Below are 57,671 nucleotides of genomic sequence, written 5' to 3' on the forward strand. Positions count from 1 at the left end.
CACGTTCCCCTGCTGCTCGTTAAGGCCCTTAATCGCCCCGGCCACAATGCCGATGGACGCGAAGTTCGCGAAGGACACCAGGAAGACGGATAAAATGCCCAGCCCGCGCGGGGACATCTGATGGGCGATTTTTTGCAGCTCAATCATCGCCACAAATTCATTCGCCACCAGCTTGGTCGCCATAATACTGCCCGCGTTTAAGGCATCGCTCAGCGGAATACCCACCAGCCACGCCAGCGGATAAAATACATAGCCCAGGATCTGCTGGAAGCTCATGCCAAATACGCTGGAGAAGAGGGCGTTAACGGCGCTAATAAGCGCGATAAAGCCAATCAGCATCGCCAGAATAATCATCGCCACCTTAAAACCGGCCAGAATATACTCGCCGAGCATTTCGAAGAAGCTCTGGGATTCATGCAGTTTTTCCAGCCTGATATCCGGCTCCGCTTCCGGGCGCGCCGGGTTGATGACCGAGAGAATAATAAAGGTGCTGAACATGTTCAGAATCAGCGCCGCGACGACAAATTTGGCGTCGAGCATGGTCATATAGGCGCCGACAATCGACAGGGAGACCGTCGACATGGCCGTGGCCGCCATGGTGAAGAGACGACGAGAGGAGAGATCGCCCAGCACGCCTTTGTAGGCAATGAAGTTTTCCGACTGGCCGAGGATCAGCGAACTCACCGCGTTAAAGGATTCCAGCTTGCCCATGCCGTTCAGTTTTGACAGCAGCGTGCCGATGACCCGAATAAAAATCGGCAGGATCCGCCAATGCTGAAGAATACCAATCAGTGCGGAAATAAAAATAATCGGGCAAAGCACGCCGAGGAAAATGAACGCCAGCCCTTTTTCCCCCATTCCGCCAAAGACGAAATTCGTCCCTTCCGAGGCAAATTTCAGCAGTGACTCAAAGAAGCCGGAAACATATTTAATCAGGAATAACCCGCTTTCGGCGTGCAGGAAAAAGAACGCCAGCGCAATTTCAATAACAATCAGCTGTAAAACATAACGAATGCGAATTTTTCGGCGGTCGAAACTCACCAGCCAGGCGAGCGCAAGAATAATCACCAGCGCCAGCAGGAAATGGACGATTTTAAACATAATTAATTTTCACCAGGTGTTTGAGGCGGATATTTAGCCACAGGGCTGGTTAACCGTAAATGGGCATTTTTATTATAACTTATAAACTTAACGGTAACGTCGGCAACTATTAACAGGCTTTGCGTTTACAACTCGTCATCAAAACACCACACATTTCGCTTGTGTTTCTTTTCACCGTAATGATAATCACTATCACAAGAATTTACCTTTCTTTGCATCAGTTGACCGCGATAAACATTTAAGGTGTCGGCATGTTTGTTCCATTTCTCATTATGTTACGTGAAGGGCTCGAAGCTGCCCTCATCGTGAGCCTCATCGCCAGTTATCTGAAGCGTACCCAGCGCGGGCGCTGGATTGGCGTCATGTGGATCGGGGTATTCCTTGCCGCGGCACTCTGTCTGGGCCTCGGTATCCTTATCAACGAAACCACCGGGGAGTTCCCGCAGAAAGAGCAGGAGCTGTTTGAGGGTATCGTCGCCGTGATTGCGGTGGTGATCCTCACCTGGATGGTGTTCTGGATGCGTAAAGTCTCCCGCAACGTGAAGGTGCAGCTGGAGCAGGCGGTGGATAACGCGCTGCAAAAGGGCAATAACCACGGCTGGGCGCTCATTATGATGGTCTTTTTCGCCGTCGCGCGTGAAGGCCTGGAGTCTGTTTTCTTCCTGCTGGCGGCGTTTCAGCAGGATGTGGGTATCTGGCCGCCGCTGGGAGCCGTGCTGGGTCTCGCCACGGCCGTGGTGCTCGGTTTCCTGCTCTTCTGGGGCGGTATTCGCCTGAACCTGGGCGCCTTCTTCAAGTGGACCAGCCTGTTTATTCTGCTGGTGGCGGCAGGGCTGGCGGCAGGGGCGATACGCGCCTTCCACGAGGCGGGACTGTGGAACCACTTCCAGGACGTGGCGTTCGACCTCAGCAACGTGCTCTCCACCCATTCTCTGACCGGCACCCTGCTTGAAGGTATCTTCGGCTATCAGGAAACGCCGAGCGTCAGCGAAGTGGCGATGTACTTTATTTATCTGGTTCCGGCGCTGGTGCTGTTCGCTATGCCGCCACGTACCGGCTCGCAGGCGTCGCGCGTTACGCCATAATTTTTGTTTGAGTTACAACATACTTTTATAGGGAAGAGTCATGGCAATTCAGTTCCGTCGTAGTGCGTTATGCGCAGGCATTGCCGCGCTGTTCGCTTCCGCATTCTCCGCCTGGGGCGCGGATGTTCCTCAGGTCAAAGTGACCGTCAACGATAAGCAGTGTGAGCCGATGACCCTCACGGTGAACAGCGGCAAAACCCAGTTCATTATTCAGAACCACAGTCAGAAAGCGCTGGAATGGGAGATCCTGAAAGGCGTTCTGGTGGTGGAAGAGCGCGAAAACATCGCCCCTGGCTTCAGCCAGAAGATGACCGCCAACCTGCAGCCGGGCGAGTATGAGATGACCTGCGGCCTGCTGACCAACCCTAAAGGGAAGCTGATCGTCAAAGGTGAAGCAACGGCCGATGCGGCGAAAGGCGCTGCGGTGCTGAGCCTGGGTGACGCCATTACCGCGTATAAAGCCTATGTCACGAAAGAGACGGCGGACCTGGCGACGGCAACCAAAGCCTTTACCGATGCGGTGAAGGCCGGTGACATCGAAAAAGCGAAATCCCTCTATGCGCCAACCCGTCAGCACTACGAGCGCATCGAGCCGATTGCCGAGCTGTTCTCTGACCTTGATGGCAGCATTGATGCACGCGAAGACGATTTCGAGCAGAAGGCCGCCGATCCGAAATTCACCGGTTTCCACCGCCTGGAGAAAGCCCTGTTTGGCGACAACTCCACCAAAGGGATGGAGAAATACGCTGAGCAGCTGAACGGCGACGTGCTGGAGCTGCAAAAGCGCATCAGCGAGCTGGCCTTCCCGCCGTCAAAAGTGGTCGGCGGCGCGGCCGGTCTGATTGAAGAAGTGGCCGCCAGCAAAATCAGCGGTGAAGAGGACCGCTACAGCCATACCGATCTGTGGGACTTCCAGGCTAACGTCGACGGCGCGCAGAAAATTGTTAACCTGCTGCGTCCTCAGCTGCAGAAAGAGAACGGCGAGCTGCTGGCCAAGGTGGATGCCAACTTCAAAAAAGTCGACACCATTCTGGCGAAGTACCGTACCAAAGACGGGTTTGAGACCTACGACAAGCTGACCGATGCCGACCGCAACGCGCTGAAAGGCCCGATTACCGCCCTGGCGGAAGATCTCTCCCTGCTGCGTGGCGTACTGGGTCTGGACTAAGCACGATGAATAAGCATAGCGAGAACGATGTGGTTGAGCCTTCACGTCGTCGATTGTTAAAAGGGGTAGGGGCGCTGGGTGGCGCGCTTGCTCTGGCCGGTGGCTGTCCGGAAGCGCATGCGGCGAAACAGCAAAGCGCGCCCGGCACGCTGTCACCCAATGCCCGCATGGAGAAGCAGCCGTTTTATGGCGAACATCAGTCGGGCATCCTGACGCCGCAGCAGGCATCCATGATGCTGGTGGCCTTTGATTCGCTGGCCAGCGATAAAGCCGATCTGGAGCGCCTGTTCCGCCTGCTGACGACGCGCATCGCGTTTCTTACCGCCGGTGGACCGGCGCCCGATACGCTGAACCCGCGTCTGCCGCCAATGGACTCCGGCATTCTGGGGCCGTTTATCGCCCCGGATAACCTGACCATTACCGTTTCGCTCGGTGAGTCGCTTTTTGACGCGCGCTATGGGCTGGCAAAACAGAAGCCGAAAGCGCTGCAGAAAATGACGCGTTTCCCGAATGACTCCCTGGACGCGGCGCTCTGTCATGGCGACCTGCTCCTGCAGATTTGTGCCAATACCCAGGACACGGTGATCCACGCCCTGCGCGATATCATCAAGCACACGCCGGATCTGCTGAGCGTGCGCTGGAAGCGGGAAGGGTTTATCTCGGACCACGCCGCCCGCAGCAAAGGGAAAGAGACCCCTGTGAACCTGCTGGGCTTTAAGGACGGTACCGCCAACCCTGACAGCAGCGATGCTGCACTGATGAAAGAGGTGGTGTGGGTCACTGCCGATCGGGGTGAACCGGCATGGGCGGTAGGCGGAAGCTATCAGGCGGTGCGGATCATTCAGTTCCACGTGGAGTTCTGGGACCGCACGCCGCTCAAAGAGCAGCAGACCATCTTTGGTCGCGATAAGCAAAGCGGCGCGCCGCTCGGCATGAAGAACGAGCATGACGTGCCCGACTACGCCAGCGATCCCAATGGCGATACCATCGCGCTGGACAGCCACATCCGTCTGGCCAATCCGCGCACCAAAGAGACGCAGTCGAGCCTGATGATGCGTCGGGGCTACAGCTATTCGCTGGGCGTGACCAACGCCGGCCAGCTCGATATGGGGCTGCTGTTCGTCTGCTATCAGCACGATCTGGAAAAAGGCTTCCTGACCGTGCAGAAGCGGCTCAACGGCGAAGCGCTGGAAGAGTACATTAAGCCCATCGGCGGCGGCTATTTCTTTGCCCTGCCGGGCGTGCGCGATCGGAACGCGTATCTCGCTCAAGGTCTTATTGAAGCCTGATAATTGTCCCCGCAACAGTTCGCGGGGACATTATTTTTTCATATGACTATCCTCCTGTTATATTTCTGTAATATTTCTATATGAGACTGATTTCACCTGTAGGGACAGTCTTAAAGGTTGCAGTCAGGTAAAATAAATGTTGCATTTATGATAATTCCTGATGTACTTAAGATAAGACAGCGGTAGTTCCCGGCAGTGATGCTGAATCACTATGGAGATCGCGAATGGTTGCGTCCTGTACTGGACAAGGTAAAGATAACAACCGCAGCACCCGGCGCGGAGGCTCAGACTCCGGCAGCGATTTCCTCACCACTAAATTCTCCCCCCTCCCTCAAGAATCTCATTCGACCGACGTGCAGAACGGTGCGCGTAGCTGTTCCGTATCGTTATCCGATAAAGCAAGCAATGGCTTACAAGGAAGCCAACCCTCTGATGTTCGTGCGCATAATCGTGCCGAAGCTGGCGCGTGTGATGAATACCAACAACTCAAGGTGCTATCCATGGGAAGACAAAAAGCAGTGATCAAAGCTCGTCGTGAAGCAAAACGTGTGCTGAGACGGGATTCACGTAGCCATAAACAGCGTGAAGAAGAATCGGTCACCTCGCTTGTGCAGATGAGTGGCGTAGAAGCAATTGGCATGGCCCGAGACAGCCGTGATAATTCTCCAATTGTGGCGCGCAATGAGGCTCAGGCGCACTACCTGAATGCTATCGAGAGTAAACAGCTCATCTTTGCAACCGGTGAAGCCGGATGCGGGAAAACCTGGATCAGTGCAGCCAAAGCGGCGGAAGCGCTGATCCATAAGGACGTGGAAAGAATCATTGTTACCCGTCCGGTACTGCAGGCTGATGAAGATCTCGGCTTCTTGCCCGGTGATATTTCGGAGAAGTTTGCCCCCTACTTCAGGCCCGTCTATGACGTGCTGGTGAAGCGACTGGGTGCATCCTTTATGCAGTATTGCCTGCGACCAGAGATTGGCAAGGTGGAAATCGCGCCGTTCGCCTATATGCGCGGACGTACATTTGAAAATGCGGTCGTCATTCTTGACGAGGCTCAGAACGTGACCGCTGCGCAAATGAAGATGTTTTTAACGCGCCTCGGGGAGAACGTGACGGTTATCGTTAACGGCGATATTACCCAGTGTGACCTGCCATCCGGCGTGAAATCCGGGCTGAGCGACGCTATGTCACGTTTTGAGGAAGATGAGATGATTGGGGTGGTACGGTTCACCAAAGAGGACTGCGTACGCTCCGCGCTCTGCCAGCGCACGCTGCAAGCGTATTATTGAATTTGCTGTTGTGTTCAAGGCCCGGGAAACCGGGCTTTGTTTTTTGTGCAGGCTTAGAGTGCGCAGGGAGTTTCAAGGTTCGAATCCCCTGGTGGCGATCCAAAAGAAAAAAGCCCGTACTTTCGTACGAGCTCTCATCTTGAATATGGCGGTGAGGGGGGATTGACTCGCTTCGCTCGCCCTTCGGGCAGCCCGTTCGCTGCGCTCTCGGTCTGTCCAACTGGCTGCCGCCAGTTGTCGAACCCCGGTCGGGGATTCTCATCCCCCCTTTTCGGAGAATATAAAAGAAAAAAGCCCGTACTTTCGTACGAGCTCTCATCTTGAATATGGCGGTGAGGGGGGGATTCGAACCCCCGATACGTTGCCGTATACACACTTTCCAGGCGTGCTCCTTCAGCCACTCGGACACCTCACCATATTGTTTTGCTGCCTGACCGCTTGGGGGGCAACGGGGCGCTACTATAGGGAGTTGCGCTAAAACGGTCAAGCAGATTTTATGCATTCGCGCGCGTTCGGTTAAGCCTTAATCAGCTCATAATGTAAGTATCCCGCTTAATCGTGCCATTCATATTTAGAGATCATCCGGCGTAATCAATCTGCCAACGAAAGAGATCGCTATGCGTAAAGCCCGTTTTACGGAGCATCAGATCATCGCTGTGGTTAAGTCGGTTGAAGCCGGACGAACCGTTAAAGATGTCGGCCGGGAGGCCGGTATATCTGAAGCCATCTACTACAACTGGAAGTCCAGATACGCCGGCATGGAGGCTTCTGATATTAAAAAGATCAAGGATCTTGAGGACGAGAATCGGCGTCTCAAACAGATGTTTGCCGACCTGAGCCTTGAGAACCGGGCGCTGAAAGACGTTATCCAAAAAAGCTTTAAAACCAGCCTTTAAGCGCGAGCTGGTCACTCATCTGATAACGACATTTGGACCCTGTATCCGTCAGGCCTGCCGGAGTCTGAACCTGAGCAGAACGGTTTACCATTACCGTCACGGATACCACGCGTGACGAACCCGTTATTGTCACGTTGCAGGCAGTGGCCGGGCGATACCCACGATACGGTTCTCCTAAACTTTTTCGGGTTCTGAGGCGGCAGGTACACCCGTGGAATCACAAAAGGATCCACCGTATTTACTGTCTGCTAAAAGTCTTCATCATTATTATACGCTCCAGCTTTGTACGTTATTCTCCAATATGTAGCTGTTTTTAGAAAGTTGCTACAGTTTAGATATTGTATTTATCTATAAATATTCAAGCATTTGCAGGAAGCAATCGGCGTTGATGTAATCAAGAAGTTGCTGAGTGTGATGAATTTCTAATTTTCTCATAACGCTACGCTTATAAGCACTAAGTTTCTTTCTCTGTGCCTCAGTCCCTTTGGAAAAAAAATTCGGGGTGCGATTTATTTTCAATGTATTCAAGAAAATCTTCTCACCATGCGTAAAGAGATGTTTGCGTCTATTTTCAGATGAAATACAAATTCTTTTTCTTTCAGTAGATGCCCTCATAGGATTTAACCAATCCGAGAGTTTAACTTTGCCAGTTTGGACTATAAGCCAGCACTCCTCTTGAATGAAATATCTGATAACCTCAGCGGAAACAACATCAGAAACCACGAGAACAATGTCACCAGATTCAAAACCGCTATGAGTAGAAAGTTTAAACAAACTTTCGGCTGGGGACAGGTCGTTAAATAAAAAAACATAATCAATGCGGGTGACTGACAACTTGGCGTCAATACTGCAATTAATAGGCGCTTCTTTTTCAGATTCAGAAGAGAATAAATAGCGAACTGCGCTATAGAGATAATAATTGTCAGTGTAAGAAATAAATTTCATTTCTAAATGTAAACACTTTAAGATTAATCTGGGAGGTCCACATTGCAAGCATAGCAAATGGGATAAAAATCATTGAATTAGCTTTATTTATTAATTCGTTATCAATCTAAAATTCAAAAAAATAACATAACGTATACGCCATTGATTAATTGATTACATGGATTTTACTAAAAAAGTAATGGGAACGATACCGAAAAAAAATCACATTAGTAAAAATGTATGATTAACTATTAAAATGAAGGTGTTACTGCAAAGTGATATTCATCTGGATAAGGTTTTTTCATCACTATTTTTAACTAAGTTAGTATGTAATTCAAATAAATAATACTTAACCACATATCATTCACAATATGAATGAATTCGTATGCGCAAAGCTTTCAAATAAAGAAAAGGTGTTTTTGATAAAGGAGCTAATAGCTTTTTCCTGTAGACGGCTCTTGGGAAAAGTGAATAATAGTCACTCTCATTTTGCAACACTGATTTTGACGATAAGATGGCAAGCTTGAATCTTTCCGGCATCTGCGCAGGGTTTTATTCACACGCCTCTATAAGTTCCGCGCCTGATGAAACTTCAGAAAGTGTACGGCTGTAATGGACCTTTCCATTTCTACAGGTTCCGCAACAGTCCGATGGCCGTTCGTATCATCAATACAAGTATTCTCAAAACCAGATGAGCAATTCTTTAAACCGATATACTTCTGCCGTTAAGCTTTGTCGTGACGTAAGTATCTAGATAGCTGCACCGAAAACAGAACCCTTAGAGGGAATTCAGCCCGGATTGTGCGATCTGATCAATCGCCAAACATCACAAACCGCCAACCGAACTGAGCGATGCCGATCATAGCACCCATTCCCCGCACCGAAAGATGCATGATGCAGAAAGCTATTCCCAAAACACACGATAAAAAATACTCCCGCAGGCTCACCGCTTTGCTCATTTTACATCGCGGTGACCGTGTCAGTGATGTTGCCAGAACGCTCTGTTGTGCCCATCCATCCATTGGCCGCTGGATTAACTGGTTTACGCTTTCGGGTGTCAAAGGTCTCAAATCATTGGCTGCCGGGCGTTCCCGACGCTTGCCCTTTGAACATATCTGCACGTTATTACGTGAACTGATACAGCATTCTCACGATGGTTTTGGTTATCAGCGCTCGCGCTGGAGCACAGAACTACTGACAATAAAAATCAACGAGATCATCGGATGCTGTTAACATGCGCGAATGCATGTATAAAAGGCAGTCGTGGCATTTACTTTCTTCTGACGAAAACAAATAAGCCCCGTTTAAGTGAATAATAAGAAATGATGAAAACTGAAAATGTCGTCAATATTTCACATGCTCAGTCACGTCCTGCTTCTCATTTTCTGATAAAAGTACAAAATCAGACATTTCACGTGATTGGTGGTATTTTGTACAAAACCATCCCCTAAGCTAAATTGATCATTTGCTGCACACCCTTATCCCATAAGGCTTGAAGGGGTTATGCAAGAAAATTCTTATAAATCAGAAAGATGATCTGTGATTGATAAAAAATGAAAATGTAAAACATTGTTACATTTTTTCATTTCCGTTCAGGCAGGGAACGTTCCTACACTCCGGCTATTGGGTCTTATCCGAAATTTTTCATTTCAGACAAATACCCAAAAATACAGTGTCGGCATGCTGGTGGATGGAATGCGCCCGCTTTTAGTTCCGGGATTTTTATTTACGTCGGATGACGCAAACCGGAAAGTTGTTCTGGCTGGGTAATTTTTTCTTATTTATTTCTCACTGGCATTGACCGTTTCTATTACTCCATAGAACAGGGACAGCCATGTCTAACTCTTCCTTTCAGTCCGAAATCCCTAAAGCGCGTATTATTTAAAACTCGATTTGCATACGGGTGGCGCGAGCAAGAAAACCGAGCTTCCTCTGAAATTACTGGTGGCGGGCGACTTCAGTAATGGTCAGGAGTCTGCACCCTTGTCTGAGCGCAAAAAAGTCAATCTGAACAAAAATAACTTTGATTCAGTGCTTTCCGAATATTCCCCAAAAGTCAGTCTGACCGTTAAAAACACGCTCGCCGATGACGGCAGCGAAGACAACATCAGTTTGACATTCCAGAGCATGAAGGATTTCACCCCGGAGCAGGTTTCCCGGCAAATCCCTCAGCTGAAGGCGATGCTTTCCATGCGCAACCTGCTTCGCGATTTAAAAGCAAACCTGCTGGATAACCAGGCCTTCCGAAAGGAGCTGGAAAAAATTCTGCTCGATCCGGCGTTAAGTGCAGAACTCAGAGCCGAACTTTCAGCCCTGGCACCTAAACAGCCATAACGGTCACGATGATTTAACGGATTAAAAAGGAAGATGCTGATGTCTGTAAAAAATGAGAATGCGACTGTTGGCGAAAGCGTGGTGCTGGAACGTCCTGCTGCGGGCGGGGTTTATGCGTCCCTGTTTGAAAAAATCAACCTGAACCCGGTGTCTGAGCTGAGCGCGCTGGATATCTGGCAGGACGCGCAGGCGATGTCGGATGCGACGGCGGATGAACGTTTAACTGCCGGGATGCAGGTATTTCTGGAGTGCCTGACAAAGTCGGGCTCAAAGGTTGAAAAACTCGACAAAAACCTGATTGACCACCATATCGCAGAGCTGGACTACCAGATTAGCCGTCAGCTGGACGCGGTAATGCACAGCGAAGAATTCCAGGCGGTGGAGAGCCTGTGGCGCGGCGTGAAATCCCTGGTCGACAAAACCGATTTTCGCCAGAACGTGAAGGTTGAGCTGCTGGATATGTCCAAAGAAGACCTGCGTCAGGACTTCGAGGACTGTCCGGAAATCATTCAGAGCGGGCTGTATAAACATACATATATTGATGAGTATGACACACCGGGCGGCGAGCCGATCGCTGCGCTGATTTCCGCCTACGAATTCGATGCGTCTGCGCAGGATGTCGCGCTGCTGCGCAACATTTCAAAAGTGTCTGCCGCAGCGCATATGCCGTTTATCGGCTCTGCAGGTCCTAAATTTTTCCTCAAGGATTCGATGGAGGAAGTGGCGGCCATCAAGGACATTGGTAACTACTTCGACCGTGCGGAGTACATCAAGTGGAAATCCTTCCGAGAGACGGACGATGCCCGCTATATCGGCCTGGTGATGCCGCGCGTGCTGGGTCGCCTGCCGTATGGCCCGGACACCGTGCCGGTTCGTAGCTTCAACTACGTGGAAGAAGTGAAAGGCCCGGATCACGATAAATACCTGTGGACCAACGCCTCGTTTGCCTTTGCATCCAACATGGTTCGCAGCTTCATCAACAACGGCTGGTGTGTGCAAATCCGTGGCCCGCAGGCCGGTGGTGCCGTCCAGGATCTGCCAATCCATCTGTACGATCTGGGTACCGGCAATCAGGTGAAGATCCCGTCAGAAGTAATGATCCCTGAAACCCGTGAGTTTGAGTTTGCGAACCTGGGCTTTATCCCGCTAAGTTATTATAAAAACAGAGATTATTCCTGCTTCTTCAGCGCCAACTCGACCCAGAAGCCAGCGCTGTATGACACCGCAGATGCCACGGCCAACAGCCGTATCAATGCCCGTCTGCCGTACATTTTCCTGCTGTCGCGTATTGCCCACTATCTGAAGCTGATTCAGCGTGAAAACATCGGTACAACCAAAGACCGTCGTCTGCTGGAGCTTGAGCTCAATACCTGGGTCCGCAGTCTGGTTACCGAAATGACCGATCCGGGCGACGAGCTGCAGGCTTCCCACCCGCTGCGCGACGCGAAAGTGGTGGTGGAAGATATCGAGGATAACCCGGGCTTCTTCCGCGTGAAGCTGTACGCCGTGCCGCACTTCCAGGTGGAAGGGATGGACGTCAACCTGTCGCTGGTTTCCCAGATGCCTAAAGCAAAAGCATAAGGCAGGGCAGGGATGAAAATTTATCGTCCACTGTGGAATGAGGGGGCTTTACTGTCTCCTCAACAGTTCCAGCAGCAGGCTGAATGGGAGTCTTTTCGAAGTCGAGGTGCATCAGCGCTGGCATCCCCATTCCCCTGGGGTGTGGAAAAGGTTGAGTTTAATGACAGCCTTCTATCGTCCGGCCTGATCCAGATTACGCAGTTACGCCTCTGGCTGGAAGATGGAACACTTATTGATGCTCAAAGGAGCGATCTGCCTCCCGCGCCGCGTGAGTTAGATGCCAGCCAGCTGGCTGGCCGTGATGCGGTAACTGTCGTTATCGCACTGCCTCACATGCAGCCGGGTGTTGCCAACGTTGAACTGGAGGGCGTCAGTCCAGACCGGCCACTTCGCTATCGTGAGGAGTGGGTAACGTTGCAGGATGCTTTCGGATCTGAAGAAGAATCCATGGCCGTTGCCCGGTTTAATTTCACCATCCGGTTTGCCCATGAAAGTAATGACTCATGGAAAGTCTGCCCTGTCGCAAGACTGATCCGGGATGGGCAAAATGCGTGGCGACAGGATCCGTCTTTTATTCCTCCAGTGGCATCTTTTGGGGCAAGTCCGGTCCTTCGCGAACGTCTGGTGCTGCTCAATCGCCAGCTACGTTCCCGGCGCCAGCGTCTGATGACGATGCGTCGTGAAAGTAACGAAAGACTCGCTGATTTTGCCGTTGCCGATGTTTCCCTTTTCTGGTTGCTGAATGCGCTCAATTCCCACGCCAGGGTACTGACGGAATATGAACGTTTTCCTTCCCGTCCACCTGAACAGGTATGGGCTGAGCTCGCTCGTCTGGCAGGCAGCATGCTGACTTTTTCCCTGGACCATGATCTTGACGCCATACCGGGTTATGACCACGAGGAACCGGCCAATGCGTTTCCCCCGCTGTTTGACCTGATAACCGGTTTGCTGGAGGCAAGTCTGCCATCCCGGGTTATTGCTCTGGAAATGTCCCGACCAGATGGACAAACCTGGAAGGCCAATCTCCACGATATACGCCTGCGTGAAGAGGCTGACCTTTATCTCTCTGTGCGCTCGGATATTCCAGCCTGGCAGGTCGCCGAGAAATTCCCTGCACTCTGTCAGGCGGGTTCACCTGATGATGTCCGCGAGATCTATGGTGCGGCACTCAAGGGGATCCCTTTGATCCCAGTGAGCAGGGTCCCGGCTGCGTTGCCAGTACGCATGGAAAACCAGTACTTCGCACTTGATATGGAAAGCCCCGCTGCACATGAAATGCAGGAGCAGGGGGTGTGTATGTTCTATGTGCCTGAGTTACTTGGTGCCCTGGAACTTGAACTGTTTGCGGTATTGCGCTCATGAGACAGGATATCGATATCGACCAGCTGATGACGGAGACCTGGCTTACCGTCACCATGCTTAAGAAAGGCGCCGTCACGCTCAATGGCACTGCGCTTTACAACAAATGCGTTAAACAGGTTGAAAGTGTGCGGGAAGCGCTGGAGCGTGCCGGTTATGACGACGCCAGTGTGGAGCATATTTCCTACGCACAGTGTGCCCTGCTGGACGAAACGGTGATGAGCCGTAAGCCTGAAAAAAGCGAGGAAGGAGAAGAGCCGAAAGTTGATGAAGGCCAGATGGCCTGGCGTAAAGCGCCTCTTCAGGCCCGTTTTTTTGGCTCACTTCGGGCTGGTGAAGCGCTATGGGATCGGATTGCAGAGGTTCTGCGTCAGCCTTCACCAAACCCGGCCGTTTTAACCTGCTATCACCGGGTGATAGCGCTGGGCTTTCAGGGGTTATACAGCCTGAAAGCGGTCAGCCAGTCGCAGCGTGATGAAGTAATGAAAGCCCTTTCTGAACGGGTTTCTCCGCCTGATGCTGGCCTGTCTCTGGTTGTTCACCGAATGGGGAAACATCGCTGGAGTCTGATGCGCTCAGTCTGGTTCTGGATAGTGCTCGCCGTCATTCTTACCAGCGTTGTCTGGTGGGGTGGTCACCTCTGGCTCCAGTCTCTTTTGTCAGCACAAATAACGGAGCTGCATGGCTAATGCGTAGATCAGTCATCATTCCGGTAGTCCTGCACGCCCTGGTAGCCGTTGCCACGTTGCTGTGGTTGCTGTGGTATTTCATCCCGACAGGCAACGTTTTTAACGGTCTGACCACTCTGCTGATCCTCCTTCTGGCAGGCTGGTATGTTTTTAAAAACTGTCGGAGTGAAGAGCCCACTTCCGACGCGACCCTACCGGTTGCTGAACTGCCATCATTCGATACCCAAGGCCCCGTTGTACTGGTGTGTGGTGACATGCTGGAAGCGTTGTTTCAGGAAGGTCCTCTGCGTAAAACAGCCCAGGGATGGTGGCTGCGGGCCGGCGACGTCAGCCGGTTAACCGATGTTGTCCGCAGTATCCAGACGCAGTTCCCACGCCAGGTCGGTCAGCTTTCGGTGATGTACCGCTGCCTGCCAGATCGTCATCAGGATGAGGCGGTTCTGCGCTCCACACTGAAGACGCTCCGCCAGCAGAGTAAACAGATAAAATCCCTGACGGGTTTCACACTACCGGTTGTGGTGAGTGCCGAATTCTCCGGACCTGAGACGCCGTGGATAATCGTTCGGGGTGACAAGCCGATTGTCTGTCCGGTTAATGATTCGCCGCAGGCTTTCATTGACTGGCAGCAGGCGGATGACAATATCGTGGCGCTGCCAGCGATCGGTCAGGCATTTTCCTTTATCCGTCATACCCTGGCTGATGAGCTGGAGAAGCCTGACCGGTTAACACCGCCTGTGCGCCCATTTTCCGTCTCCATGCGCCTCGGCGTAGTCAATCCAGGCGTTCAGTCAGTCTGGTCATGCTGGCTCTACTCTCGCACCTGCTTGCAATTTCCCCGAAAGTCAGGGCAGACAGCCCCGGCAAGCTTGTTCCCGGATGCGGTTCTGCCTCTGCTGGCACCTTTTGCATCGCCTGTGCAGGGGGGCCACCGTACACGTCGCCTGATCCTGCTGATGTGGCTGTGTGCCCTTACCGCGTTGGGTATTTCTGCGCTTAACAATCGTTCACTGATCCGACAGGTAAGCACCGATTTACAGCGCTGGAATGCTATCCCGATGAACCATTACCGTCCTAAGGCGGAATCACTCGCCGTTCTGAAACGGGATGCACTCCTGCTTGAACGCTGGCAGCGTCAGGGAGAGCCTTTACGTTACAGCCTGGGCTATTACCCGGGGCAACGCCTGTGGCTGGCCTTGCAGCAGGCTATCGATACCTGGACACCACCACCAGCCCCTGAACCAAAACCGGTACCAAAAATTGTACGACTCGACAGCATGTCGCTGTTTGATTCCGGCAAATCGGCACTCAAAGATGGCTCTACCAAAATACTCGTCAACGCACTGGTGGGGATCAAAGCCAAACCAGGCTGGCTCATCGTGGTCAGCGGTCACACAGACAACACCGGCAGCGTTCAGCTCAACCAGACCCTGTCTTTAAAACGAGCGGAGGCCGTCCGTAACTGGATGCGCGATACCGGGGACGTGCCCGAAAGTTGCTTTGCCGTGCAGGGGTACGGTGACAGCCGACCAATTGCTTCAAACGACACGCCTGATGGCCGTGCGCATAACCGGCGTGTCGAGATCAGTCTGGTACCGCAGGCCGACGCCTGTCGTCTGCCAGGCGCAAAACACACGTCACAGGATGTACGTGACGTTTCAACTCAAGAAATGGAGAAGTAAACATGGCAATCCCAGTTTATCTGTGGCTGAAAGACGATGGCGGCGCTGACATCAAGGGTTCCGTAGATGTGAAAGATCGCGAAGGAAGCATCGAAGTTGTTGCTCAGGAACATAACCTGTATATCCCGACCGATAACAACACCGGCAAACTGACCGGAACCCGTATTCATACGCCGTTCCTGTTTACCAAAGAGATCGATTCTTCCAGCCCGTATTTGTACAAAGCGGTGACCACCGGTCAGACCCTGAAGTCTGCTGAGTTCAAGTGGTACAAAATCAACGACGCAGGCCAGGAAGTTGAGTACTTCAACACCAAACTGGAAAACGTGAAGCTGGTTAAAGTTGCGCCGAAAATGCACGACATCAAGGATCCTTCTTTCGAGAAGCATAACCATCTTGAGCAGATCGAGCTGCGCTACGAAAAAATCACCTGGACCTACAAAGACGGCAACATCATTCATTCCGATTCCTGGAACGAACGCACCACAGCATAAGACTCTGGCGGGCAGATCCCTTCTGTCCGCCTTTTCTTTTGCTCCGCACAGCGCCTGTCAGACGGACGCTTTGCAGAGCAGTTTCACAATTTATCGGCATGAACCTTATGGGCATCGGTTGACGGCCAGGGGCGGTAGCGTGCCTGAACAAGAGGGAACGACATGGAACATCATTCAGCAGTCCTGCTACGACGACTTAACCCTTATTGCGCCAAAGCCCTTGAAGGGGCGGCGTCTTTATGTCAGACCCGTGCACATGCAGAAATCACGCCTGAGCACTGGCTGTTAAAGTTGCTGGAGCAGGGTGAAGGTGACCTGACCGTTCTCGCCCGACGCTATGAATGGGATATGGATGCCATCTGGCAGTCGCTCTTAAGCTGGCTGGATGCACAGCCTCGTTCAGTTCGCACCCGACCAGAGCTTTCCGCATCCCTTCAGACTCTGCTGAAACAGGCCTGGCTTGCCGCCACGCTCGCGGGAAATGAGCAGATCCGCAGCATTCATTTGCTTACGGCCATGGTTGAAACGTCCGGGCTGACACGCTGCGATGGCCTCTGGCCTTTAATGACGCTGACCACCAGCCAGCTGGAAAGGTTACGTCCCTTGCTGGAAGCCCAGTCGGATGAGAGGCATGACGTTGCGCTTATTGAGCAGCCTGGCAATGTCAGCATTATTGGCCGGGCGGCACCGTTACAGCATGAAGTACAAAATCAGGCTGAAGGTGGAAGTGTACAGACTGCCGTTTCACAGGAAGAGTCCGTTCTCAATCGTTTTACAGTTGATGTGACCGCCCGTGCCCGGGAAGGAAAGATTGACCCGGTCTTTGGACGCGATAACGAAATCCGTCAGATGGTGGATATTCTCTCGAGACGCAGGAAGAACAACCCGATCCTCGTGGGTGAACCCGGCGTTGGCAAAACTGCCCTGGTTGAAGGCCTGGCGCTACGTATTGCTGAGGGCAATGTGCCCGAAAGTCTTAAGCCCGTCATCGTCAGGACACTGGATCTGGGGTTGCTTCAGGCGGGTGCCGGTGTAAAGGGTGAATTTGAACAGCGTCTGAAAAATATCATCGACGCCGTACAGCACTCCCCGGTGCCGGTGCTGCTGTTTATTGATGAGGCACACACCATTATCGGGGCGGGTAACCAGGCAGGCGGGGCAGATGCGGCTAACCTGCTGAAACCGGCGCTCGCGCGAGGCGAACTGCGTACCATAGCGGCCACCACCTGGAGTGAGTACAAGCAGTATTTCGAACGTGACGCTGCCCTGGAGCGCCGCTTCCAGATGGTCAAGGTTGATGAGCCCGATGATGAGACAGCCTGCCTGATGCTGCGTGGCCTTAAATCCCGCTATGCCGAACATCATGGCGTACACATTACCGGCGAGGCCGTGCGCGCAGCGGTGACGCTATCCCGCCGCTACCTGACAGGGCGCCAGCTGCCTGATAAAGCTGTGGATTTACTGGATACCGCAGCGGCCCGGGTACGGATGAGCCTGGACACGCTGCCAGAACAGCTTACCCGGTTGCTGGCTGAACTGACTGCGCTTGCCATGGAGCAGCAGGAGTTGCTGGAAGATATTTCTCTGGGTAACAGTGTTGATGCCACTCGTCTGCCGCAGATTGAACAACGGACCCAGGCGCTCAGCCAGCAAAAAATGGCCCTTCAGTCACAGTATGAGACCGAAAAGCAGCTCACCGACTCGCTGAAAGCCTGCCGGGAAGACATCAGCCGCCAGAAAGAGATCTCCGGCTTCCAGCAGGAGCTCTCCCAAATTCAGAATAACAGCCCATTACTGGGTCTGGATGTTGATGTCCGCACCGTTGCGACCGTTATCGCCGACTGGACAGGGGTTCCTCTCTCGTCGCTGATGAAGGATGAGCAGGCCGAATTACTGACGCTGGAAGAGCAGCTGGCAACCCGTGTAGTCGGCCAGAGTCCTGCCCTAAATGCCATTGCCCAGCGCCTGAGGGCGTCAAAAACCGGCCTGACGCCAGAGAACGGGCCGCAGGGGGTGTTTTTACTGGTGGGGCCAAGCGGGGTGGGCAAAACAGAAACCGCGCTCGCGCTTGCTGACGTTATGTATGGTGGTGAGAAATCGCTTATTACCATCAACCTGTCTGAATACCAGGAGCCGCATACGGTCTCTCAGTTGAAAGGCTCCCCTCCGGGCTATGTAGGATATGGTCAGGGCGGCATTCTCACCGAGGCAGTCCGCAAGCGGCCTTACAGCGTGGTGCTGCTCGATGAAGTGGAGAAGGCCCACCGGGATGTGATGAACCTGTTTTATCAGGTCTTTGACCGGGGCTTTATGCGGGACGGGGAAGGGCGTGAAATTGATTTTCGCAATACCGTGATCATGATGACGTCCAACCTGGGCAGTGACCCGCTGATGCAGTTGCTGGAAGAGCAACCAGAAGCTACTGAGGGCGATCTGCATGAGTTGTTACGCCCGATCCTGCGCGATCATTTCCAGCCAGCACTGCTGGCCCGCTTCCAGACGGTGATATACCGCCCGTTGGCAATGGATGCCATGCGCACCATCGTCGGCATGAAGCTCGCACAGGTGAGTACGCGTCTGCAACGCCACTACGGCATTTCCACTCACATTGGCGAAAGTCTCATCGACACGCTGACGACGGCGTGTTTGCTGCCGGATACCGGCGCCCGCAACGTGGACAGCCTGCTTAATCAGCAGATCCTGCCGGTTCTGAGCCAGCAGTTATTGAGCCATATGGCGGCAAAACAAAAGCCGTCTTCACTACAGCTGACCTGGGATGATGAAGAGGGCATTGTGCTGGCGTTTGACGCACAGGTAGAAGGAGAACCGTTATGAGCGGTTCGCTGATCAATAAGGCGACCGACATGGTGCAACCGCTTTTAGGGCAGTCACGGTATCGTGTTGACGTTCATGGATGCAGCGATTTCCTTGATGTTCTGCGTTACAGCGCGGTGGAGTCCCTCAGTCAGCCCTGGCGGTATGACGTGGCGGTCACCTGTTCCTCGGCGGATATTGCCTGCGACACGTTGCTGCTGAAGCCGGCGTCATTCACTTTTCAGACCCCGGTGTTTGACGGAACACCGGCGCTGCCGGTCCGGACGGTCTATGGGGTGGTGGAGTCATTTCGCCGGATATCCACGTCCGGTGAAGATACCCGTTACGCACTGACGCTGGTTCCCCGTATCGCGCTTCTTGGCTTTACAAAGGGCAGCCAGATTTATCTCAAGCTGTCGGTCACGGAAGTCGTTGAACAGGTACTGCGTAAACACGGTCTGGAAGGGCCTGATTTTGAGTTCCGGCTCTCCCGGGAGTATCCATCCCGTGAACTCATCACCCAGTGGCGGGAAACTGACCTTGCTTTCATCCAGCGCCTGCTTGCTGAAGTCGGTATTTACTGGCGCTTTGAAATGGACGGCCGTCTTGAACAGGACGTGGTGATTTTTCAGGACAGCCAGCAGCAGTATGAATTTGGTATCACGCTGCCGTTGCGCTACCAGGCCGGGATGAGCGACAGCGGGCAGGAGAGCATCTGGGATATTCAGACCGCCTATAACGTGGTGAGCGGAAGTGTGGCCACCCGTGACTACAACTATCGCGAAGCGCTGAAACCTCAGGACAGCACTGAAAGCATTTTTAGCAAAGAAGGGATCACCGCCGGAGAAACGTACCATTATGCGGAACCCTTCCTGACTGAAGGTGATACTGAAAGCACAGAGACCGGAGCATACTTCGCCCGTCTGCGTCACGAACGCATTCTGAATGCGCAATATCACGTCACCGGGCATTCCTCCAGCCCTCATCTGGCTCCGGGTCAGGTACTGGAAACGGACGGAACGCTTCCCGATGCCGTCAGGGAAGGCATCGTCATCACCACGGTGCGCACCAGCGGCTCACGAAAAAGTAGCTTTACTCTGGCCTTTGAAGGCATCCCGTATAGCGAAACCGTCTGTTATCGTCCGGCGTTACTCAATCGCCCGGTGATATCCGGCTCGCTTCCGGCCCGGGTGGAAAGCACACAGAAAGGCGACACCTATTCCTGGCTCGACCCGGAAGGGCGCTACCGTGTGAAGCTGGACTTTGACCGCAACAGTCCTGAACAGGGTTATGCCTATCTGTGGCTGCGGCTGGCTAAACCCTATGCCGGTGATACGTACGGATTCCACTCCCCGCTTCTTGACGGAACGGAAGTGGCCGTCGTATTCGACGGCGGAGACCCGGATCGTCCCTATATCGCCTATGCCCTGCATGATTCAGAACATCCGGACCATGTCACCAGTGACAATCATACGCGGAACGTGTGGCGTACCCCGGCGAACAATAAGTTGCGGATGGAGGATAAGCGCCAGGAAGAGCATATCAAGCTCGCAACGGAATATGGCAAAACGCAGCTGAACATGGGACACCTGGTCAATGGCCAGCGTGAGAAGCGCGGCGCCGGTTTTGAACTGCGTACGGACGAGCATGGCGCTGTACGTGCGGCAAAAGGGCTGTTCCTGACAGCTGATGCCCAGTCCAAAGCTCAGGGGCCGGTGCTGGAAATGGCCCCTGCGATAAGTCAGATTAACCAGGCCAACAGCCAGATGCAGGCGCTGAACAGCGCTGCTGAAGCCGCCGGAGCACTGGTCTGCGACATCAATACCCAGATCAGTCTCGTGACCGACAAAATCAAAGACCTCCAGTCTTCGGTCCTGCTGGGTAGTGCTCCGCAGGGAGTAGCATTTACCTCAGGTGAGCATCTTCAGCTCAGCAGTACCCGCAATACCATGATTAATGCCGGTCAACATCTTGATATCGGTGCGATGAAAAATCTGTCTGTCACAGTAGAAAAAGCCCTGGGTATGTTTGTCCATAAAGAAGGGGCTAAGCTGGTTGCCAATCAGGGAGACATCGAGATTCAGGCTCAACACAACACGATGGCACTGTTTTCTGAAAAACAGCTGACGGTGACCAGCAGTGAAGACGAAATTATTATCAGCACCCCGGAAACCCTGACACTGAACGGTGGCGGGTCTTACCTGAGGCTGAGTAAGAACGGTATTGAGCATGGTTCATCTGGTGAGTTCATTATGAAGACGTCTGACTATCTGGTACCAGGCTCAGGCGCAAATCTCCCCAACGAAACACCCAATTTCAGCCTGACGGATATCACTCAGGAAAGCAAAATCAGCAGCAAGTCTTTTAACGACTAAGGGCTGATGATGAATCCATTAATTCCTCATATGCGTAATGTGTTTTTGTTTGCATTTTTGCTTTGTTTATCAAATTTCACACTGGCATCCGGGCAAACAAGCCCAGAAAGCATCGTGTACAATTTTTATAAGTCATATTTGAAAGAAAAATCATCGGACGACAACCGACTTCTCAGTCAATATGTTTCTGATGAATTAATGAAAAGCATTAACGACTCAATGATGTGTAATTATGATTCTGATGATTCAGTTTCGGCAGAAGAGTTCGAAAGTAAATGTACACAGAAGCGCGAATGCAAGCAGTTTAAAGGGCGTTATATTTGTAACTGGAATGGTACTTGGGTTGATACTGATGTTGATTACTTTACAAAATCACAAGATATTTATCCTTCATGGAAAGCAAGTATAAGTACCTTTGATGTTTCTCAGAAAGAGAATAACTCTTCAGTCAACGTTATTTTAGGAGCGGGTTTCGAGCCTAAAGTTAAATTTAAGGTTATGCTAGAAAGAATTGGTGGGAAGTGGAAAATCACCAGCGTAACAGATCAATAAGCGTATGGTCATTTTCTAAATTGCTCACCTCGACTACGCATACAAATACCAACATATCTACGGAGTGATTTTCATGTTGAAGAAGATTATTTTTGCTTGCTGCTTATTCTGCGTGACCAATATAGCCTCAGCTTCAACGAACAATAGTTCAATGCCAGGGCAAATTGTTGCGAGTTTTTATCATGATTACCTTGTTGCGTCTGAAATGCCTGACATGGAATCAGCTGATAAACTAACCCAAAAAGCTATTTTTGAATATACAACTGAACATCTCAGAAGTCTGCGGGATAATGATGAATCGGGTGCTGATTATTTTGTCGACGCTCAGGATATATGTGAAGAATGGAAAGACAGCATTAATGTGGAAGCTGTTTCAGGGAACGACCAGGTCGCACAAGTGAAGCTAACATTAGGATATGGTAAAGCCGTATCCCTGTATGCCGTTAATCTGGTTAAAGAAAACGGTAACTGGTTAATGGATTCTGTTAAGCCCATATCCCATAGCAGTATTTATTGCCCTCGACAAGCAGAGGGGGGAGAGTAAATGCTGGACAAGAATGTCGCAGTTAGTGTTTTAAACACTCAAGCTCTGGCCAGGGCGAAAATTAACGCTGAAAATTTCAAAAATGGCATAGATAAAAAACTTAAATATGGCGAGTCAAAGTGTGCCCGCTATGTTAAAAAAGCATTAATCGCTGGAGGGGCATCTGCAAAAAATTCAGGAATTGAATCAGCTAAAAATTATGGCCCGTGGCTGCTTGAAAATAACTTTAAAGTTGTTGATAACGTCACAACAGTTCGTAGTGGCGGTGTATTCACAATTTCTGATCAGCAAGCGGGGGATGTTGTCGTAATTCAGGCAGCGCCACATCATGTACATGGTCATATGGCGATGTTTAATGGTACACACTGGGTATCTGATTTTATCCAGGAAAGGGGGTTTTATCCAGCTCAGGTATACCGCGACCAAAATATAGCCTATAAGCTATATCGTTATTCCGACAGCGATAGTGCAACCCAACGCTCTCCTAAAACCCAAAAAGGGAAGATCAACATTGTCTGGCCAATACCCTCTAACGACCGAGGGAAAGAATTCAGTAACCTGGAAACAATACTCGCTCATCTGGGCGGGGAGTCAACCGGACAGTACGCGATTGGCCGTAGCGGGATGTGGCATGGTGGTATACATATCACACATGCAACGACTCCGTGGTGTGCTCTCAGTGGCAAAGCACCACTGGAGGCATTCGATTTTCCGGTTGCTTTTAAAGGTGAGCAGGCTATACGTTGCATGGCTGACGGTGAAGTGGTTGCTTATCGGATCTGCAAGGATTACCTAACGCTTGCATGGGAATCAGGTCCGCTTAGCTTTTCCGGTTCGTTTGTGCTGGCTAAACACTTTATTCAACCGGGGGAGAAGGAATCCAGCGGGCTGCATTTCTACACTCTGTATATGCATCTTGCGCCGTATTCAGCTTATGAGGCTGAAGCAGAAAATCAGTGGGTCATTCAGGATACTCTAAGAGCATATTCTGAAATGGACTGGCTGACTGCGAAACTGACTTCAGATAAAACTTCTCCACAAATTGCCGGACACATGCCTAAAGGGGCAAGAGTCGAGTGGGACCCTGCAGACAGCAATCTTAACGCCACAGGAAATAACAAGCGAAAATATGGTCTTGTGACACTGAAAGGATTACCAGAAGAAACCAGCAGTACCCTCACACCTGGTCAGCGCTATTGGGTTGTTGTGGATAACAACAATCTTAAGCCAGCGCCGGGGGCCGGTCCAGGCTGGTGGCGACACTTGTTTCCTCCCGCAAAGGAAGTCATGGTATTCGATAAAACGGTAAGTCTCAGTTCACCATTTGCTATTAAGGCCGGTGACCCGATTGGGCACATGGGCTACTATCAGGCACCAAAAGATGGTGGTTATGAGGCACGATACCAGGTACATATCGAATGCACGAGCATGGATGATAATCTGGAGAAATTCCTGACCAACCCAGAAAAAGTGGGGGAGAAAAACCCGCTTTGGTTGAAGTATTCTCCTGGCCTTGCTCTGTACACAAAAGATGTCGCGAAAGGAACCTTCTCAAAGGGTACGACGTCAACAACTCGGACAGGCATTCTTCCGTTGAGCAAAGTCACAACTGAAACGGATAAATCAACAAAACAGGAATACTGGCAGCTGCGGCCGGAAAATGCCTACGTCCCCAAAGGCCAGGCAGAGCCTCAACTGTTGTCGCAGTATGATCTGGCAAAGATGGGCTTCAGAACTGAAACCGCAGAACCTTCCAGCTTTGATTATCTGGATGGGAAAAACCAACCTACTGGATTCTTCCGTAACCTCATCGACTCACTCTATCAGGCCGCGACCGAAGACACGCGGACCAGTCATGCTCTCGTGAAGCATAATTATCAGCGCCTGCTGGATAAAATTGACAGCGGAAGCGACCGCTATTCTCCAATGGAGTACTGGAGAGCACTTCATAATCCTGATTATCGTGACGTTATTCAGAAAACAATCGTAAAACACCCAAGCGACTGGTACTTCAAAAAAGGCGATGCTATCTGGCAACCGTTCCTGAATGCGTTGAAAAAAGATGCACCAGAATGGAAGAAATACAGCGAAGATTTCCTTGATAAAATGGCATGGATGCAGGATGTCACCACGGAGAAGCTGGGCCCCTCGTTATGGCATATGCATCCAATATTTTTCCTTGGCTCTTTGAAAGTACAAACAGTTTCTATATATAGAAATTACACCCCTTCAGATGCTAAAGAGGCGCTAAGAACTATTTATAAAGAGTACGGCTACGATATGGCTAAAACAATCGAGCAGCTCTATCGAGATGAGACGGGGCATTTTCAGTCAACACAGTACAAACGCTGTGGTGCAGGTGGTATGGAAGTGTCTGGTAACAACCCTCAGCCGCCAGGTTATGGTTGGAATGAATCTCTATTCTCACGCCATCCAGAATACTCACCAATTGGCGTTTGGTGGGCCTTCGAGAATAAAGGCTTAAGTGGCCAGGGCGGCAATCAGCAAATTACAAGCAGGAAAAAAGGGTACATTATATTCCCATCAGTTCTTGCTGCTATGGAATATAAAGTTGACTATATAAACCGAAATGGCGGTAATTGGGCTAACTGGCACTCCCGAAATCCTACAGTGCAAGAATATTATAGAACTGCCATTTCGAGAATGAGGCATACTTTTGTAGATGAAATCAAAGGGGAGAGTTAATGAAGACTTATAAAAGAATAACGGCTCTATTACTTTCGTTGTTGCCGGTGTCCATGTCTTTTGCTGCAAGCCCGGAACAGTGCTACTCATATTTTACTGAGTTAGTGAGGAGCAGCAACTATCCATTTAGTGAATGGAATATAAATCCCAACAAAGTAAACTTAATAATCGATGAAGATGATGATTCGATTATAAGAGCAAAATTAGTGGTTGATACAGATGGTACAGGCACGATTGGATGGGTTTTATTTAACAAAAGCAAAGCAGAGTTGCTTAACACCACTATTGATCCAGAAAAGCCAATTAAACTGACCTATAACAATGAATACGAAAAAGCTCAAAAGTATTGTCTTTCAGGTGAGGTTATTTATCAGGTTCAAAGTAAGAAACGTGTGTACTTTTTTGAGATGACTGATTCCGGAATGAAACAGACAAACACTTTCATTGTCAATGGAGATTATGTTAAGCGATTTGAAACACAGAATAAATACACCAAAGTGTCTTATCAAACAAAGTCAGGGACTACTGTTACAGGCTGGGTTGAGTTGGCCTCACTGAGACAAATTGACTTTAAAAGCTCCTGGTAAGAAACACATGCTTCATTATTTAACAGTAGCGATCCCATAGAATGGACAGTGGTTTACAAAGAGCCGGATATGCAACTGATCCAAATTATGCCAATTCATTAATTGCTGTCATGAGAAGCCAGGGGGTTATATAATGAAAATTTTATTTGCATTTCTATTTTCTTTGTTGTCATTCACCAGTCAAGCTAATGATTTTTGTTCAAAATTGTCTACAAAGGCGGATGATGAAAGAGCAATAATTCAAAGTTCCGAGTCAGGATATAAAGCCTCGGGGAAAGGGCGTATTTATTTCCATAGCGCCCCGAGTGAAAAGTGCTGAATAATCAATACGTTCATCATCCCTGGCGACTTAGTAAATGCTTACGCTGATTTCGGCGATTATACATATATTATGTATTTCACTAAGGATGGGAAAGATGTTGAAGGTTGGGTGAGAGCCGACCGTTTGGTGGAAACAGGTACAGGCATTGGCCCATCAGAAGAAAACAAAAGTGAGTAATAATACTATGCTGTATAGGGGTGTAATGAGAGGTTTTTACGTAAAAATAGTCAGTATATTAATCTTGTCATCAATAGCATTCAGAGGCACTGCCGCTGAACATTGTACCGGCGGCCCGAATTATTATCCCTATAATAAACATCAGACTCCAATTCCGGAAAAAGTCCAATCGGCGGATTCAAGTAAGAGAGTTTATTTTTACTCACTCCCCAAAGAGGAATGCAAGACCACTACTTTTGTTATTAATAACGAAAAGTTACTTAAATATAGAGATGAAAATGGTTTTTCATATGTAAACTACATAAATAAAAATAGTGAATTAATTGATGGTTGGGTGAAGAAAGAGAACATAATCCCAGATAGTGATTCTGTTAATGGATTATCGTACAATGACTTCAAATGGGACATGCCTGAAGGCCAGATAAGTCTTATAGGAAAAGCAACACCAGAACTTGATGCATGGATTAAAGAAAAGGGTTTCAATGTTCCTGAACCAGAAAGCCACGGTTTTAATAAAGGATTTGAAACTTGGGTGCTGTTTATTCAGGGGGTGAGCGTAAGTATTTCTCAAACTAATAGCATTATTGAAAAAAGAACAGGTTTTAACGATACCTTTATATCTGAGATTTCATTTTTTGATAACAAACACAAAACAGTTAGAGGGGTATCTGTAGGTGATGGCTGGGATAAGGTTGTTTCGATGTATGGAAATGAGAGCCGATTAGATAGATTCAGCCAGTGCAGGTACTATCAGTATTTTGATATGAGATTAAACTTTTGTCTGGATTCGAAAAATATTATTCAATCAATATCATTCAATGATTACCCTACAGAGCCAAGACAGTAGAATAAAGTATTCAATGTAATTATATGTCGCAAGAAAATATACAATTAATGATGGCTAGCAATTAACTTGGAAACCCCAGCGCATTCTACGTTACGTGGAATAAAAGTAGGCGACCCAGCTGATAAACTTTTTAAAGCCTATCCTGCTAATCAGGCACAAATAACACCTGAAAAAATCAGTTACACGTTAGGTGATATGTATCTGGATTTCACACTAAAAGCTAACAAAGTAGCATCAATTAATATGGGGATACCTATCCCTGGAGAGGAATAAAATGCTTCAGATAATCAGAAAAGGCGATAAAACATCCCACGGCGGATCTGTACTGACCGCTTCTGAAACGATGAAATTTGGTGGTATCGGCGTTGCCCGCAAAGGCGACAAAGTGTCCTGCCCGGTTCTGGGGCATGGCCCAACAACCATCGTAGAAGGAAACCCTAATTACCTTGATCATGGTATACCGGTAGCCTTTCACGGTCACAAATGTGCCTGTGGTTGCACATTAATCAGTTCATTTGCCGCAGCAAAGGTTGCCTGATTATGCCCGTCTGGCTGGATGCCATCCCTGAAAAGGCTCCTAAGGCTGCGCGTCCCGGCACCGGCCGTTGGCTGCTCTTCCTCGCGTTTGTCATGCTGGGGGGCATTGCGCTCACGCTATGGTGCTGGACATCAGAGCGAACCGGATTTGTCTTCTGGTTCACCGCGCTGGGCCTCCCGTTTTGTACCTGGGGGCTTATTTTCGGCTTACGCCGGTTTGCCTACAAAGCCGAACAGGTGGGGGCCGAGTCCCGTAATGTCGAGCGAGAAGCGCTTATTGACAGTGAAATTCTGCGCGGTCAGCGCTGCGCCTGGATCCTCGGTACGCACATCCAGGCTCCGGCCGGAAACAACGCCGATGACCTGCTGAAGGCAATGAAAGTCGCAGCCCCGGCTATCGACTTCTCCTACCCGAGAGGATGTGACAAACCGGTCAGATACGCGGCATTAACAGAATATCAGACAGATTTAACGAAGGCCCTGAAAGCAGCGGTTAATAAACTGACCACACGTGTAGCGGGGATAGTTAAGCCGCTTCCGCCCGAGCTGCCATGCTGGCTGGTGCTGGATTGTGATAACGATCTGTATCCCCTGTTTGAAGAGCAGCTTAAAGCCGATCTCTCACTCAAGACGGGCAGGATTTTTCGCCTGATGGCCGGAAAAGGGCTGGGGGCGTTTGATACCTGGCTGGACAAGCGATGGGACACCCCGGGCATTCTGGTTGCCATCACGCTGTCGTTACCGGCGTCTCCCCGGGAAGAAGATGCTGATGCTGTCTCGATGGTGGTATTGAGCAACCGCAAAGCCCACGCCTGGCCGGATGCACTCCGCCTTAGTCGCCCCGAAAGGGGAACAGAAACAACGCTCACAAAGACACTCACCCGGGCGCTGCTCTGGGCTAAGACCAGCCCCGATGAACTCAAAGGAAGCTGGATCTCCGGTCCTACATTGACCTCTGGAAGCGGCTGGAATAATGCCTGCGAGCAGAGCGGCGTGGAATTTAGCCTTTCAGAAGACAATTCCAGTATCGATCCCGTGCTTGGCTATACCGGCCATGCTGCTCCATGGCTGGCCATCACGCTAGCCAATGCTGACGTTGAACAACGAGGGGCGCAGGTCATCGCCGCACAACCCGTCGCTGACAAGGACGACATCTGGGTCGCCGTCATCACCAAAGAAGAAGTTCGCAAGGAATCGCCTAAGAATGTCTAAGGTAAAAGTAAAAACTCTCATCGGCTCGGTTGTGACTGTCGCCTTTTTCCTGACAGTCATCGTGGCATTTCTGTTTTATGCCTTTCCGGAAAATGTGGCCTCAGCCACCGGCTTCGGACCCTATGACGGCCAGCGCATACTCACATTCTGCGCCATTATGGTTGCCGCGATGTTTTTACTCGGCTGGCTGACAGAGAAGGCTTTCGACTTCGCCGGTAAATCCGGGCTGTATTTCCAGTGGGGCCAGAAAAAGGCTGAGAGTATCACTCCGGTGACGAACACCATTCCCAGTGAAGAAGACGAGGATGAACCGGTTTTCAGCGAAGACGTCGTGTCCGAACACCTGCGCTTTCGCTATGGACGTCGCTGGAAGCGTAAAGTGCGTCTCCTGCTGGTGATGGGCAACCAGGACGATGTTCACAAAGCTGCCCCGGGCCTGTGTCATGACCTCTGGCAGGAAGGCGACGGCAACGTACTGATTTATGGCGGTGATGCTCAGTCCCTGCCGGATGAGATTTTCCTTGCAAAACTGAAGCGTCTTCGTTCCAACCGCCCTGTGGATGGAATCATTCAGGTGATGAATATCTCAACCCTCCCAACTGATAGCGAACGGGATGCCTTTTTGCGTTGTCGCCAGAAAGCAGACCATCTGCTGGGGTGGCAGGCGCCTGTCTGGCTGTGGCAGACAGACAAAGCGACAGGCGCTCAGCCGGACGCGGAAACGACGCCCGCAGGGGTTATTTTTGGCCCGGGAGGCACCGTCAAAGGGGCGCGTGAAGCGTTTTCTACACTGGCGCAACGTCTGCAAAAAGCCGGTATGGCACAGATACTGAATAATCCGGCACATGACGGCCTGCTTCAGTTGTCCTCGCGCCTGCGACACGAACTGAAGGCCAGCCTGACCGTTTTACTCAGCGGGCTGATGCAGGGATCTGCGGCATGGCGCTTACGCGGGGTCATGTTCAGTCCGGAACTGGCCGTTGCCGGAACGATGCCGAACACACGTATCGACACCCCGACATGGAAGGCTGTCATTGATGACTGTGATGCCGTCAGCGGCAGAAAGCTGGGCTTCAACTGGCTGAAGGTTCTGCGATTACTCCTGCTTTCCCTGATTCTTTTATGGGGAGCCGGTACTCTGCTGTCTCTCATCGTTAACCGGGCTCAGATTTATCAGGCGCAGGAGACAGCCCGGCAGGCAGCGGATACTGCAAAACCACTCGCCGAACGCCTCCACAACCAGCTCGTACTCCAGCAATCAATTGCCCGTCTGCAACATCGTGAGGCGACCGGCGCTCCGTGGTACACGCGCTTTGGTCTTAATCAGGACAGCGACACGCTGGCCGCGCTCTGGCCGCTGTATGCGAAAAACAACGCACAGCTGATGAGGGATGCCACCGCAGATTATCTCAGGCAGCAGCTGAATGCGTTTGTGCAACTGCCTCCTGCCAGTGATGCCCGTACGCAGGGTACACAGCACACCTATGACGTGCTCAAAAGTTATCTGATGCTGGCCCGCCCGGATAAATCGGACGCGAGCTGGCTGGCAAAATACGTACTGGTAGCCTGGCCGAAGCGTCAGAATGTACCGGATGGCACATGGCAGGACCTCGCACCGAAACTGCTGGGCTTCTATGCGCAGAACCTCCCGGCGCATCCGGAATGGAAAATTAAGCCTGACGCGGAATTAATCAGCACGGTCCGTCAGATCCTGCTCAAACAGATAGGCCAGCGTAACGCTGAATCCGGGTTATACCAGGACATGCTGAAGCGCGTTGCCAGCAACTGGCCTGATTTAACGCTTGCAGATATGACCGGTGACACCGATGCCTCAACGGTATTCAGCACTGACGAAGTCGTCCCGGGGATGTTTACACGTCAGGCCTGGGAAGAGCAGGTTCAGGATGCGATTAACGAGGTCGTCAAAACCCGCCGTGACGAAATTGACTGGGTACTGACGGATAAGACGCACCAGACAGGGAGCGATATCTCCCCGGAGGCGCTAAAATCCCGCTTGACAGAACGCTATTTTACCGATTTTGGTAATGCCTGGCTGAACATGGTCAACAGCATTCAGTGGCAGGAAGCTACGTCACTTTCTGAAGCGATTGCCCAGCTCAATCTGATCGGTGATGTCCGCCAGTCACCGCTGGTGGCTTTGATGAACACGCTGGCCTGGCAGGGAAAAACTGGGCAGAAGGGTGAGGCACTGGCAGATTCGATAGTGGACTCAGCGAAAAAGCTGATCGGTCAGAAAAAAAATGCCAGACAATTTATTGAACAGGCACGGGGCCCTAAAGGCCCGCTCGATGGGGTATTTGGACCGTTGATGGGTCTGATGGAAGGTAAAGAGGGCACCGGTGCCAACGGTAACCTTAGCTTCCAGTCCTGGCTCGCCCGTGTTACCCAGGTGCGACTGAAGCTTCAGCAGGTCACCAGCGCCCCGGATCCGCAGGCTATGTCGCAGATGCTGGCCCAGACCGTGTTTCAGGGTAAAGCCATCGACCTGACGGATACCCGCGATTATGAGTCTGCCGTTGCCAACTGGCCGGAAGCTGAAAAGCCTTCTTTGGCTGGCCTGTGTACTGCACTGGAAAACCGCCTGGCACGCTCAGGCGGTATGGAGGCGCTGGTCCCCCAGAACAGCAGCGCCCAGGAGCAGGGACGTGAATCGGGCCATTCAAATTCACCGCAACTGTCAGCCGTGAAATCGGGCCGCGATTTACTCGACCAGGCCAGGTTACTTTCCCGCTGGCTGAGCGAGCAGCCGCAGGGCTGGCTTGCCTCTCACCGGCTGATAAAGACCGTGCGGTGGGATACGGTCGATCAGATCCCTCCGCTGGACAGTAGCGGGCGCAGCCGCCTGGTACCGCCGAAGGCCGAGTACCGGGCTCAACTCAAGCGGCTCTACCTTCAGAAAAACTGGACTGAACTGGTTGAGCAGGCCAGCCAGATGTTTTGCGAGGGGGTCAATCATTTCTGGCTCGACCTCCAGTGGTATCTCTGGCAGGGGCTCAGCCATGCCGGTCAGCCCTGGGAAAACTGGGCTGACTCCGTCCTTCTCGATCTGCGGCTGTTACTTAAACGCCTCCCGGGCCTTGAAGGGCTGGCATGGAATGACGGCACCCCCTTCGCTGATGAAGTCACCACCGCCTGGATCGCTGAAAAAGTGAATGAGGAAGGCCTTCTGTACGGTGATGAACCGGCCGCCGTCGTTAATAGTCAGGCCGACGATGTGCTGCTTCTTGAATCCGAAGCCATGGAAAAGGGCGACGCGGAAGGTCCCGAAGCGGCGCTTGCCTGGCTTCAGTCCCGGCCAGGAATGGACACACCGCGCCATCGCTGGCTGACACGCCTGCTGATGGCACGTGTGGCAGAGCAGTATGGCCGAAACGAAATGGCGCTTCATCTGCTTGGCGAACTGACCAGCAGCGCACCACAGCTGACGCTGGAAGACTGGGAACCCGCTCTGTTGTTTGAAGTCCAGGCTCGCCGCCTGAAACTGCTGCGCCTGAAAGCCGGTCGCAGCGAATCAGATAAAGCCCGTCTGATGCCTGAGATGGATACGCTATTGGCGGGTCTGATCGCCATTGACCCGGCTCGTGCCATGGTGCTCTGTGGCTAATGTTCTCTTTAATAATTTTCAGGAATGCCGTGCATGGATGATTTAACCCTGCGCTATTACGAAGCAGAGATGCGCTACCTGCGAGAAGCCGGTAAAGAGTTTGCCCGTGCCCATCCGGATCGGGCAGCAATGCTTAATCTGGATAAACCCGGCGCACGCGATCCCTATGTGGAACGCCTGTTTGAAGGCTTTGCCTTCCTGATGGGCCGTTTGCGTGAAAAGCTGGATGATGACCTGCCTGAACTGACCGAAGGGCTGGTGAGTCTGCTGTGGCCACACTATATGCGGACCATCCCGTCGCTGGCCATCGTCGAGTTCTCCCCTGACTGGCGTAGTCTACGTCAGGCCGAAATGCTGGCTGAAGGCTTCTCCATTCTGTCTCGTCCTGTCGGGCCGCGTAAAACCGCCTGTCAGTACCGCACGACTCGCGATGTGCCGCTACAACCGCTGCACCTTGCAGATGCTCGCCTCCATACTGAAACCGATGGCCGCTCTGCTATCCGTCTGCGTTTCGAATGCCCTGAAAAAGTGGATTGGAGTAAAGCCGGGATCGACAAGGTCGCCATTTTTCTAAACGCAGAGAGTCCGGTTAGCTCTGCGCTGCATCTGGCAATGACCCGGCGTGTACATGCCATGTATGCGCGTCATGCCGGGACGCATACTGAACGTCATCAGTTTGATGGCTGGTGCAAACCCATGGGCTTTGACGACAATGACGGCCTGTGGAAGAAAGCAGAAACAGCCTTCAGTGGTTACCAGCTGCTGCTGGAGTATTTCAGCTTCCGTCCGAAATTCATGTTTGTTGAACTTCGCGGTCTCGACGCCATCGGGCTCACGGAGGCCAGCTCCTGGTTTGAAATCGACATTGTGCTCAGTGAAGCCTGGTCCTCCGACCTACCTTTTGAGACGGAAAACTTCCGGCTGCACTGTGCGCCGGTCATCAATCTTTTTACCCTGGAAGCCGATCCGCTGACCCTTAACCCGCTGGAAAACGAATACCTGCTCAGGCCGCTGCGTCTTCAGGATGGTCACACCGAGATTTACAGCGTCGATAACATCCATGGCGCGGTGAAGAATGGCAAACACCCCTATGTGCCTTTCACCAGCTTCCGGCACCGGGGCGGTATGATGCGCCACGATGCCCCTGAACGCTATTACCACACCCGCGTGAAACGCGGCCCTTCTGGCCTGTATGACACCTGGCTAATTCTCGGGGGGCGTTCTTTCGAGCTGGAGCAGCTGTCCGATAAACCAGAATCCCTCTCGATGCAAATAACCGGTACCAATGGCCAGCTTCCGCGTAAGGCGCTGGAAAGTACCCTGCTGGACAGGGTGGTCAAAACCGGGAAGGTGCCCGTCAGGGTACTGAACGTCACAGCACCGACGATGCCGCTGTATCCACCCGCAAATGACCGTTTTCACTGGCGGGTGATGAGCCACCTCGGCTCAAACTTCCTCAGCATGATGGACAATCCGGAGGTCCTGCGAGGGACACTGGCGCTGTACGACTGGACCGACGATGAAATGAACCGACGTCGGCTTGAAGCTATCGTCGCCGTGAAGCACACCCTGATCCGCCGTTTTGAGAAGGGCTTTATGCTCCGGGGCGTGGACATAGAGGTCACGCTGAACATGGATAATTTTGCAGGCGAGGGGGATGTGAATCTCTTCGGCGAAATGCTGCACCGGTTCTTCGCGCTCTATGCCGATATTCACCTCTTTAACCAGCTCACGCTGGTGCTGCAACCGACAGGGAAACGACTGAGATGGCGCGAGAATCACAGCCAGCACGTACCGGGCTGACGCTGACCCTTAACAAAGATATCTGGCGGGCCAATTTCTATCGTTTCTGCCAGCTGCTGGAACAGGAAAATCCGGACGCGCCGAAACTGGGCTCCACCAGCCACCCGGGCGATGATCCGGTTCGATTCAGGCCCTGGCCTGGTATGGGTTTCCCGGTCAGTACCCTGAAAGCGGTGGAGACCGACGAAGACAACCCGACATTGCCCCCAACGGTCCGTACGACATTTTTGGGGATGTATGGCGTGGACTCCCCTCTGCCAACGTCCTGGCTGGACGACATTGCGCAGCGCCGCGAAGGGCACGAGGCGGTCACCTCGTTTCTGGATATTTTCAGCCACCGCATCACCACCCAGTACTATCGGATCTGGCGAAAATACGCCTGGCCGGCGACCTTCGAGGCAGGTGGCCGTGATGCCACATCTCAGTGTCTGCTGGGGCTGGTGGGACTCGGTATACCAGGCACGGCGGAACAGGTGGCAACGCCGGTTTCCCGTTTTCTGGCCCTGCTGGGCACCATGCGATTACCCACCCGCAATGCAGAAGGCATCCGGGCACTGGTGAGCCTGCTCGCGCCGAATACCCGGGCCATTATCACCGAACCCGATCCGGTTAAGGTCCATATCGATAACCGCAGTGGGCTGGGGGCCAAAAACCGCATTCGTCTTTCGCAGCGGGCCACGCTGGGTAAAACGGCAAAGGAAGCATGCAGTCGGGTCCTGGTGACACTGGAGACAGAAGATCCGGTCGAGGCGGAAGGCTGGTTACCCGGTGGAGTCCTTCATACCGATTTGCTGGTCCTGCTGCGCGTCTATCTTGGCTACCGTAGCGACGCCCGGCTGCGCCTCACTGTACCCGTGCGGTTGTTGCCTGAGCCCCGCTTTGGGAAAGGCAGGCGTATTCAGCTGGGCAGAACCGGTTTGCTGGGGCTGAAAGCAGGAAAACTTAGCAACAACCGGGAGAGCCTGACTGTCAATCTGGGTTGCTATGAAGGGTTGCAATGTTCTGTTTTACCTCCTGCGCAAGACGGGCGCTACCGCTTCGACTAATCACGTATTCCCTGTCAATAAAGGAACTTTTGAATGGCAACAGTAACACGCTGGTGGGCGCTGACGCTTATTGCCTGTAGCCTGCTCGCAGGCTGCGGTCTGACGCAGACCGTCACGGACGGTACGGTCAGCATCACGAAATCCATCTTCTACAAGAAAATTAAAACGTTGCATCTGGATTTTACCCCGCGAACGGCCATCAACGCCGATGGCGCACAGACGCCGCTGGCGACGATGGTGAGAGTCTATCAGCTCAGGGATCGTAAGGCGGTTGATGCCGCAAATTACCAGACGCTGCTGCGCAAGGCCGATACGGTACTTAAGGACGACGTGCTGGCATCAAAAGAGCTGCTGGTGATGCCAAAAGGCAGCATTACGCTCAATGTTCCCATGGATGAAGAAACCCAGTTCGTGGCTGTGGTGGGATTATTTAACCGCCCGGATCAGAAGGACAACCGCTGGCGCCTGGTGCTGACCCGTGACGACCTCGACCCGGATAAACCCCGTACGATTGAACTGGGTGAGGGCTGGCTCAGCCTCGTGCCGGTGAAGGAGTGACGTGATGGATAACTGGTCAGCGCTTTTTGACGGACAGACCCGATATTTTCTGGATATCAATGACAGCTCAGTGAAGCCGGATGTCCTGCGCTTCTACGGCAGGGAAGCACTGAGCGAGCCGTTCAGATGGGACATCGAGTTCACCACGCCGCAGACGAACATTCCCCCGGAACAGGTCCTGATGAAGTATGCCTCTTTCCGGATGCGGAGCGGCAAAAGTGTTCACGGCATGGTGACCCGCCTGGAATGGCTGTCCACCTCGAAAGACCAGTCCCGCTACCGGCTCACGCTCAGCTCCCGCCTGGCGCTGCTGGGATATACCCGGCAGTGCGCCGTGTTTCAGAACCAGTCCGTCCCGGAGGTGGTGGAGCAGGTATTGCGCAAACACGGGCTGGAAGGTGCGGATTTTGAATTCAGGCTGGAGCGCACCTACCCGCCGCGTGAAATTATCACCCAGTGGCGGGAAACTGACCTGCAGTTCATTCAGCGTATATTGTCCGAGGTGGGGATTTACTGGCGCACGATGATGGACGACGTGCGCGGTCTGGATACGTACATTTTTGCCGACAGCCAGCTGAACTATCAGTTTGACGTGCAGTTGCCCTACAGCGAGCCCTCGGGTCTGTTCGACGGCGCGGCGGAATCGGTCTGGGACGTGCGGACCTGGCACAAGGTTGCCACCGGGACCGTCACCACGCGGGATTACAGCTACCGGACCGCCACCACGCCGATGGATGCCACGGTCAGCGTGCGCAGTGATGCGGTGACGACGGGCGAACACTACCGCTACAAAGAGCCGTACCGGGAAGCAGGCGACGACAGCGACCCGGAGCCGGAAACCGAGTCCGGCGCGTTTTATGCCCGGCTTCATCACGAGCGGGAACTGAACAAATCGGCCCGCATCCACCTGTTCAGCAACGCCTCACACCTCGCGCCCGGGCAGGTTCTGGAGCCGCAGGGCGACGTCATCACGGCCCTGAAAGAGGGTGTTGTTCTCACCCTGGTGACCTTCCGGGGAGCGCGTGATTCCCGCCTGCACGTGTCGGTCTGGGGCCAGCCCTACACCGAACGATACTGCTTCCGTCCTGTAGAAGTCCCGCGTCCTGTCATCCCGGGTACGCTTCCGGCCCGAATTGAGAGCCGGGAGAAGAACGACATATATGCCCATCTGGACGAGCAGGGGCGCTATCGGGTGAAGCCGGACTTCGACCGGGAGGGGACGGAACCCGGTTACGGCTACCTGTGGCTGCGGATGGCAAAGCCTTATGCCGGTGAAACGCTGGGCTGGCATACGCCGCTCATCGACGGCACCGAAGTGGCGATTGCGTACAGCAACGGCGATATTGACCTGCCGTACATCGCGTATGCGCTGCACGACTCTGAGCATCCTGACCCTGTGAACCGGGACAACCACACCTGCAACGTGCTGCGAACTCCCGCGAACAACAAGCTGCGGATGGAAGACAGGCGCGGTGAGGAGCACATCAAGCTCGCCACGGAATACGGCAGGACGCAGCTCAACAGCGGGCACCTGGTGGACAGCAAGGGGCAGCTTCGCGGTAAAGGCACAGAGCTGCGCACCGATGAACGGGGAACCCTGAGAGCCGGGAAGGGGCTGTTTGTCAGTGCGGATGCACAGGCGAAAGCGCAGGGTGATGCGCTGGACATGGATGCCGCGCTGAAGGAAATCGACAGGCTCAATCAGCAACTGCAGCAGCTGGAAATCGCCGCAGAGCAGGCGCAGGCGCTGAAAGCGGACGTGGACAGCCAGATAGCGATGTTTGAGCAGCGGCTGAAGCCGCTCAATGAGGCGCTGCTGATGTCCGCTCCGGAAGGAATGGCCCTGACCAGCGGGGAGCACCTGCAGATGACGGCCACGAAGAATGTCGCCATTAATGCGGGCGGGGATATCAGCACCGGAACAATGGGAAACATGACGGCGCTGGCAGGGGAAAAGCTGGGGCTGTTTGCGCGGGAGGGGCAGCTGAGCCTGAAGGCGTCGGAAGGACCGGTGGATGTGCAGGCGCAGAACGCCAGCCTGCGGTTGTTTGCTGAGAAGAAGCTGACGCTGAGCTCAGCGAGTGACATCTCGCTTGCCGGAAAAAAGCGTATCACGCTGATCGGTGGAGGCAGTTACCTGAAGCTTGAGGCCGGGAAGGTCGAATATGGCACGACTGCGTCGTATTTGCGCAAAGTGAAGCGGACTATGTTTGCTGGTGCAACCGATCTACCAATTGAGTCAATGAAACAGATGACAATGATCACTCAGTATTACGACAGAAAGTTAAATTTCTCTTCAAATGTCAATTATCGTGTTGAAACATCGGGTGGAGAGGAATTACTTTCTGGCTCCGGCACAGATGGATACATAGACAAAAGAGACAGTGAACATGAATATTGGATATTTGTAAGTTGAGCAATAACACCATGAAAAAAATAAATATTGAAATAGATGGAACCCCCTATCTGATTGTTACAAAGGATGGAAAGACTGAACTGGGTATAAAAGGAAACACTACTCCAGAAAATGACAGCACACCTCATGACATTAAAGTGCCAAACGTTTTAATTATCACCAGAAAAAACGGTGAGGTTCTATTTGTTTTACGAGGTGCCGAAGAGGATGAGTTTTCAATGTTAACGGCTCAAACCCTTTATGACAATTTTCAATATCAATGGTTTGAGCCGTTAGCAGATAACTATCGTGAATTGCTCTTTGTTAACGAAGCTGATTATGTTAATGAAGCATACAAAATATTTACATGGAATGATATCGCGGAATTCTCCGTTATCGACAGAGCGCCTTTATCCTTCCGTCCAGAAGGTGAGGGCGACTGGAAAAATAACAGTGCGGGTGGTGCAGGTTATCTCCTTGTATTGATAAATAAAATTCCATATTGGACTGATGCCGTTGGGCAAATACCTTTCGCAGTAGACACATATAGAATGGCAAAAAATATACCCTCAACAGTAGAAACAGGTATGGTATGGGGAACGGGTAAGCGTACTGATGTTGCAGATAGGACTAATACGTATGATAATTTCTTTGTGCTGCGAGGGGCTTTATATGCAAGTCAAAGATTTACATATAGCATTAAATCTGGTTATGGCACTTACCCTGCGGTGACGGTTGTTGAACAAGACAATGACACGCCGGCTGATACATTAGGTAATTCGATAACACCAGAAGAGTGTAATAAATATGCAACCTGGAATAAATAAAAGCATTAACTCACTTAATAGTAAACTACTGCTAGGTTTGTTAGCATGTATGATCTATAGAGTTATTACCATTTCGATTTCTTTAACTTACTCCCAATTTTTCAATCCGCACAAAATTAATATATCAACAAATCTTTATGGTTTTTATTTATATTTGATTCTTGTAATTTGCATATTCATATTCGCGGTTACTTCCAATAAAATAATCGGTTTTACTATAGCGGTAGGTTCAATTTTGTTCTTAGGAGGGGGGATCTATAAATCAGATTTTCCATATAGGGCAATGCTGTTTGTTTTTTCAGCTTTCTGGGCTTACTTATTTATTTTTATATCTAATAGCCAGCTGAAAGAGGTGCATTCAGAATCGCATATATCCAAAACGGCAAGGCATTTTAAATACACTCTACTAATTGTTTATCCAGTTTACATCTTCTTTGAGATGGAAGCATTCAGGAATGTTTCATTATTCATTGCTTGCGTCATATTCTTGATATTCTTCATATCTTGGCTGGATAGAAAATTACAATAAATTTATAGGAAATCATCTTTAGGTAGTGATTATTAAATACATTTCTCTCACCATGCAAGGAGTCAGGAATTAAAAAATGGATAGAAAATCCCCATCTTTATACGAAATTCTTACTGGCAACTTTGCAGGGGATCTTCCCCTTGAAGCTGTAACTGAAGAAGACCAGGTTATTTTATCCGTACTGGATAACATCCAGCGAATTTTAAACGCCCGGGCCGGTACCATATCCCATCTACCAGATTATGGTTTGCCGGATATGACCAAAATTCTGCAAGGCATGCCCGGAACAGCCCACGAGCTGATCGATACGCTGGCCGGTGTCCTGCTCAAGTATGAACCCCGCTTGCAGTCCCTCAATGTAACTTTACTCGAACAGCAAGTGCCTGGAGAGTTGCGCTACGCCATCGATGCGGAGCTGAGAGGTATCGGACTTGTACGGTATGGCACCGAGTTTCTGCCTGAAGGTAAAGTGCTGATCAGGCATTTGAAACAGCAGCAACATCTGGAAAACAAGCAATTTATCTAATCCACTCATACCCTCATTAGATACGGATTTCATTAATGTCCTACACAACTGAACGCCACCTTAAGACCGGGAGTGATCCCCGCACAATGCCCGATTATTCAGCATTGCGTGATGAGCTCGCTAAACTATCCCATCCTGCCCGCCCGGATGTGGACTGGGGGCATGTTGAAAAGCTGGCATTAAACCTATTCGATACCAATGGTGTCGAACTTCAAACGGCAGCGTGGTATACCCTGGCAAGAGCACAACTTGCAGGTATACAGGGCTTCAATGAAGGTATGGCGATTCTGGATGCCCTGATACGCTATCAATGGTCCGCAATGTGGCCCGCTTCTGCACATGCCAGAATAGAAATACTCAGTAGCCTGAGTAAGCGACTTCAGCAGCTATTCCGAACCCTATCACTCCAGAGGTCGGATTTACCGGAACTGAATCAGGGCATAAGGCTTTTGGGCTCCACGGGGGAGGCCTTGCAGCGGCTTGAGCTTCACAATGCAAGCGGAGTTGATACTCTCCGTCAAATGCTGCATAACGCCATCATCAGGCTGGAAAATAGCGATCCCCTCCCAGGCCAGATAGAGAATAATCTAACGGACGTAGTGCTGCCTGTAAGGGCGGAAAAGCAGAATAGTCAGCACTGGGTGTATGTAGTTAATTCTGAACCAACAGTTGAAATAGAAGTTAGCAAAAAGCCTGCCATCAGAATCACTCCACTAATGGCTTATTTCAGCGGCATTTTAACCGCTGGCGTTCTGAGCATAGCCGCCTTTAATTTCGTGCCGAAATTATTCAGTCACCCAGGTGAAGTTGCGTTGAACAACTCTCTCGCAGCTTTACCGGCCAGCATGCCTCTTCCGGTTGTCGATCAATTACGCCAGGATGCCCCGTCATGGCTTAAATCCAGCGATGCATACGCGGAAAAAGTTAATTCCAGACTGACCGAACTAAGCATGCTTCCACCATACTGGCCGTTACAATACGGAACTCAACTGGTTGAGCAAACCCGTCATCTTTACCCCAACACCAGGCTGGCAGAGAAATTGTCAGCAGACTGGCAGTCAAAACTGAAAGCCAACGCTTTGCCCGATGCCAGCATGACCGGTTGGTACAAGGGGGTATCTGAACTTCAAATGCTTCAGGACAGACTTAATCAACTCGACGAGAAGAAGGGTAAGTACCTGACTGTAAGTGAGCTTAAAACGGCCGTGTTCTCAATATCAAAATCTTTCAACGAAAACATGCCGGTTGAAGAGTTAATCAGGCAACTGCAAAATCCTCCTCAGAACCAACCGCTGTCCAGAGACCTGCTTAATCGGGCAGAGCTTCAGCTCAGGCAGCTGAACAATTCCTACATGATGGCCACATCAGGCAAACTGGAATAGGTTTTGTGTGCAAACGTACCGGTTAATGATGAAGTGCAGTTTCATATGGCTTCGTACACCTTACCGTATCCATTCCAGGTATCGAAGCTTGACCTCAATTAGCCAGTTCGCCAACATCCAATTTCACGTTAATCTCCGGCCATAAAATTTCCCCTAACAGTCGTGAAGAAAGTATTAACTGAGCTAACTACTAAGCGTCCTGATACTGAACTGGCTCATCTTGCCTGGTGCATCATCGTAGGGGTTAAGCTTGCACGGAACGAGGGGAAATCTCTCACGCCTCTTCACTGACATTATTTGTTTACGTGAGCGAGGAAAGCTGAAGGGGCACGCTGCACGGCTTTACAGCAAGGTGGAGTATAAAGTTCTGATGAGTTAGCCGATCAGAGCACACTGTTTCGGTTTACTTGTATGATCGACATTCTGCGCTCAATGGGCTGGAAGGATTATCTTCTATCGGATGCTGACTGGGAGAATAATTTGATGGCTGGAACTGAGGTATCGGCCATATATACTCAAAACGGAGAATATAAAAGAAAAAAGCCCGTACTTTCGTACGAGCTCTCATCTTGAATATGGCGGTGAGGGGGGGATTGACTCGCTTCGCTCGCCCTTCGGGCAGCCTGTTCACTGCGCTCTCAGTCTGTCCAACTGGCTGTCGCCAGTTGTCGAACCCCGGTCGGGGATTCTCATCCCCCCTTTTCGGAGAATATAAAAGAAAAAAGCCCGTACTTTCGTACGAGCTCTCATCTTGAATATGGCGGTGAGGGGGGGATTCGAACCCCCGATACGTTGCCGTATACACACTTTCCAGGCGTGCTCCTTCAGCCACTCGGACACCTCACCATATTGTCATCCCGTTGTTGCCGGGACGGGCGCTAATGTAAGGAAAAGCCGAACTGCCGTCAACTCACTTTTTCAGTAATTTAGCGCGTTTAGACAAACTTCAGGCAACATGATTCTTAAATGTGCATAAAGCGCCTCTTTTATCAGCAACGCGGTTTCCTGATAAATTTGTTATGCTGACAATCCACTTGAAAATGAAAGTAAAACAGCGCAATAAAAGGCAGGAATGACCATGGATATTCTCTTCTATCACCCTACATTTGATACCGCTTACTGGATTGACGCACTTTCGGCGGCGTTACCCGGCGTACGCGTTCGCGAGTGGAAGCGTGGCGATAATGAACATGCTGACTATGCGCTGGTCTGGCACCCTCCGGTAGAAATGCTCCAGGGGCGCAAGCTGAAGGCCGTTTTTGCTCTGGGAGCCGGCGTGGATTCCATTCTGAGCAAACTGAAGGCACACCCTGAAATGCTGCCGGAAGAAGTCCCACTGTTCCGCCTGGAAGATACCGGAATGGGCCAGCAGATGCAGGAATATGCCGTTAGCCAAGTGCTGCACTGGTTCCGCCGCTTCGATGATTATCAGGTGTTTAAACAGCAGGCCCACTGGGAACCGCTTCCGGAGTACCGCCGTGAAGACTTTACGATCGGTATCCTCGGTGCGGGAGTTCTGGGCTCAAAAGTGGCCGAAGCGCTCGCCCCGTGGGGCTTTCCGCTGCGCTGCTGGAGCCGCAGCCGCAAGAATTATCCGGGCGTAGAGAGCTTTGCCGGAACTGATGAGCTTTCTGCCTTTCTGAAAGGGACGCGCGTGCTTATTAACCTGCTGCCAAACACGGCGGAAACGGTAGGGATTATCAATGGAGCCCTGCTCAATCAGCTCGTCGATCAGAGCTACCTGATGAATCTGGCGCGCGGGGTGCATCTGGTCGAGCCCGATCTGCTGAAGGCGCTGGACAGCGGAAAGCTAAAAGGCGCCATGCTGGATGTCTATAGCCGTGAGCCGCTGCCCGCGGAAAGTCCACTGTGGGCGCATCCGCGCGTGGCAATGACCCCGCACGTGGCCGCCGTGACGCGTCCGGCAGAAGCGGTGGCGTATATATCCCATACCATCAGCGAAATGGAAAAGGGTAACCCGGTCACCGGACAGGTCGACAGACAGCGCGGCTACTGAGAGAAACCCGGCGTTCGCCGGGTTTTTGCTAATATTCGCCGCTGATAACTGCTATCCTTTGGGAAAACCGCAGAGGAGAGAGAGATGTATCCCGTTGACCTGCATATGCACACCGTCGCCAGCACCCACGCGTATAGCAACCTCCATGATTATATCGCCCAGGCGAAGCTTAAAGGCATCAAGCTGTTCGCGATCACCGATCATGGTCCGGACATGGCGGATGCGCCGCACTACTGGCATTTTGTGAATATGCGGATCTGGCCACGCCTGGTGGACGGCATTGGGATACTGCGCGGCATTGAGGCGAACATTAAAAATACCGACGGTGAGATCGACTGCACCGGCCCGATGCTGACGTCACTTGATCTTATTCTCGCCGGTTTCCATGAGCCGGTTTTCCCACCTCAGGATAAAGAAACCAATACCGCGGCGATGATTGCCACCATTGCCAGCGGCAATGTGCACATTATCAGCCATCCCGGCAACCCGAGGTACCCAATTGATATTCAGGCTGTCGCGAAGGCGGCAGCGAAACACCGCGTGGCGCTGGAGATTAATAACTCCTCCTTTGTTCACTCGCGTAAGGGCAGTGAAGCCAACTGTCGCGCCGTGGCGGCCGCCGTGCGTGATGCGGGTGGCATGGTGGCGCTGGGCTCAGACTCTCATACCGCGTTTACGCTGGGTGATTTCAACGAGTGCCTGAAGGTGCTGAATGATGTTAACTTCCCGGAAGCGCAAATCCTGAACGTGACCCCACGCCGCATGCTCGATTTCCTCGAGTCGCGCGGAATGGAACCGATTGCCGAATTTGCCGATCTTTAATTGAGTAATGGAATTATAAAAATGAACGAGTTTTCCATCCTTTGCCGCGTGCTGGGTACGCTCTACTATCGCCAGCCGCAAGACCCGCTGTTGGTTCCGCTCTTTACGTTAATCCGTGAAGGTAAACTGGCGCAGAACTGGCCGCTGGAACAGGATGATTTACTGGAACGTCTGCAAAAAAGCTGCGACATGCAGCAGATTGCGACGGACTATAATGCGCTGTTTGTCGGGGATGAATGCCGCGTTTCGCCATACCGCTCAGCCTGGCAGGACGGGGCAACGGAAGCGGAAGTTCGTGCTTTCCTCTCTACGCGCGGTATGCCGCTGAGCGATACGCCAGCCGATCATATCGGTACGCTGCTGCTGGCGGCGTCCTGGATCGAAGACAATGCCGGTGATGATGAGAACGAAGCCATCGAAACCCTGTTCGAAACGTACCTGCTGCCGTGGATCGGGACATTCCTGGGTAAAGTTGAAGCGCATGCCGCCTCGCCATTCTGGAGAACGCTGGCGCCGCTGACCCGCGACGCTATCGCGGCAATGTGGGATGAGCTGGAAGAAGAGAATGAAGAGTGATTTAGATCACATAAACTCTGCAACTCAACATTCAAACTTGCACGTAATGTGCTGCTGATCTCATTTCTATGGTGCGCTTCTGCTAAGATGCGCGCCATGAACATATTACTTTGTATCGCAATAACGACAGGTATTCTCTCCGGGCTCTGGGGATGGGTAGCCGTGTCTCTCGGATTGCTCAGCTGGGCCGGGTTCCTCGGCTGTACCGCCTATTTCGCCTGTCCGCAGGGGGGAGTCAAAGGGCTCTTTATCTCAGGCTGCACGCTGATGAGCGGTGTTATCTGGGCGCTGGTGATCATGAAAGGCAGCGCGCTGGCGCCGCATCTGGAAATCCTGGGATACGTCATGACGGGTGTCGTCGCCTTTTTAATGTGCATCCAGGCTAAGCATCTGCTGCTTTCATTTGTACCGGGAACCTTTATGGGGGCGTGCGCGACCTTTGCAGGGCAGGGTGACTGGAAGCTGGTTGTTCCTTCCCTGGCCCTGGGGTTGCTGTTTGGCTATGCCATGAAAAACAGCGGTCTTTGGCTGGCGTCGCGGCGGGAAAAAGCGCAAAACATCACGGCGGTGAGCGAATAAAAAAAGGCGAGATAATCATCTCGCCTTTTTTATGCGCTTCCTGTCAGGATTCCGGAGGTACTGACATATCGCGGTATTTCACCAGTATCGGGTTCTGGACGTCTGCTTTGTTTTGCAGATCCCACAGCCCGCGATCAATACCGTCGTTGATTAAGAATATCACGCCGGTTTCAATGGCTGACATCAGGCACATCATGACCGGTTCGTTAGAGGTGTAGCCAATTTCACCCTCCAGCAAACGCTGGTAATCGATGAAGCGGAATACCCCAGCCTGAACTTCATAGGACAGTATGGTTTTACTGGTGTTCACCGAAGAGAGCACTTCGCCAGTACTGACGTTGACAACCCGCAGGTTGACGGCGATTTGGTCGAGCTGGTACTGGGTATCCGCACCGATACCGAAGTAACGTGCCCCCACACCACCCGATTTAACGTTACTTTCATAGCCAATAATCGATCCTTCAATCATCACGTTCGCTGCCGCCAGAGATTGCAGAGGCATGCGGTTATTGTCTGCGACGGTTCCATTTTCCTGCGCGGCACGGATGATTTTGCGTTCATTCAACAGGTTCTGCAGCCCCTGACGTTCCAGGGGAATAAACCAGTGAGAATCCTTGAGCGCGGTAACCAGCATGGCGGTGGCGCTTTGCGGCACGGCCGTGGAGAAGTTACTTGCCGGGTAAGGCTTGAATTGCCCGGTTTCATCCTGAATGTTGTATACGGAGACAAATATTTTCCCCGTTGGAGCTGGTAAATGCGTTAAATCGCGATAACTCTGGGCCCGAGGCATTAATGTAGGTTTTGCAGCTTCTTTAGGTGGAGCAGTTAAACAACCGCTCAATAAGCACACTGCAACAAATATCAGGAAGCGCTGCATGATCGTTGTCCTTATTTAGCTATTGTTTAAAAGTCAGTTGAATTACTTTGTAGACCGGAAACCTGAATGGTAGAGATTCTTCCGGTTTTACGATCGGTCACGTTCAACTGAAGCTGTCCATCTGTATTGGCGATATCAACGATAAAATCGTTGGTCACCATCCTGCCTGGCTTACCGGTATTTATATTGGTCAATAACCCGCCTAAAATCTGCGACTGGATAGCTTGAGTGAAGTTGTCCAGTGCGGACGGTGTATCAATGCTAAAATCCTTTAAGCTAGGATCCTTATAGGAGTTTTGCGCCTGAGCTTCGTTCAGCAGAAACGCGCCGTTGTTAGGGTTACCGCCAAAGTTAGGGTTACGGAACTGAAACGTCATGTTTCCGGCCCAGCTTATAGGTGTTATCAGCATTATCGAAACAACTGCATATGCAATACGCATGACAGCCTCCGCATATCGGTTCGCTAGAACTCGTCTTTTGCTAAATCGCTGGTGCTTAATAGGGCTTTATCTATTTGCAGGCGATTAATAGCGTCTTCTGATTGTGCCAGTGCCAAGGCTACGTTTTTATCGAAGTCTAGTTTTGTGGGGAATAAAAACGTTTGATAAATAACGTACTGATTAGCCGTTATTGTTATCCAACTTCCCCATCGTGCACTGGGCCGCTCGTTGATTGTTATATTTCCGGTGTAGGTACTGTCCCATTTGTCACTGAAGGCGCGGTAAAAACTGTGCCCGACCGATGAGACAGTGTGGTCTGTTAACAATCCGGGAACTTCGACCTCGACGGCCTTCAGATTCCCGGCAGCGAGCAGGAAACTCGCTGCGGCGATCCAACTCAACGTGCGCTTCATGTGATTAACGCCTGAGGTTATCGTTTGCCCACGAAACAGCCTGAGTTCGGTTTTTCACAGCTATCTTCTTGAAAAGATTATAAAGGTGCGTCTTTACCGTATTTTCGCTGATAAATAACGAACGGGCGATTTCAATATTTGAAGCACCAATGCGTAACTTGTTCAGGATCTCTTTCTCACGGTGCGTGAGCAGTGCTGACTCTGAGCTGTTATAGCGATAATTTCCGGAGTGCGTGATGAGATAGCTGGCAAGTTTTTGCGAAAAATAACACTCTCCGCGCAATATACCTTGCAGCCCCTTTACCACCCGGTCCTCTTCTTCAGTGACGTAGAACACGCCATTGATATGCGGCCAGCTTTCAATATCTCTGAAAGGGTACTCATCAGGTGTATTCAATAATAACACGCGGATATTATTGTTTTTCCTGCTTAAAATATCTTGCCAGTAATGGATAAGCTTTTTATCAGCTTCCATCATATCGAGCAGAATGATGCTGCCAGGTACAATATCATCAAAAGAACGTTGAATATTATGCAATTTCCCGTTCAGTGATAAAGATTGCTTTAAATGTTGTAATAACGCTGTCGCTTGCAAAGAAGGTTTTGTGATCAACAGTAATGTATGACCATGTAAACTATGGACTTCATTATACATGATGAAACCCCACTTTTTTAGGCACCTGGCAGCTGTCCTCCTTTAAAAGAGGACACCAGAAGTACTGACAGATGTTGCACTGCTGTGTGTAGAATCAGACCATAACCTCCACAGGGAGGTAAATATAAAACCAATTTCGTACATCTAATTTCAATCTAGCTTTTACGAAGTTTAAAGCAAGTGTTAAACGTGTAACAAAACGTAAAAATCAATATTAATTTGTTAAATCACCTTTTGGTTAATCGCGATAATTGATGAGAAAGTTGTACACATAAATAGAGGTGCACAGATTTTAAAAATCATACAAATATTTTTATGTGTTTGATTTTTATAATTATTTGTTATTTTTATTTCGTTGTAATTAAGTATGAGTTACGGCTTATTTCTAAGTCCTAGAATGAGTTGCTGTCTGGCTTAAGAAAACAGGCTCCATGTCACGTGATGAGAGAAATGATCTCCAGCCGTTACGTTTAAGGAGCGCAGGATGGAGCGTGGACAGCCTTCGCCTCGATGTACAACCCTTCCGCAAAACACCTGTAATAAAAATATAAGCTGGCCTGATTAAAGTGATTTTTGATGTAAATTACGACTTTGTGGTGAGCCGATAAATAAAAATAAGCCGCGCGGGTGAGATATTTAAAATGTTTCAGCGGACATACTCTTCACCGTAACGACGCGTTAACACATTACGAGTCGTTTTAACAAGTAAAATCCTTATAGGGTTATGGCGTGATTAAATAGCCAGGTCCAGGGTGACAACATGAAAAACGCATCGTTAGTTATGATGTTTACATTACTGGGTGCGCCTGGATTTGTAACCGCAGCGAATTCAGATTTGGCAAATTCTGAATATAACTTTGCGGTTAACGAATTAAGTCTTTCATCACTAAATCAGGCAGCCATTATTGGTCAACGGGGCGTTTTCAATAACGCTGAGGTTAGCCAGGACGGTTCAAGACTCTTATCCATTGTATCCCAGGATGGGGCAGGTAACAGAGCGAGAGTTGATCAATCAGGGGGTTACAATATAGCCTGGATCGATCAGAGCGGTAACGCGAATGATGCAGGTATTACGCAAGATGGATACGGTAATAGCGCGAAAATTATCCAGAAAGGGTCGGGTAATAGAGCAAATATTACGCAGTACGGTACGCAGAAAACCGCAGTTGTAGTGCAGAAACAGTCGCAAATGGCGATTAACGTTATTCAACATTAGCGCATTTGCGACGACTTTAATCAATCCGATGGGGGTTTACCATGAAATTTCTCAAAGTGGCAGCGCTTGCAGCAATCGTAGTTTCTGGTAGTGCTATGGCGGGTTCTATTAATCAGGGCGGCTGGGGTCATGGACATGGACACGGCGGATATGGCGGCCCAAATTCAACCCTGAATATTTATCAGAACGGTGGCGGTAACTCCGCTCTGGCTCTGCAGACAAACGCCAGAAATTCCGTCCTAAATATTAGCCAGACGGGTGGTGGTAACGGTGCAGACGTTGGCCAGGGATCTGATGACAGTAGCATCAACCTGACCCAGAACGGTTTTGGTAACAGTGCAACTCTTGATCAGTGGAACAGTAAAGATTCCAAAATGAATGTTAGCCAGTATGGCGGTCTTAACGGTGCACTGGTAGATCAGACTGCGTCTAACTCGACTGTTAACGTTACCCAGATCGGCTTTGGTAACCACGCTACAGCTCATCAGTACTGATACTGAAATCTGTGCTACAAAAAAACAGGGCTGATGCCCTGTTTTTTTTCGGGAGTTCATCATGAATACCTTAATTTTACTCGCCGCGCTTTCCAGCCAGATAACCTTCAAAACGTCACAGCAGGAAAATATGACCACTATTATTCCTCAGGTCACTCTGGCGCAATCGTGTGATTGTCAGGTTCAGATTGTTTCTTTACGAGAAGGGCAGGGGGGACAAAGTTCTTCCCGGCAGCAAAACACACTATTTATACCCGCTAATCAGACGATTGATTTAATGCGCCTGAGTTTAAATATAAGCGCGGGAGACACGGTAAAAATCGTTGTCACCGTTTCAGACGGTAAATCGCTACATTTATCACAACAGTGGTCGCCAGCGGAACGTTCGCTATAAAAGTTCGTTAAATCAATATGTTGTGGATGTGGCGGGTCTGTGCCGTTGAGCTATGCTGATATCAGGGACCAGGTCGTTATGTTCCGTAACGTGAAACTTCATTTGCCATAATAAATGAAGCGCGTTTACCCCTCATGGATGATTTTCGTTGAGGAGTACTTATAATGAACAACTATTTTTCTCGACTCGTGTCAGGTCTGGGTCTTGTCGTTTCTGCTTTGAGTATCCCGGCTTATTCGGCCACAGTTGTTGACGGTGGTGTTATTCATTTTCGCGGTGCCATTGTCGCCACCCCCTGTGAAGTCGCTCCCCGGAAGCAAAAGATTGCAATGTCATGTCCAAATAATAACCGTATGCAAACACGTATGATCAGCTATGAAGAGGCGCTTAACGGGAAAGTGAGCGACTCAAATTTGGCAATGCTCAATATGAAATACCTTAATCCTGAAAAAACGCTCGCGGTTGTCGAAATCCAGTATCGCTAATGCGCGCTCGCGCGCCCTGCGGTGGAAAAGGATTTTTTCTGATAGTTTTTTCTCCCGGTCTCCTCTGCGATACACTTAAGAAAAAGGCGGGTTGCAGAGGGGCTTTATGAAACCGCAAATTGAAATTATCCATGGCGATATTACGACAATGCACGTCGACGTCATCGTCAATGCGGCCAATCCATCCCTGATGGGGGGCGGCGGCGTGGACGGGGCTATCCACCGGGCTGCCGGACCGCAGCTGCTGGAAGCCTGTAAAACCGTGCGGCAACAGCAGGGCGAATGTCCTCCCGGTCACGCGGTGATTACGCTGGCGGGCAATCTGCCTGCGAGAGCGGTAATTCACGCCGTAGGGCCGGTCTGGCATGGCGGTGACCAGCACGAGGCGAGTATTCTGGAAGAGGCTTACCGGAACTGTCTGCGACTGGCCGCTGACAACGGTTATAAAACGATGGCGTTTCCGGCCATAAGCACCGGCGTGTATGGTTACCCTAAGGCCTCTGCCGCAACGATCGCCGTTGAAACTGTTTATCGCTATCTGTCGTTAAAACCTTTGCCAGAGAAGGTGATTTTTGTCTGTTTCGACGACGACACCACTCATCTTTATCAGCGGCTTCTGACTCAGCGCAGACAAGAGCTGGAGAGTTGAAGCAAATGCGGCGCATCGGGGCGCCGCGTGGTTTATGAGGCTTTTGCCTGCGGTTTTCCTGAAAAGAGGAAGCGCAGGAGCGGGATCCGCAGATGGATTTCGTAGAGTACGATCGCCACCCCTACAACAAACACCAGCCCGGTAAAGAAGCCCAGCGTGTTGGAGGCAATGTGCGGTGTGATGTAAGCCCCGAAGAAAAGCGTCAACGGGTGATGCACCAGATAGATAAACAGTGACGCATTAACGAAGTAAGTTACGCGGCTGGACTTAAAGTTCAGCAAGCGGTGGCCCAGTGCGAATACCACGTTCACCATCCACAGGCCCAGCAGCATAGTGATCACGCTTTCCGTTTCATACATCCAGGCGTCGCCGCTGCCGTAGCGCTGATTCAGCAGATAGGCCGCGAATGCGAGGCTTGCCCCCAGCGCGCACCACGGTGACGGGGTGACAAACAGCGATTTAAGCTTCGGATGAATAAAGGCCAGCGCGCCGATTAAAAAGAACGGAATGTAGAACAGTGACTGCATCACCACAAAATTAAATAATCCGTCGCTCAAAATCGGTGGGTAGACGATTAGCAGCGTCCGTCGCACGGCGGCATAGGCAATTCCCAACAGCAAGAAGAGCGCTGACAGTTTACCCATCGTAACGTTGGCGAAAAAGGTGTCGGCTCTTGTACTCAGATGTTGGCGAAGACGGCTGAAAATCAACAGACTCACCGTTGTGAGCACCACCAGGACCAGCAGGAACCACAGGTGAGACACCAGCTCCCAGACCAGCGTATTATACTTTTCGTACAGCGACAGATTCGGCCAGTTCTCCGCTTTGCCTTTGACGTATTGCAACATAATGAACTGAGGCAGCGTCAGCAGTGGAATTGCGGTCAGCAAGGGGATCCCCACGCGCTCTACGCGCACTTTCCACCAGCGCTTGAGCGGATATCGCAGAAACAGCATGTAAGAGAAATAGCCGGATATGACGAAAAACACCTGCATACGGAAGGCGTGAATAAAGTCATTAAACAGCGTCAGCCACCAGGAGGGCATCTGGCTATTCACATGCCATGTGTGGCTGGAGTAAATCAGTGAAATGTGAAAGGGGATCCCCAATAGCATCAGCCAGGCCCGGATCGAGTCGAGGAAATATTCACGTTCTGTTGGTGTTGTGCTCATATAACGTTGTGCATTCTCAGACTTTTCGTCTTATCCCTAAGACTCATAATGGTTACATTCGAAGCCAACCCTACACCAAGACCGACACCCTGTCTCCAGGATAAGCACGCAAAGTGAATAGCGGGTTCTTTCATTTGCTTATTCCATGAGCCAGCAGCTGAACAAAGCAGTGATAATGTTGTCGGATTGCCTGAGTTTCCATTAAAATGGATCGGATCGATATAAGCACACAAAGGGGGAAGTGCTTACTTATTATGAAACATAAACAACAGATGATGAAAATGCGTTGGTTGGGTGCTGCAGTGGTGTTATCACTGTATACCTCATCGGCACTGGCCTTTAACATCGACGATGTCGCAAAACAGGCAAAATCGATGGCAGGCAAGAGCTACGAAGCGCCAAAAAGTAACTTGCCCTCCGTTTTCCGCGACATGAAGTATGCGGACTATCAGCAGATCCAGTTCAATCACGACAAAGCGTACTGGAGCAATATTAAAACCCCGTTCAAGCTTGAGTTTTATCATCAGGGTATGTATTTCGACACGCCTGTTGCCATCAATGAAGTGACGGCAACAGCGGTACGTAAGATCAAATACAGCCCGGATTACTTCAATTTTGGCAATGTGCAACACGACAAAGATACGGTGAAAGACCTGGGCTTCGCAGGCTTTAAGGTGCTTTACCCGATCAACAGCAAAGATAAAAACGACGAAATCGTCAGCATGCTTGGTGCCAGCTATTTCCGCGTTATTGGCGCGGGGCAAGTGTACGGGCTTTCTGCCCGTGGTCTGGCTATTGATACCGCGCTGCCATCAGGTGAAGAGTTCCCGCGTTTTCGTGAGTTTTGGATTGAACGTCCAAAACCAACGGATAAACGTCTGACTATTTATGCGCTACTGGATTCCCCGCGTGCAACCGGTGCCTATCGCTTTGTGATTATGCCGGGTCGTGACACGGTAGTGGACGTGCAGTCCAAGGTTTACCTGCGTGATAAAGTGGGCAAACTGGGCGTTGCACCACTGACCAGTATGTTCCTGTTTGGGCCGAACCAGCCGTCACCGGCAACGAACTTCCGCCCGGAACTGCATGACTCCAACGGTTTGTCTATTCATGCCGGCAACGGTGAGTGGATCTGGCGTCCGCTGAATAACCCGAAACATCTGGCGGTTAGCAGCTTCGCAATGGAAAACCCGCAAGGTTTTGGCCTGCTGCAGCGTGGTCGTCAGTTCTCCCGCTTTGAAGATTTGGACGATCGCTATGACCAGCGTCCAAGCGCCTGGGTCACGCCAAACGGTGACTGGGGTAAAGGTAAGGTCGAGCTGGTAGAAATTCCAACCAACGATGAGACCAACGATAACATCGTCGCTTACTGGACACCGGATCAGCTGCCGGAAGCCGGTAAAGAGATGAACTTCAAGTACACCATTACCTTCAGCCGCGACGAAGATAAGCTGCACGCGCCGGATAACGCGTATGTGATGCAGACTCGCCGCTCAACGGGTGATGTGAAGCAGTCTAATCTTATCCGTCAGCCTGACGGTACCGTGGCATTTGTCGTGGACTTCACAGGCCAGGATATGAAGAAACTGTCACCGGATACCGCCGTTGCCGCTCAGGCAAGCATCGGGGATAACGGTGAAATCGTTGAGAATACCGTGCGTTACAACCCGGTAACCAAAGGCTGGCGTCTGACCCTGCGCGTGAAAGTGAAAGATCCGAAACAGACCACTGAAATGCGTGCTGCGCTGGTCAGTAACGATCAGCCGCTGAGTGAAACCTGGAGCTATCAGCTACCTGCCAATGAATAATACATCTGAATATATTGATGCCATGCCGCTGACGGATATCGAAAAAGCGGCGCTGCCTAAGAGCGACATCCGCGCGGTTCACACCGCGCTGGATGGTGAACATCATACGTTTTCTCGTGACGATGATACGCCGCTCGGGTCAGTCAAGGCGCGTCTGGAGCAGGCCTGGCCGGACTCGCTGGCGGAAGGGCAGTTGATTAAAGACGATGAAGGACGCGATCAGCTTCAGGCGATGCCGAAGGCTACGCGTTCCTCTATGTTCCCCGATCCTTGGCGCACCAACCCGGTGGGTCGCTTCTGGGATCGCCTGCGTGGGCGTGATGTGACGCCGCGTTATTTGTCACGCCTGACGAAAGAAGAGCAGGCCTCTGAACAGAAATGGCGTACCGTGGGAACAATCCGTCGCTATATCCTGCTGCTTCTGACGCTCGCGCAGACCGTCGTCGCGACCTGGTATATGAAAACCATTCTGCCTTACCAGGGCTGGGCGTTTATCAACCCGACGGACATGATGGGCCAGGATCTCTGGGTCTCCTTCATGCAGCTGCTGCCGTATATCCTGCAGAGCGGCATCCTTCTGCTGTTCGCGGTTCTCTTCTGCTGGGTCTCGGCCGGTTTCTGGACCGCGCTGATGGGCTTCCTGCAATTGCTCATGGGGCGTGACAAATACAGCATTTCGGCGTCAACGGTCGGGGATGAACCCCTCAATCCCGAGCACCGTACCGCGTTGATTATGCCTATCTGTAACGAAGACGTTGACCGCGTGTTTGCGGGCCTGCGTGCAACCTGGGAGTCCGTGAAGGCGACCGGCAACGCGGAACATTTTGATGTTTACATCCTGAGCGACAGTTACAACCCGGATATCTGCGTGGCAGAACAAAAAGCGTGGATGGAGCTGATTGCAGAAGTGCAGGGCGAAGGGCAGATCTTCTACCGTCGTCGCCGCCGTCGCGTGAAGCGTAAAAGCGGTAACATCGATGACTTCTGCCGTCGCTGGGGTAATCAGTACAGCTACATGGTAGTGCTGGATGCTGACTCCGTCATGAGCGGTGACTGCCTGAGCGGTCTGGTGCGTCTGATGGAAGCTAACCCGAACGCGGGTATTATTCAGTCCTCGCCAAAAGCGTCCGGTATGGATACGCTCTATGCGCGCTGCCAGCAGTTCGCCACCCGTGTTTACGGGCCGCTGTTTACGGCGGGTCTGCACTTCTGGCAGCTGGGTGAGTCGCACTACTGGGGCCACAACGCCATTATCCGCGTGAAGCCGTTCATTGAACACTGCGCGCTGGCGCCGCTGCCGGGTGAGGGTTCGTTTGCCGGTTCTATTCTGTCGCACGACTTCGTGGAAGCGGCGCTGATGCGTCGTGCTGGCTGGGGCGTCTGGATTGCCTACGACCTGCCGGGATCGTACGAAGAGCTGCCGCCTAACCTGCTGGACGAGCTCAAGCGTGACCGCCGCTGGTGTCACGGTAACCTGATGAACTTCCGCCTGTTCCTTGTTAAAGGGATGCACCCGGTTCACCGCGCGGTGTTCCTGACGGGCGTGATGTCGTATCTCTCCGCACCGCTGTGGTTTATGTTCCTTGCGCTCTCAACTGCGCTGCAGGTCGTCCATGCCCTGACGGAGCCGCAATACTTCCTGCAACCGCGCCAGCTGTTCCCGGTGTGGCCGCAGTGGCGTCCGGAGCTGGCGATTGCGCTGTTTGCCTCCACCATGGTGCTGCTGTTCCTGCCTAAGCTGCTCAGCATCATCCTGATCTGGTGCAAAGGCTCGAAAGAATACGGCGGTTTCTTCCGCGTGACCCTTTCGCTGTTGCTGGAAGTGCTGTTCTCCGTGCTGCTGGCGCCGGTACGTATGCTGTTCCACACCGTGTTTGTGGTCAGTGCGTTCCTGGGCTGGGAAGTGGTCTGGAACTCACCGCAGCGTGATGACGATTCCACGCCGTGGAGCGAAGCCTTTATGCGCCACGGTTCTCAGCTTCTGCTTGGCCTTGTGTGGGCGGCAGGGATGGCGTGGCTGGATCTGCGCTTCCTGTTCTGGCTGGCGCCGATTGTCTTCTCGCTGATCCTGTCGCCGTTTGTCTCCGTGATCTCCAGCCGTTCTACGGTGGGTCTGCGAACCAAACGCTGGAAGCTGTTCCTGATCCCGGAAGAGTATTCCCCGCCGCAGGTGCTGGTAGATACCGATCGTTATCTCGAGCAAAACCGCAATCGCACGCTGGATGATGGCTTCATGCACGCCGTGTTTAACCCGTCATTCAACGCCCTGGCGACGGCAATGGCGACGGCGCGTCACCGTGCCAGCCAGGTGCTGGAGATTGCCCGAGATCGACACGTTGAGCAGGCGCTTAATGAGACCCCGGAAAAACTCAACCGCGACCGTCGTCTGGTACTGTTGAGCGATCCGGTCACAATGGCGCGTCTTCACTACCGCGTGTGGTCCGCTCCGGAGAGATACTCTTCGTGGGTGAACTACTATAAGGACGTGAAGCTGAATCCACTCGCACTGAAGTCAAAGTAAGCCTTCTCTGTGATAAACAAAATACCGGCTGAGAGGCCGGTATTTTTTTAGAGGTCATTGATGAGAATAATCATCGTCGTCATCATGGCATGCCTGCTCAGCGGCTGCGGGAGTATCATCAGCCGCACCATTCCAGGGCAAGGCCACGGAAATCAGTATTACCCGGGCGTGAAATGGGATCTCCGTGATTCCGCATGGCGCTATCTGACCGTGCTCGATCTGCCATTCTCGCTGATTTTCGACACGCTTTTACTGCCGATCGATGCCAGCCACGGCCCTTACGAATAGCGTAAATTAACGCTCGTCCCACTCATCGGCTGCAGTTTGACCTTCTTCCGTATCCAGCGGTGGCTCGAGCTGAAACTCACCCTCATCCCACTCGTGCAGGGTGTTCTCTTCCAGCCATTCCTGCCGAAGTTCGATTTCGTCGTAGTCGCCATCAAAGACGGCCTGCGCACCTTCACCACTTAATATCGGCAAACATTCCCCTTCTTCCCCTTCATCGGTAAAGAATTCGGCCTGCCACATAATATCCCCATCCTGCAGAACGTATTTTTGGATATTAAGCTGTTGCACGTCAGCATCTTCTTCTTGAACGCCGGGGTTGTCGGCGAGGAACTCTTCACGAGCGGCATCAATAGCTTCTTCCAGCGTACTATAGAATACATATTCTTTATCGGACATAATGAGTTCCTCAATGATTATGTTTATCAAATGTATAGGTGCATGAATGCGAACTGTCAAAGCCTACATCTATAGTAGGGTATCAAGCTTGCAGCAGGTTGATGCTTTTGGCTTAGATCGCCAAATTAGTACAGTATTAGACTTCCTCGAAAACGCTAAACTACCCGCTGAATTAGGGTATCAGCTCGATCCAAGCAATCATGAAGTACTGGAAAGTGATAAAGGTCTGTCAGGGTACAAAGGGCATAACTTTACCAAAGGTTCTTTAGGTCAGTTTAAGCGGCGTGTAGAGGCAGGGGAGATAACTGAAGGTTGCTTGCTAATCGAGTCTGTAGACCGCTTTTCACGTAAGCAAGGCTACGATGCTATCGATGAGTTTACTTTTTTAATCAAACGTAACATTGATATTGTAGAGGTTGAGACTGGACAAATTTACAGCTACAAACTCGACCACAAGTTATCCGCATTATCCACCAGTATCGAACGTGCTCACCAGGAATCGAAAAGAAAAGCCCGTATAAGTAAAAAATCATGGAATAGACGCAAAGAAGAATCATTGGCTACTGGTGTTGCCCTTAACAACAATACACCTGACTGGCTTTCACTTAGCCAAGATA

General features: G+C 51.3%; 48 protein-coding genes, 2 tRNA genes, 2 other RNA genes and 3 pseudogenes (2 of these 55 running past the window's edge). 43 read left to right on the forward strand and 12 right to left on the reverse strand.

The features are described 5' to 3' along the window. Positions 1–1,101 carry the 5' portion of a nucleoside transporter C-terminal domain-containing protein gene (locus KGP24_RS08535; RefSeq protein WP_054830147.1) on the reverse strand. It extends 84 nt beyond the left edge of the window, so the window shows 1,101 of its 1,185 coding nt (coding positions 1–1,101); its start codon is at positions 1,099–1,101; its stop codon lies off the left edge, out of view. Between the two features lie 251 nt (positions 1,102–1,352). On the opposite strand from KGP24_RS08535, the gene efeU reads away from it, so the two are divergent. The 4 genes from efeU (at position 1,353) to phoH (ending at position 5,932) form a co-directional block, all read left to right on the forward strand. Beyond that, on the forward strand, positions 1,353–2,186 hold the full coding sequence (efeU, locus tag KGP24_RS08540; protein ID WP_223563015.1) for an iron uptake transporter permease EfeU: 834 nt from the start codon (positions 1,353–1,355) through the stop codon (positions 2,184–2,186). A 40-nt stretch (positions 2,187–2,226) separates the two neighbouring features. Further along, positions 2,227–3,354, forward strand: coding sequence for an iron uptake system protein EfeO (efeO, locus tag KGP24_RS08545; protein ID WP_223563016.1), 1,128 nt, complete (start codon positions 2,227–2,229; stop codon positions 3,352–3,354). Positions 3,355–3,359: 5 nt separating this feature from the next. Further along, positions 3,360–4,643 carry an iron uptake transporter deferrochelatase/peroxidase subunit gene (efeB, locus tag KGP24_RS08550; RefSeq protein WP_223563017.1) on the forward strand — a complete coding sequence of 428 codons (1,284 nt, stop codon included), beginning with the start codon at positions 3,360–3,362 and terminating at the stop codon, positions 4,641–4,643. Between the two features lie 500 nt (positions 4,644–5,143). Further along, on the forward strand, positions 5,144–5,932 hold the full coding sequence (phoH, locus tag KGP24_RS08555) for a phosphate starvation-inducible protein PhoH (RefSeq protein WP_024908976.1): 789 nt from the start codon (positions 5,144–5,146) through the stop codon (positions 5,930–5,932). Between the two features lie 146 nt (positions 5,933–6,078). On the opposite strand, the gene KGP24_RS08560 is transcribed toward phoH, so the two are convergent. Both KGP24_RS08560 and KGP24_RS08565 read right to left on the reverse strand, forming a co-directional pair. Further along, positions 6,079–6,214, reverse strand: a non-coding RNA gene (locus KGP24_RS08560) — RtT sRNA. A gap of 45 nt (positions 6,215–6,259) precedes the next feature. Then, positions 6,260–6,347 (reverse strand) — tRNA-Ser (locus tag KGP24_RS08565). Between the two features lie 202 nt (positions 6,348–6,549). Between KGP24_RS08565 and KGP24_RS08570 the strand changes: the two are divergent. Next, positions 6,550–7,082 (forward strand): annotated as a pseudogene (locus KGP24_RS08570) (transposase); the annotation flags it as partial. A 94-nt stretch (positions 7,083–7,176) separates the two neighbouring features. On the opposite strand, the gene KGP24_RS08575 reads toward KGP24_RS08570, so the two are convergent. After that, positions 7,177–7,773 (reverse strand): hypothetical protein, encoded by a 597-nt coding sequence (locus KGP24_RS08575; protein ID WP_223563018.1) that lies wholly within the window; start codon positions 7,771–7,773, stop codon positions 7,177–7,179. An 831-nt stretch (positions 7,774–8,604) separates the two neighbouring features. Here KGP24_RS08575 and KGP24_RS08580 point away from each other — a divergent pair. From KGP24_RS08580 to KGP24_RS08700, 25 genes and pseudogenes are all read left to right on the forward strand, one after another. Beyond that, positions 8,605–8,982, forward strand: a pseudogene (locus tag KGP24_RS08580) (helix-turn-helix domain-containing protein); the annotation flags it as partial. 604 nt (positions 8,983–9,586) lie between these two features. Further along, positions 9,587–10,086: pseudogene (gene tssB / locus KGP24_RS08585) on the forward strand (type VI secretion system contractile sheath small subunit). 33 nt (positions 10,087–10,119) lie between these two features. After that, positions 10,120–11,667, forward strand: a complete 1,548-nt coding sequence (gene tssC / locus KGP24_RS08590) for a type VI secretion system contractile sheath large subunit (RefSeq protein WP_223563019.1) — start codon at positions 10,120–10,122, stop codon at positions 11,665–11,667. 12 nt (positions 11,668–11,679) lie between these two features. Continuing rightward, positions 11,680–13,029, forward strand: coding sequence for a type VI secretion system baseplate subunit TssK (gene tssK, locus KGP24_RS08595; RefSeq protein WP_223563020.1), 1,350 nt, complete (start codon positions 11,680–11,682; stop codon positions 13,027–13,029). Next, positions 13,026–13,715 carry a type VI secretion system protein TssL, short form gene (tssL, locus tag KGP24_RS08600; protein WP_223563021.1) on the forward strand — a complete coding sequence of 230 codons (690 nt, stop codon included), beginning with the start codon at positions 13,026–13,028 and terminating at the stop codon, positions 13,713–13,715. Before tssK ends, tssL begins: the two co-directional genes overlap by 4 nt. Further along, positions 13,715–15,394, forward strand: coding sequence for an OmpA family protein (locus tag KGP24_RS08605; protein WP_223563022.1), 1,680 nt, complete (start codon positions 13,715–13,717; stop codon positions 15,392–15,394). The genes tssL and KGP24_RS08605 overlap by 1 nt, the downstream gene beginning before the upstream one ends. A gap of 2 nt (positions 15,395–15,396) precedes the next feature. Beyond that, entirely contained in the window at positions 15,397–15,888 is a 492-nt protein-coding gene (gene hcp, locus KGP24_RS08610; protein ID WP_090087170.1) for a type VI secretion system effector Hcp, read from the forward strand. A 162-nt stretch (positions 15,889–16,050) separates the two neighbouring features. Beyond that, positions 16,051–18,723 (forward strand): type VI secretion system ATPase TssH, encoded by a 2,673-nt coding sequence (tssH, locus tag KGP24_RS08615; RefSeq protein WP_223563023.1) that lies wholly within the window; start codon positions 16,051–16,053, stop codon positions 18,721–18,723. After that, positions 18,720–21,077: a type VI secretion system Vgr family protein gene (gene vgrG / locus KGP24_RS08620; protein WP_223563024.1), complete on the forward strand. Its 2,358-nt coding sequence runs from the start codon at positions 18,720–18,722 to the stop codon at positions 21,075–21,077. Before tssH ends, vgrG (KGP24_RS08620) begins: the two co-directional genes overlap by 4 nt. 6 nt (positions 21,078–21,083) lie before the next feature. Further along, positions 21,084–21,629 carry a DUF3828 domain-containing protein gene (locus KGP24_RS08625; protein ID WP_223563025.1) on the forward strand — a complete coding sequence of 182 codons (546 nt, stop codon included), beginning with the start codon at positions 21,084–21,086 and terminating at the stop codon, positions 21,627–21,629. A gap of 73 nt (positions 21,630–21,702) precedes the next feature. Further along, positions 21,703–22,173 (forward strand): DUF3828 domain-containing protein, encoded by a 471-nt coding sequence (locus tag KGP24_RS08630; protein WP_223563026.1) that lies wholly within the window; start codon positions 21,703–21,705, stop codon positions 22,171–22,173. Further along, a complete protein-coding gene (locus KGP24_RS08635) occupies positions 22,174–24,879 on the forward strand; it encodes a hypothetical protein (RefSeq protein ID WP_223563027.1) in 2,706 nt (901 codons plus the stop codon). After that, positions 24,879–25,466, forward strand: a complete 588-nt coding sequence (locus KGP24_RS08640; RefSeq protein ID WP_223563028.1) for a hypothetical protein — start codon at positions 24,879–24,881, stop codon at positions 25,464–25,466. The genes KGP24_RS08635 and KGP24_RS08640 overlap by 1 nt, the downstream gene beginning before the upstream one ends. A 491-nt stretch (positions 25,467–25,957) precedes the next feature. After that, the gene (locus KGP24_RS08645; RefSeq protein WP_223563029.1) at positions 25,958–26,812 is read left to right on the forward strand and encodes a hypothetical protein; all 855 of its coding nucleotides are present in this window, start codon (positions 25,958–25,960) and stop codon (positions 26,810–26,812) included. 66 nt (positions 26,813–26,878) lie between these two features. Continuing rightward, positions 26,879–27,085, forward strand: a complete 207-nt coding sequence (locus KGP24_RS08650; RefSeq protein ID WP_223563030.1) for a hypothetical protein — start codon at positions 26,879–26,881, stop codon at positions 27,083–27,085. Between the two features lies 1 nt (position 27,086). Further along, the gene (locus KGP24_RS08655) at positions 27,087–27,350 is read left to right on the forward strand and encodes a PAAR domain-containing protein (RefSeq protein WP_223563031.1); all 264 of its coding nucleotides are present in this window, start codon (positions 27,087–27,089) and stop codon (positions 27,348–27,350) included. Positions 27,351–27,352: 2 nt separating this feature from the next. After that, positions 27,353–28,561, forward strand: coding sequence for a hypothetical protein (locus KGP24_RS08660; protein WP_223563032.1), 1,209 nt, complete (start codon positions 27,353–27,355; stop codon positions 28,559–28,561). After that, entirely contained in the window at positions 28,554–32,186 is a 3,633-nt protein-coding gene (gene tssA, locus KGP24_RS08665; RefSeq protein ID WP_223563033.1) for a type VI secretion system protein TssA, read from the forward strand. The genes KGP24_RS08660 and tssA overlap by 8 nt, the downstream gene beginning before the upstream one ends. Before the next feature lie 33 nt (positions 32,187–32,219). Then, positions 32,220–33,989, forward strand: a complete 1,770-nt coding sequence (gene tssF, locus KGP24_RS08670; protein ID WP_223563034.1) for a type VI secretion system baseplate subunit TssF — start codon at positions 32,220–32,222, stop codon at positions 33,987–33,989. Continuing rightward, complete coding sequence (tssG, locus tag KGP24_RS08675; protein WP_223563035.1) at positions 33,953–35,035, forward strand: type VI secretion system baseplate subunit TssG; 1,083 nt, start codon at positions 33,953–33,955, stop codon at positions 35,033–35,035. The genes tssF and tssG overlap by 37 nt, the downstream gene beginning before the upstream one ends. A gap of 33 nt (positions 35,036–35,068) precedes the next feature. Beyond that, a complete protein-coding gene (tssJ, locus tag KGP24_RS08680; RefSeq protein WP_223563036.1) occupies positions 35,069–35,593 on the forward strand; it encodes a type VI secretion system lipoprotein TssJ in 525 nt (174 codons plus the stop codon). 4 nt (positions 35,594–35,597) lie between these two features. Next, entirely contained in the window at positions 35,598–38,009 is a 2,412-nt protein-coding gene (gene vgrG, locus KGP24_RS08685) for a type VI secretion system Vgr family protein (RefSeq protein ID WP_223563037.1), read from the forward strand. 11 nt (positions 38,010–38,020) lie between these two features. Then, positions 38,021–38,815, forward strand: a complete 795-nt coding sequence (locus KGP24_RS08690) for a hypothetical protein (protein WP_223563038.1) — start codon at positions 38,021–38,023, stop codon at positions 38,813–38,815. 605 nt (positions 38,816–39,420) lie between these two features. Continuing rightward, positions 39,421–39,870, forward strand: a complete 450-nt coding sequence (tssE, locus tag KGP24_RS08695; RefSeq protein WP_223563039.1) for a type VI secretion system baseplate subunit TssE — start codon at positions 39,421–39,423, stop codon at positions 39,868–39,870. Positions 39,871–39,905: 35 nt separating this feature from the next. Beyond that, positions 39,906–41,252: a VasL domain-containing protein gene (locus KGP24_RS08700; RefSeq protein WP_223563040.1), complete on the forward strand. Its 1,347-nt coding sequence runs from the start codon at positions 39,906–39,908 to the stop codon at positions 41,250–41,252. 576 nt (positions 41,253–41,828) lie between these two features. On the opposite strand, the gene KGP24_RS08705 is transcribed toward KGP24_RS08700, so the two are convergent. Next, positions 41,829–41,966, reverse strand: a non-coding RNA gene (locus KGP24_RS08705) — RtT sRNA. Between the two features lie 44 nt (positions 41,967–42,010). Beyond that, positions 42,011–42,098, reverse strand: a tRNA-Ser gene (locus KGP24_RS08710). A gap of 232 nt (positions 42,099–42,330) precedes the next feature. On the opposite strand from KGP24_RS08710, the gene ghrA reads away from it, so the two are divergent. From ghrA to KGP24_RS08730, 4 genes are all read left to right on the forward strand, one after another. Further along, positions 42,331–43,269, forward strand: a complete 939-nt coding sequence (gene ghrA, locus KGP24_RS08715; protein ID WP_223563041.1) for a glyoxylate/hydroxypyruvate reductase GhrA — start codon at positions 42,331–42,333, stop codon at positions 43,267–43,269. An 84-nt stretch (positions 43,270–43,353) separates the two neighbouring features. Beyond that, complete coding sequence (locus KGP24_RS08720) at positions 43,354–44,091, forward strand: phosphatase (protein WP_223563042.1); 738 nt, start codon at positions 43,354–43,356, stop codon at positions 44,089–44,091. A 21-nt stretch (positions 44,092–44,112) separates the two neighbouring features. Next, positions 44,113–44,667, forward strand: a complete 555-nt coding sequence (locus KGP24_RS08725) for a molecular chaperone (RefSeq protein ID WP_223563043.1) — start codon at positions 44,113–44,115, stop codon at positions 44,665–44,667. A gap of 96 nt (positions 44,668–44,763) precedes the next feature. Continuing rightward, on the forward strand, positions 44,764–45,246 hold the full coding sequence (locus tag KGP24_RS08730) for a DUF1097 domain-containing protein (protein ID WP_073961616.1): 483 nt from the start codon (positions 44,764–44,766) through the stop codon (positions 45,244–45,246). A 43-nt stretch (positions 45,247–45,289) separates the two neighbouring features. Here KGP24_RS08730 and csgG read toward each other — a convergent pair whose 3' ends face one another. The 4 genes from csgG to csgD are packed head-to-tail and all read right to left on the reverse strand — an operon-like array spanning position 45,290 to position 47,631. Then, positions 45,290–46,123, reverse strand: a complete 834-nt coding sequence (csgG, locus tag KGP24_RS08735; RefSeq protein ID WP_223563044.1) for a curli production assembly/transport protein CsgG — start codon at positions 46,121–46,123, stop codon at positions 45,290–45,292. Between the two features lie 26 nt (positions 46,124–46,149). Beyond that, entirely contained in the window at positions 46,150–46,563 is a 414-nt protein-coding gene (gene csgF, locus KGP24_RS08740; RefSeq protein ID WP_023311106.1) for a curli production assembly/transport protein CsgF, read from the reverse strand. Between the two features lie 23 nt (positions 46,564–46,586). Then, complete coding sequence (gene csgE / locus KGP24_RS08745) at positions 46,587–46,976, reverse strand: curli production assembly/transport protein CsgE (protein WP_223563045.1); 390 nt, start codon at positions 46,974–46,976, stop codon at positions 46,587–46,589. Between the two features lie 4 nt (positions 46,977–46,980). Next, the gene (csgD, locus tag KGP24_RS08750; RefSeq protein ID WP_223563046.1) at positions 46,981–47,631 is read right to left on the reverse strand and encodes a biofilm master transcriptional regulator CsgD; all 651 of its coding nucleotides are present in this window, start codon (positions 47,629–47,631) and stop codon (positions 46,981–46,983) included. Between the two features lie 760 nt (positions 47,632–48,391). Between csgD and csgB the strand changes: the two genes are divergently transcribed. From csgB to ymdB, 5 genes are all read left to right on the forward strand, one after another. Next, the gene (gene csgB, locus KGP24_RS08755) at positions 48,392–48,847 is read left to right on the forward strand and encodes a curli minor subunit CsgB (RefSeq protein WP_223563047.1); all 456 of its coding nucleotides are present in this window, start codon (positions 48,392–48,394) and stop codon (positions 48,845–48,847) included. A gap of 41 nt (positions 48,848–48,888) precedes the next feature. After that, positions 48,889–49,341 carry a curli major subunit CsgA gene (gene csgA / locus KGP24_RS08760; protein WP_223563048.1) on the forward strand — a complete coding sequence of 151 codons (453 nt, stop codon included), beginning with the start codon at positions 48,889–48,891 and terminating at the stop codon, positions 49,339–49,341. Positions 49,342–49,402: 61 nt separating this feature from the next. Further along, positions 49,403–49,735 (forward strand): curli assembly chaperone CsgC, encoded by a 333-nt coding sequence (csgC, locus tag KGP24_RS08765; protein WP_032658052.1) that lies wholly within the window; start codon positions 49,403–49,405, stop codon positions 49,733–49,735. Between the two features lie 164 nt (positions 49,736–49,899). Further along, positions 49,900–50,220, forward strand: coding sequence for a type 1 fimbrial protein (locus tag KGP24_RS08770; protein WP_223563049.1), 321 nt, complete (start codon positions 49,900–49,902; stop codon positions 50,218–50,220). Between the two features lie 106 nt (positions 50,221–50,326). After that, entirely contained in the window at positions 50,327–50,869 is a 543-nt protein-coding gene (ymdB, locus tag KGP24_RS08775) for an O-acetyl-ADP-ribose deacetylase (protein ID WP_223563050.1), read from the forward strand. Positions 50,870–50,901: 32 nt separating this feature from the next. Here the strand turns inward: ymdB and mdoC are convergent, their stop codons facing one another. After that, positions 50,902–52,041, reverse strand: coding sequence for a glucans biosynthesis protein MdoC (gene mdoC, locus KGP24_RS08780; protein ID WP_223563051.1), 1,140 nt, complete (start codon positions 52,039–52,041; stop codon positions 50,902–50,904). 254 nt (positions 52,042–52,295) lie between these two features. Between mdoC and mdoG the strand changes: the two genes are divergently transcribed. From mdoG to KGP24_RS08795, 3 genes are read left to right on the forward strand one after another with little or no spacing between them, the layout of a single operon-like run. Next, on the forward strand, positions 52,296–53,849 hold the full coding sequence (gene mdoG / locus KGP24_RS08785; RefSeq protein WP_223563052.1) for a glucans biosynthesis protein MdoG: 1,554 nt from the start codon (positions 52,296–52,298) through the stop codon (positions 53,847–53,849). Continuing rightward, complete coding sequence (gene mdoH / locus KGP24_RS08790) at positions 53,842–56,370, forward strand: glucans biosynthesis glucosyltransferase MdoH (protein ID WP_223563053.1); 2,529 nt, start codon at positions 53,842–53,844, stop codon at positions 56,368–56,370. Before mdoG ends, mdoH begins: the two co-directional genes overlap by 8 nt. Before the next feature lie 60 nt (positions 56,371–56,430). Beyond that, a complete protein-coding gene (locus tag KGP24_RS08795) occupies positions 56,431–56,658 on the forward strand; it encodes a YceK/YidQ family lipoprotein (protein ID WP_223563054.1) in 228 nt (75 codons plus the stop codon). Positions 56,659–56,664: 6 nt separating this feature from the next. Here KGP24_RS08795 and KGP24_RS08800 read toward each other — a convergent pair whose 3' ends face one another. Beyond that, the gene (locus tag KGP24_RS08800) at positions 56,665–57,054 is read right to left on the reverse strand and encodes a MysB family protein (protein ID WP_223563055.1); all 390 of its coding nucleotides are present in this window, start codon (positions 57,052–57,054) and stop codon (positions 56,665–56,667) included. A 46-nt stretch (positions 57,055–57,100) separates the two neighbouring features. Here KGP24_RS08800 and KGP24_RS08805 point away from each other — a divergent pair, with 46 nt between their 5' ends. Continuing rightward, on the forward strand, positions 57,101–57,671 hold the 5' end (the start) of the coding sequence (locus tag KGP24_RS08805) for a recombinase family protein (protein WP_063252792.1). The gene runs 1,265 nt beyond the window's last position; 571 of the gene's 1,836 nt are visible here — the first part of the coding sequence; its start codon is at positions 57,101–57,103; the stop codon falls past the right edge of the window.

The organism is Enterobacter sp. JBIWA008 (genome assembly GCF_019968765.1).
Classification (GTDB): domain Bacteria; phylum Pseudomonadota; class Gammaproteobacteria; order Enterobacterales; family Enterobacteriaceae; genus Enterobacter.

Coding starts and splice junctions, on each gene's coding strand:
- efeU (WP_223563015.1), top strand. CDS start 1,353: ATGTTTGTTCCATTTCTCATTATGTTACGTGAAGGGCTCGAAGCTGCC.
- efeO (WP_223563016.1), top strand. CDS start 2,227: ATGGCAATTCAGTTCCGTCGTAGTGCGTTATGCGCAGGCATTGCCGCG.
- efeB (WP_223563017.1), top strand. CDS start 3,360: ATGAATAAGCATAGCGAGAACGATGTGGTTGAGCCTTCACGTCGTCGA.
- phoH (WP_024908976.1), top strand. CDS start 5,144: ATGGGAAGACAAAAAGCAGTGATCAAAGCTCGTCGTGAAGCAAAACGT.
- KGP24_RS08575 (WP_223563018.1), bottom strand. CDS start 7,773: ATGAAATTTATTTCTTACACTGACAATTATTATCTCTATAGCGCAGTT.
- tssC (WP_223563019.1), top strand. CDS start 10,120: ATGCTGATGTCTGTAAAAAATGAGAATGCGACTGTTGGCGAAAGCGTG.
- tssK (WP_223563020.1), top strand. CDS start 11,680: ATGAAAATTTATCGTCCACTGTGGAATGAGGGGGCTTTACTGTCTCCT.
- tssL (WP_223563021.1), top strand. CDS start 13,026: ATGAGACAGGATATCGATATCGACCAGCTGATGACGGAGACCTGGCTT.
- KGP24_RS08605 (WP_223563022.1), top strand. CDS start 13,715: ATGCGTAGATCAGTCATCATTCCGGTAGTCCTGCACGCCCTGGTAGCC.
- hcp (WP_090087170.1), top strand. CDS start 15,397: ATGGCAATCCCAGTTTATCTGTGGCTGAAAGACGATGGCGGCGCTGAC.
- tssH (WP_223563023.1), top strand. CDS start 16,051: ATGGAACATCATTCAGCAGTCCTGCTACGACGACTTAACCCTTATTGC.
- vgrG (WP_223563024.1), top strand. CDS start 18,720: ATGAGCGGTTCGCTGATCAATAAGGCGACCGACATGGTGCAACCGCTT.
- KGP24_RS08625 (WP_223563025.1), top strand. CDS start 21,084: ATGATGAATCCATTAATTCCTCATATGCGTAATGTGTTTTTGTTTGCA.
- KGP24_RS08630 (WP_223563026.1), top strand. CDS start 21,703: ATGTTGAAGAAGATTATTTTTGCTTGCTGCTTATTCTGCGTGACCAAT.
- KGP24_RS08635 (WP_223563027.1), top strand. CDS start 22,174: ATGCTGGACAAGAATGTCGCAGTTAGTGTTTTAAACACTCAAGCTCTG.
- KGP24_RS08640 (WP_223563028.1), top strand. CDS start 24,879: ATGAAGACTTATAAAAGAATAACGGCTCTATTACTTTCGTTGTTGCCG.
- KGP24_RS08655 (WP_223563031.1), top strand. CDS start 27,087: ATGCTTCAGATAATCAGAAAAGGCGATAAAACATCCCACGGCGGATCT.
- KGP24_RS08660 (WP_223563032.1), top strand. CDS start 27,353: ATGCCCGTCTGGCTGGATGCCATCCCTGAAAAGGCTCCTAAGGCTGCG.
- tssA (WP_223563033.1), top strand. CDS start 28,554: ATGTCTAAGGTAAAAGTAAAAACTCTCATCGGCTCGGTTGTGACTGTC.
- tssF (WP_223563034.1), top strand. CDS start 32,220: ATGGATGATTTAACCCTGCGCTATTACGAAGCAGAGATGCGCTACCTG.
- tssG (WP_223563035.1), top strand. CDS start 33,953: ATGGCGCGAGAATCACAGCCAGCACGTACCGGGCTGACGCTGACCCTT.
- tssJ (WP_223563036.1), top strand. CDS start 35,069: ATGGCAACAGTAACACGCTGGTGGGCGCTGACGCTTATTGCCTGTAGC.
- vgrG (WP_223563037.1), top strand. CDS start 35,598: ATGGATAACTGGTCAGCGCTTTTTGACGGACAGACCCGATATTTTCTG.
- KGP24_RS08690 (WP_223563038.1), top strand. CDS start 38,021: ATGAAAAAAATAAATATTGAAATAGATGGAACCCCCTATCTGATTGTT.
- tssE (WP_223563039.1), top strand. CDS start 39,421: ATGGATAGAAAATCCCCATCTTTATACGAAATTCTTACTGGCAACTTT.
- KGP24_RS08700 (WP_223563040.1), top strand. CDS start 39,906: ATGTCCTACACAACTGAACGCCACCTTAAGACCGGGAGTGATCCCCGC.
- ghrA (WP_223563041.1), top strand. CDS start 42,331: ATGGATATTCTCTTCTATCACCCTACATTTGATACCGCTTACTGGATT.
- KGP24_RS08720 (WP_223563042.1), top strand. CDS start 43,354: ATGTATCCCGTTGACCTGCATATGCACACCGTCGCCAGCACCCACGCG.
- KGP24_RS08725 (WP_223563043.1), top strand. CDS start 44,113: ATGAACGAGTTTTCCATCCTTTGCCGCGTGCTGGGTACGCTCTACTAT.
- KGP24_RS08730 (WP_073961616.1), top strand. CDS start 44,764: ATGAACATATTACTTTGTATCGCAATAACGACAGGTATTCTCTCCGGG.
- csgG (WP_223563044.1), bottom strand. CDS start 46,123: ATGCAGCGCTTCCTGATATTTGTTGCAGTGTGCTTATTGAGCGGTTGT.
- csgF (WP_023311106.1), bottom strand. CDS start 46,563: ATGCGTATTGCATATGCAGTTGTTTCGATAATGCTGATAACACCTATA.
- csgE (WP_223563045.1), bottom strand. CDS start 46,976: ATGAAGCGCACGTTGAGTTGGATCGCCGCAGCGAGTTTCCTGCTCGCT.
- csgD (WP_223563046.1), bottom strand. CDS start 47,631: ATGTATAATGAAGTCCATAGTTTACATGGTCATACATTACTGTTGATC.
- csgB (WP_223563047.1), top strand. CDS start 48,392: ATGAAAAACGCATCGTTAGTTATGATGTTTACATTACTGGGTGCGCCT.
- csgA (WP_223563048.1), top strand. CDS start 48,889: ATGAAATTTCTCAAAGTGGCAGCGCTTGCAGCAATCGTAGTTTCTGGT.
- csgC (WP_032658052.1), top strand. CDS start 49,403: ATGAATACCTTAATTTTACTCGCCGCGCTTTCCAGCCAGATAACCTTC.
- KGP24_RS08770 (WP_223563049.1), top strand. CDS start 49,900: ATGAACAACTATTTTTCTCGACTCGTGTCAGGTCTGGGTCTTGTCGTT.
- ymdB (WP_223563050.1), top strand. CDS start 50,327: ATGAAACCGCAAATTGAAATTATCCATGGCGATATTACGACAATGCAC.
- mdoC (WP_223563051.1), bottom strand. CDS start 52,041: ATGAGCACAACACCAACAGAACGTGAATATTTCCTCGACTCGATCCGG.
- mdoG (WP_223563052.1), top strand. CDS start 52,296: ATGAAACATAAACAACAGATGATGAAAATGCGTTGGTTGGGTGCTGCA.
- mdoH (WP_223563053.1), top strand. CDS start 53,842: ATGAATAATACATCTGAATATATTGATGCCATGCCGCTGACGGATATC.
- KGP24_RS08795 (WP_223563054.1), top strand. CDS start 56,431: ATGAGAATAATCATCGTCGTCATCATGGCATGCCTGCTCAGCGGCTGC.
- KGP24_RS08800 (WP_223563055.1), bottom strand. CDS start 57,054: ATGTCCGATAAAGAATATGTATTCTATAGTACGCTGGAAGAAGCTATT.